Source organism: Paenibacillus terrae (assembly GCF_005217525.1).
Taxonomy (GTDB): Bacteria; Bacillota; Bacilli; order Paenibacillales; family Paenibacillaceae; genus Paenibacillus; species Paenibacillus terrae_C.
This window is the reverse complement of the sequence record NZ_PNXQ01000001.1, coordinates 1-48,322: the sequence shown is the minus strand read 5'-3', so window position 1 is coordinate 48,322 and position 48,322 is coordinate 1. Positions and strand designations below refer to the sequence as shown.

At 48.1% G+C, this 48,322-nt stretch carries 43 protein-coding genes and 1 other annotated feature; all 43 genes read left to right on the top strand.

Annotated elements, in window-relative coordinates; all coding sequences use genetic code 11:
• The first annotated feature begins 322 nt into the window (after positions 1 to 322).
• On the top strand, positions 323 to 1,234 hold the full coding sequence (locus C1I60_RS00215) for a hypothetical protein (RefSeq protein WP_170970713.1): 912 nt from the start codon (positions 323 to 325) through the stop codon (positions 1,232 to 1,234).
• Positions 1,235 to 1,376: 142 nt separating this feature from the next.
• Positions 1,377 to 2,690 carry a trigger factor gene (gene tig, locus C1I60_RS00210; RefSeq protein ID WP_137059968.1) on the top strand — a complete coding sequence of 438 codons (1,314 nt, stop codon included), beginning with the start codon at positions 1,377 to 1,379 and terminating at the stop codon, positions 2,688 to 2,690.
• 413 nt (positions 2,691 to 3,103) lie between these two features.
• Positions 3,104 to 3,694 (top strand): ATP-dependent Clp endopeptidase proteolytic subunit ClpP, encoded by a 591-nt coding sequence (gene clpP / locus C1I60_RS00205; RefSeq protein ID WP_137059967.1) that lies wholly within the window; start codon positions 3,104 to 3,106, stop codon positions 3,692 to 3,694.
• 12 nt (positions 3,695 to 3,706) lie between these two features.
• Positions 3,707 to 4,963, top strand: coding sequence for an ATP-dependent protease ATP-binding subunit ClpX (gene clpX / locus C1I60_RS00200; protein ID WP_025684004.1), 1,257 nt, complete (start codon positions 3,707 to 3,709; stop codon positions 4,961 to 4,963).
• Between the two features lie 110 nt (positions 4,964 to 5,073).
• Entirely contained in the window at positions 5,074 to 6,192 is a 1,119-nt protein-coding gene (gene ispG / locus C1I60_RS00195; RefSeq protein ID WP_137059966.1) for a flavodoxin-dependent (E)-4-hydroxy-3-methylbut-2-enyl-diphosphate synthase, read from the top strand.
• A gap of 227 nt (positions 6,193 to 6,419) precedes the next feature.
• Positions 6,420 to 8,147: an ATP-dependent protease LonB gene (gene lonB / locus C1I60_RS00190; RefSeq protein WP_137059965.1), complete on the top strand. Its 1,728-nt coding sequence runs from the start codon at positions 6,420 to 6,422 to the stop codon at positions 8,145 to 8,147.
• Between the two features lie 111 nt (positions 8,148 to 8,258).
• A complete protein-coding gene (gene lon, locus C1I60_RS00185) occupies positions 8,259 to 10,595 on the top strand; it encodes an endopeptidase La (protein WP_137059964.1) in 2,337 nt (778 codons plus the stop codon).
• Positions 10,596 to 10,613: 18 nt separating this feature from the next.
• Positions 10,614 to 11,228, top strand: a complete 615-nt coding sequence (gene yihA / locus C1I60_RS00180; protein WP_014277608.1) for a ribosome biogenesis GTP-binding protein YihA/YsxC — start codon at positions 10,614 to 10,616, stop codon at positions 11,226 to 11,228.
• Between the two features lie 262 nt (positions 11,229 to 11,490).
• The gene (hemA, locus tag C1I60_RS00175) at positions 11,491 to 12,885 is read left to right on the top strand and encodes a glutamyl-tRNA reductase (protein WP_137059963.1); all 1,395 of its coding nucleotides are present in this window, start codon (positions 11,491 to 11,493) and stop codon (positions 12,883 to 12,885) included.
• A 15-nt stretch (positions 12,886 to 12,900) separates the two neighbouring features.
• Positions 12,901 to 13,728: a cytochrome c biogenesis protein CcsA gene (ccsA, locus tag C1I60_RS00170; protein ID WP_137059962.1), complete on the top strand. Its 828-nt coding sequence runs from the start codon at positions 12,901 to 12,903 to the stop codon at positions 13,726 to 13,728.
• An 8-nt stretch (positions 13,729 to 13,736) separates the two neighbouring features.
• On the top strand, positions 13,737 to 14,384 hold the full coding sequence (locus tag C1I60_RS00165) for a precorrin-2 dehydrogenase/sirohydrochlorin ferrochelatase family protein (RefSeq protein WP_137060210.1): 648 nt from the start codon (positions 13,737 to 13,739) through the stop codon (positions 14,382 to 14,384).
• A 1-nt stretch (position 14,385) separates the two neighbouring features.
• Positions 14,386 to 15,312 carry a hydroxymethylbilane synthase gene (hemC, locus tag C1I60_RS00160; protein ID WP_137059961.1) on the top strand — a complete coding sequence of 309 codons (927 nt, stop codon included), beginning with the start codon at positions 14,386 to 14,388 and terminating at the stop codon, positions 15,310 to 15,312.
• 4 nt (positions 15,313 to 15,316) lie between these two features.
• The gene (gene cobA, locus C1I60_RS00155; protein ID WP_137059960.1) at positions 15,317 to 16,870 is read left to right on the top strand and encodes a uroporphyrinogen-III C-methyltransferase; all 1,554 of its coding nucleotides are present in this window, start codon (positions 15,317 to 15,319) and stop codon (positions 16,868 to 16,870) included.
• 45 nt (positions 16,871 to 16,915) lie between these two features.
• Positions 16,916 to 17,914: a porphobilinogen synthase gene (gene hemB, locus C1I60_RS00150; protein WP_137059959.1), complete on the top strand. Its 999-nt coding sequence runs from the start codon at positions 16,916 to 16,918 to the stop codon at positions 17,912 to 17,914.
• 31 nt (positions 17,915 to 17,945) lie between these two features.
• Positions 17,946 to 19,250 (top strand): glutamate-1-semialdehyde 2,1-aminomutase, encoded by a 1,305-nt coding sequence (gene hemL, locus C1I60_RS00145; protein WP_137059958.1) that lies wholly within the window; start codon positions 17,946 to 17,948, stop codon positions 19,248 to 19,250.
• Positions 19,247 to 20,158 carry an RluA family pseudouridine synthase gene (locus C1I60_RS00140; RefSeq protein WP_137059957.1) on the top strand — a complete coding sequence of 304 codons (912 nt, stop codon included), beginning with the start codon at positions 19,247 to 19,249 and terminating at the stop codon, positions 20,156 to 20,158. Before hemL ends, C1I60_RS00140 begins: the two co-directional genes overlap by 4 nt.
• 125 nt (positions 20,159 to 20,283) lie before the next feature.
• Entirely contained in the window at positions 20,284 to 21,606 is a 1,323-nt protein-coding gene (locus tag C1I60_RS00135; protein WP_137059956.1) for a LysM peptidoglycan-binding domain-containing protein, read from the top strand.
• Between the two features lie 408 nt (positions 21,607 to 22,014).
• A complete protein-coding gene (locus tag C1I60_RS00130; protein WP_137059955.1) occupies positions 22,015 to 24,681 on the top strand; it encodes a valine--tRNA ligase in 2,667 nt (888 codons plus the stop codon).
• 36 nt (positions 24,682 to 24,717) lie between these two features.
• Positions 24,718 to 26,094 carry a bifunctional folylpolyglutamate synthase/dihydrofolate synthase gene (locus C1I60_RS00125; RefSeq protein WP_137059954.1) on the top strand — a complete coding sequence of 459 codons (1,377 nt, stop codon included), beginning with the start codon at positions 24,718 to 24,720 and terminating at the stop codon, positions 26,092 to 26,094.
• Between the two features lie 6 nt (positions 26,095 to 26,100).
• Positions 26,101 to 27,480, top strand: a complete 1,380-nt coding sequence (murC, locus tag C1I60_RS00120; RefSeq protein WP_137059953.1) for a UDP-N-acetylmuramate--L-alanine ligase — start codon at positions 26,101 to 26,103, stop codon at positions 27,478 to 27,480.
• A gap of 166 nt (positions 27,481 to 27,646) precedes the next feature.
• Positions 27,647 to 28,894 carry an SPOR domain-containing protein gene (locus C1I60_RS00115; RefSeq protein WP_137059952.1) on the top strand — a complete coding sequence of 416 codons (1,248 nt, stop codon included), beginning with the start codon at positions 27,647 to 27,649 and terminating at the stop codon, positions 28,892 to 28,894.
• A gap of 121 nt (positions 28,895 to 29,015) precedes the next feature.
• Positions 29,016 to 29,258, top strand: coding sequence for a DUF4321 domain-containing protein (locus tag C1I60_RS00110; protein ID WP_137059951.1), 243 nt, complete (start codon positions 29,016 to 29,018; stop codon positions 29,256 to 29,258).
• Positions 29,259 to 29,280: 22 nt separating this feature from the next.
• Positions 29,281 to 29,889, top strand: coding sequence for a Maf family protein (locus C1I60_RS00105; protein ID WP_137059950.1), 609 nt, complete (start codon positions 29,281 to 29,283; stop codon positions 29,887 to 29,889).
• A gap of 13 nt (positions 29,890 to 29,902) precedes the next feature.
• Complete coding sequence (radC, locus tag C1I60_RS00100) at positions 29,903 to 30,595, top strand: RadC family protein (RefSeq protein WP_137059949.1); 693 nt, start codon at positions 29,903 to 29,905, stop codon at positions 30,593 to 30,595.
• A gap of 106 nt (positions 30,596 to 30,701) precedes the next feature.
• Positions 30,702 to 31,736, top strand: coding sequence for a rod shape-determining protein (locus tag C1I60_RS00095; protein WP_137060209.1), 1,035 nt, complete (start codon positions 30,702 to 30,704; stop codon positions 31,734 to 31,736).
• Positions 31,737 to 31,785: 49 nt separating this feature from the next.
• The gene (mreC, locus tag C1I60_RS00090; RefSeq protein WP_342417993.1) at positions 31,786 to 32,613 is read left to right on the top strand and encodes a rod shape-determining protein MreC; all 828 of its coding nucleotides are present in this window, start codon (positions 31,786 to 31,788) and stop codon (positions 32,611 to 32,613) included.
• Positions 32,613 to 33,143: a rod shape-determining protein MreD gene (mreD, locus tag C1I60_RS00085; protein WP_137059947.1), complete on the top strand. Its 531-nt coding sequence runs from the start codon at positions 32,613 to 32,615 to the stop codon at positions 33,141 to 33,143. Before mreC ends, mreD begins: the two co-directional genes overlap by 1 nt.
• 82 nt (positions 33,144 to 33,225) lie before the next feature.
• Positions 33,226 to 33,888 (top strand): septum site-determining protein MinC, encoded by a 663-nt coding sequence (gene minC, locus C1I60_RS00080; RefSeq protein WP_137059946.1) that lies wholly within the window; start codon positions 33,226 to 33,228, stop codon positions 33,886 to 33,888.
• 3 nt (positions 33,889 to 33,891) lie between these two features.
• Positions 33,892 to 34,689 carry a septum site-determining protein MinD gene (gene minD, locus C1I60_RS00075; protein WP_137059945.1) on the top strand — a complete coding sequence of 266 codons (798 nt, stop codon included), beginning with the start codon at positions 33,892 to 33,894 and terminating at the stop codon, positions 34,687 to 34,689.
• Between the two features lie 288 nt (positions 34,690 to 34,977).
• Entirely contained in the window at positions 34,978 to 35,823 is an 846-nt protein-coding gene (locus C1I60_RS00070; RefSeq protein WP_137059944.1) for a peptidoglycan DD-metalloendopeptidase family protein, read from the top strand.
• Positions 35,816 to 36,694: a M50 family metallopeptidase gene (locus tag C1I60_RS00065; RefSeq protein WP_137059943.1), complete on the top strand. Its 879-nt coding sequence runs from the start codon at positions 35,816 to 35,818 to the stop codon at positions 36,692 to 36,694. The genes C1I60_RS00070 and C1I60_RS00065 overlap by 8 nt, the downstream gene beginning before the upstream one ends.
• A 60-nt stretch (positions 36,695 to 36,754) precedes the next feature.
• A complete protein-coding gene (locus C1I60_RS00060; RefSeq protein ID WP_137059942.1) occupies positions 36,755 to 37,939 on the top strand; it encodes an Rne/Rng family ribonuclease in 1,185 nt (394 codons plus the stop codon).
• Positions 37,940 to 38,035: 96 nt separating this feature from the next.
• Positions 38,036 to 38,121: a sequence feature (ribosomal protein L21 leader region), on the top strand.
• A gap of 13 nt (positions 38,122 to 38,134) precedes the next feature.
• Complete coding sequence (gene rplU, locus C1I60_RS00055) at positions 38,135 to 38,446, top strand: 50S ribosomal protein L21 (RefSeq protein WP_014277583.1); 312 nt, start codon at positions 38,135 to 38,137, stop codon at positions 38,444 to 38,446.
• 13 nt (positions 38,447 to 38,459) lie between these two features.
• Positions 38,460 to 38,798, top strand: a complete 339-nt coding sequence (locus C1I60_RS00050; protein ID WP_137059941.1) for a ribosomal-processing cysteine protease Prp — start codon at positions 38,460 to 38,462, stop codon at positions 38,796 to 38,798.
• Positions 38,799 to 38,803: 5 nt separating this feature from the next.
• A complete protein-coding gene (gene rpmA, locus C1I60_RS00045) occupies positions 38,804 to 39,121 on the top strand; it encodes a 50S ribosomal protein L27 (protein WP_137059940.1) in 318 nt (105 codons plus the stop codon).
• Positions 39,122 to 39,403: 282 nt separating this feature from the next.
• Positions 39,404 to 40,006 (top strand): Spo0B domain-containing protein, encoded by a 603-nt coding sequence (locus C1I60_RS00040; protein ID WP_252361493.1) that lies wholly within the window; start codon positions 39,404 to 39,406, stop codon positions 40,004 to 40,006.
• 13 nt (positions 40,007 to 40,019) lie between these two features.
• On the top strand, positions 40,020 to 41,330 hold the full coding sequence (gene obgE / locus C1I60_RS00035) for a GTPase ObgE (RefSeq protein ID WP_137059938.1): 1,311 nt from the start codon (positions 40,020 to 40,022) through the stop codon (positions 41,328 to 41,330).
• Between the two features lie 157 nt (positions 41,331 to 41,487).
• A complete protein-coding gene (locus tag C1I60_RS00030) occupies positions 41,488 to 41,925 on the top strand; it encodes an ACT domain-containing protein (RefSeq protein WP_137059937.1) in 438 nt (145 codons plus the stop codon).
• Between the two features lie 44 nt (positions 41,926 to 41,969).
• On the top strand, positions 41,970 to 43,256 hold the full coding sequence (locus C1I60_RS00025; protein WP_137059936.1) for a homoserine dehydrogenase: 1,287 nt from the start codon (positions 41,970 to 41,972) through the stop codon (positions 43,254 to 43,256).
• 26 nt (positions 43,257 to 43,282) lie between these two features.
• Positions 43,283 to 44,251: a homoserine kinase gene (gene thrB, locus C1I60_RS00020; RefSeq protein ID WP_137059935.1), complete on the top strand. Its 969-nt coding sequence runs from the start codon at positions 43,283 to 43,285 to the stop codon at positions 44,249 to 44,251.
• A complete protein-coding gene (pheA, locus tag C1I60_RS00015) occupies positions 44,248 to 45,135 on the top strand; it encodes a prephenate dehydratase (RefSeq protein ID WP_137059934.1) in 888 nt (295 codons plus the stop codon). The genes thrB and pheA overlap by 4 nt, the downstream gene beginning before the upstream one ends.
• Before the next feature lie 27 nt (positions 45,136 to 45,162).
• The gene (ilvE, locus tag C1I60_RS00010) at positions 45,163 to 46,047 is read left to right on the top strand and encodes a branched-chain-amino-acid transaminase (protein ID WP_137059933.1); all 885 of its coding nucleotides are present in this window, start codon (positions 45,163 to 45,165) and stop codon (positions 46,045 to 46,047) included.
• A 162-nt stretch (positions 46,048 to 46,209) separates the two neighbouring features.
• The gene (locus C1I60_RS00005; RefSeq protein ID WP_137059932.1) at positions 46,210 to 47,817 is read left to right on the top strand and encodes a LysM peptidoglycan-binding domain-containing protein; all 1,608 of its coding nucleotides are present in this window, start codon (positions 46,210 to 46,212) and stop codon (positions 47,815 to 47,817) included.
• Positions 47,818 to 48,322: the final 505 nt, after the last annotated feature.

Here is a 48,322-nt window from a genome sequence, read left to right as displayed (position 1 = left end):
GGATTCGAACCCCCGACCGACGGCTTAGAAGGCCGTTGCTCTATCCAGCTGAGCTACTGGGACATAAAATTCAAGCGAATATTAATATATCACATGGGCAAAAAAGATTCAAGTCTTTTTTATATTATTTGATTGTTTTAGCCTTTATGCGACATAAGTTTGGAGTAGATGTGTGGTTTTTTTTGCCTTATAAAAGGGTATGCTAGAATACAGGTGAATATGTGGAAGACGAGAGGTTGGACTTCGGCCGCTGTTTCTCATATAATCTACAAATACTTTAGCTTGCGGAGGAGAGGGGGTGCCTTGAATAAAGGACTCCAAGGTGACGACAAAAGAAAATAATATTGTATTGTTTCCGAAGACATTGGATTACTATCAAATTCAACTCACTGTGATGCTTGAAAACGAGCGTTACGGAGAGGCGATGGCGATGCTGCGTTTTTTGATACAGTGTCAGGGACAGGAACAGAAGCAGTACGAAGAGTGGGAGGCCCTTTTACAATGGCTGGAGGCCGCATTTCCACAGTATGCCGACAGAGGGGCGGAAACGGACGCTACGGCAGATGATGAGATCAATGAAGCAGAGCTGGCCCGTCGACATGTACGCTTCAAGCAGGAGCAGGACGCAGGCTACGGCAACAAGCTGCTACATATGGCTATGGATGAACCGTTGTCGGAACAGACGATTTTAGCGCTGGAACAACTGTCTTATCTGGATCTGCCGGAAATCGACGATGCGCTGCTTAAGTGGATTAAGGAACGGGAAATCCACCCTCTGCTTCAATTCCGTGTTTTGCAGACACTACGGCGACGTGGAATGGAAGGGACGATCGAAATCAGCCGGGGAGATGAAAAGGCGGAGATCGAAATTGAGTCGATTCCGCTGCAGCCGGATGAATTTCCTGAGCCGATTATGCGTATTCTGGAGCGGGTGGCCGATCAGACTGAGGTACATGAGCCTACGCTGTTCTATTTTGCGCAGGAGCTATGGTCGCAGTATGTGATGGCAGTGTACGGCACGAAAGATTACAGGTCAATGCTGGTGGAGGAGGACGGGATGCCAGATATTTGGGCGGCAGCACTCCATCAGACGGTATCGGAGAGTCTGAGTGGCAACAAGGATGAGGAAGAAACCCGTGCTATATATGGCATTACCGATGCATTGCGCTTCCGTTTTGAACAGGTATACCGGTCGATGCGTCTATTCGTAGCGGCGGGAATGAGCACTCCATAACGGTCGGAAACGTTTACCTGTGAAGCATTCAAGGGGCTGCCCTTGAAAAAGATAGTAATGTTAGATATACTATAGTGGTTATTTTGTGTGCGTTGATCATATGAAAACTAAGTGAAGATTTTGTTGGAGGGGAAAGCATAAAATGAAAGCAACTTGGGAGAAAATAGAGAAGAACCTTGGGGTTCTTGAAGTTGAGGTTAACGCGGATCGTGTAGCCGCTGCACTCGACAAAGCTTTTAATAAAGTGGCTAAACAAGTAAGTGTACCAGGATTCCGTAAAGGTAAAGTACCACGTCCTATTTTTGAAAAACGTTATGGTATTGAAAGCTTGTATCAGGATGCAATTGACTTCCTGCTGCCAGAAGCCTACAGCCAAGCTGTAGAAAAAACGGATATTTTCCCGGTAGACAGCCCTGACGTTGAAATTGATCAATTCGCTAAAGGCGAATCCTTCAAATTCAAAGCCAAGGTTACTGTTAAACCTGAAGTGACTTTGGGTGATTACAAAGGCGTAGAAGTGCCTGTAAGCAAACTCGAAGTAACTGACGAAGAACTGGCTCAAGAGCTGGAGCGTTTGCAACAACGTCATGCTGAGCTGGTTGTCGTTGATGAAGATGCTGCACAATCCGGCGATACGGCTATTATCGACTTCGACGGTTCTGTTGATGGTGTACCATTCGAAGGCGGACAAGCTGAGAAGTATTCTCTGGAGCTGGGTTCCAATACGTTCATTCCTGGCTTTGAAGAGCAAGTGATCGGTTTGCACACAGGCGATTCCAAGGACGTTGAAGTAACGTTCCCTGAGAACTACCATTCTGCTGATCTCGCTGGCAAACAAGCAGTCTTCAAAGTGAAAGTTCATGAACTGAAACGCAAGGTTCTTCCTGAACTGGATGATGAATTTGCAAAAGATGTAAGTGAATTTGATACACTGGCTGAATTCAAGGAAGACTTGAAAAAGCAACTGCTGGAGCGTAAGGAAAACGAAGCTAAAGCTGCCCGTGAGGGTGCGGTAGTGGAGAAGGTTGCTGAGAACGCAACAATCGACATTCCTGAAGCGATGATCAAAAGTGAAGTGCAAAACATGGTTCGCGATTTCGACAACCGTCTGCGTAGCCAAGGCATGAATCTTGAGATGTTCCTCGGATTCTCCGGCCAAAGCCAGGAAGATCTGGAAGCGCAAATGAAGGTGGATGCTGAGAAGCGTGTACGCAACAACCTCGTGCTGGAGCAAGTGGCTAAAGCGGAAAACATCGAAGTTTCCGAAGCGGAAATTGATGAAGAACTGAAAAACATGGCTGAAGCTTACAAACGTTCGGTTGAAGAAATTCGCAGTATTCTGGAAGGTAACGGTTCGTTCGCAAACCTGAAAGAAGAAATTTCACTGCGCAAAACGATCGCTTTGTTGTTGGAAAACAGCAAAGAAGTCGAAGCGCCAGCTGAAGCTGCCGAGTAATTCAAACGATAGAATATATGGGGTATGCCGCACAGGCTGCAACCTAGCAATTAGATAGGGATAAGGCACGTAGTGAAAGTTACGTGCCTTATTTTTACCTTGGGTAATCCATATTTTAGTCGTTTATGGAAAGTGCTGTGAGTTGCACTTTATTGTTGTACATAAGTCACTGCTGTACATTTGCACATACATACGAAACATGGTTAAATATGAGAAGGTCTCAGCTAAGTACGTTGTATAACAGCTCGAACTCTATATATGAGCGGTTGAAAATATGACACGAGACTCTGAACATGTTAAAATATTTTGTAAGGTGTCCCCGTTTCATGCTTGCCGCTTTCGTTTTGAATGGGATTTAACGGAAGTGGATGAATACTGGTGTTCATTTTAATAAAGAAAAGAGGTTGGTCGTGATGAGTCTCGTCCCTATGGTTGTGGAACAAACGAATCGAGGAGAACGATCTTACGATATTTACTCGCGGTTGCTTAAGGATCGCATCATTTTCCTGAGTGGCCCGATTGATGACGATGTCGCCAATCTCGTCATTGCACAGCTATTATTCCTTTCTGCGGAAGATCCGGAGAAGGATATTAATTTGTACATTAACTCGCCGGGCGGTTCTGTAACTGCGGGCATGGGTATATATGATACAATGCAATTCATTAAGCCGGACGTATCGACGATCTGTGTAGGCATGGCTGCAAGTATGGGCTCTTTGCTGCTCACAGCAGGTGCGCCAGGCAAAAGATTTGCGCTTACCAACAGCGAAGTCATGATCCATCAGCCGTTGGGTGGCATTCAGGGGCAAGCCTCCGATATGCTGATCCATGCAGACTGGATTATCAAAACGCGTGCCAAGCTGAATCAAATCTATGTAGAGCGTACGGGTCAGCCCCTCGAAAAAATCGAACGTGATACTGACCGGGATTTCTTCATGGAAGCGGAAGAGGCAAAAGCATACGGTATCATTGACCAGGTGCTGTCTAGACCGATTAATCTGTAAAGGGGTGGCTCTATGTTTAAATTTAATGATGAAAAAGGACAACTGAAATGTTCCTTCTGCGGTAAATCTCAGGATCAGGTTCGCAAGCTAGTTGCTGGACCGGGCGTATATATATGTGACGAATGCATCGAGTTGTGCACAGAAATCGTGGAAGAGGAATTGGGTCATGAGGAAGAAGTAGATCTGAAAGACATTCCTAAACCAATGCAAATCCGTGACATTCTGGATCAATATGTAATTGGTCAGGATCAAGCGAAAAAATCGTTGTCCGTAGCGGTATATAACCATTACAAACGTATTAATACACAAAACAAAATTGATGATGTGGAACTGCAAAAAAGTAACATTTTGATGCTCGGACCTACAGGTTCAGGTAAAACGTTGCTTGCGCAAACCATGGCTAAAATTTTGAACGTTCCTTTTGCCATTGCAGATGCCACTTCCCTTACGGAAGCAGGTTATGTGGGCGAAGATGTTGAAAACATTTTGCTGAAATTGATTCAAGCTGCCGATTATGATGTTGAAAAAGCCGAACGCGGCATTATCTACATCGACGAAATTGATAAAGTAGCCCGCAAATCCGAAAACCCGTCCATTACGCGTGACGTATCGGGTGAAGGTGTGCAGCAGGCTTTGCTTAAAATTTTGGAAGGCACGGTTGCTTCAGTACCTCCACAAGGTGGTCGTAAGCATCCTCATCAAGAGTTCATTCAAATTGATACCACGAACATCCTGTTCATTTGCGGCGGTGCCTTTGACGGTCTGGAGCAAATGATCAAACGTCGTGTCGGTAAGAAAGTCATCGGCTTCAATGCGACTACAGATCAAAAGGATTTGAAACCGGGTGAATATACTTCTATGGTATTGCCTGAGGATCTTTTGAAATTCGGTCTGATTCCAGAGTTTGTAGGACGTTTGCCGGTTATTTCTACGCTGGAGCCGCTTGATGAGAACACATTGGTTCGTATTTTGTCTGAGCCGAAAAATGCGTTAGTCAAGCAGTACCAGAAGATGCTTGAACTGGATAATGTTACTTTGGAGTTTAAGCAAGATGCTCTGGAAGCCATTGCCCGTGAAGCCATCAAGCGTAACACAGGTGCCCGTGGTCTTCGTGCGATCATTGAAGGCATTATGCTGGATGTGATGTACGAGGTTCCTTCCCGTGATGATATCACGACTTGCGTCATCAATGAGCAGGTTGTAAAAGATAAAATCGCACCTGAACTTGGTGGTACAGATAAGGATAAAAAACAAGAAGAGAGCGCCTAAGGATTGATACTTCGCGATCTCTACAACACGAGAAGCCAGATCTCCACTTCACTAAACCCATATGAGGTTTTATGGGGTGGAGGTTTGGCGTTAATGGGAGAGAAAAGTACATGTTCTTAAGACAAGACACACGTCCCGTTAAAGTCGGGAATCTGACGATTGGCGGCAGCAATGAAGTCATCATCCAAAGCATGTGTACGACCAAAACAGCAGATGTGGAAGCTACCGTCGCTGAAATTCTCCGTTTGGAAGAGGCGGGTTGCCAACTTGTACGTGTCACCGTCAACAATGAGGAAGCTGCCGCAGCCATTAAGGAAATTAAAAAACAGATCCATATTCCGCTCGTAGCGGATATTCATTTTAATCACAAGCTGGCTCTGCTGGCGATTGAAAACGGAATTGACAAGGTTCGTATCAATCCTGGCAACATTGGTCGTCGTGAAAAAGTGGAAGCTGTCGTAAAGGCATGCAAGGAAAAGGGAATTCCGATTCGGATTGGTGTGAATGCCGGGTCATTGGAACAGCATTTGCTGGATAAGTACGGCTATCCTACGCCGGAAGCGATGGTAGAAAGCGCACTATTCCATATCGGTATACTGGAAGAGCTTGATTTTCACGATATTATCGTGTCGCTGAAAGCATCTGACGTGCCTATGGCGATAGCTGCTTATACGAAGGCAGCCGAGATTATTAAATATCCACTACATCTGGGTATTACCGAAGCGGGTACGCTCTTTACCGGAACCGTTAAGAGTGCAGCGGGGATGGGGGCTTTGTTGGCAGCAGGTATTGGTTCGACTATGCGTATTTCGCTGAGTGCCGATCCGGTGGAAGAAGTGAAGGTTGCGCGGGAACTGCTCAAAACCTTTGGGCTAATCACGAATGCAGCGACTTTGATTTCCTGTCCGACTTGTGGACGTCTGGATATTGATCTGTTCTCTATCGCCAACGAAGTCGAAGACTATATTGCAAAACTCAAGGTGCCAATTAAAGTGTCGGTACTGGGTTGCGCGGTGAATGGTCCGGGGGAAGCAAAGGAAGCTGATATCGGTATTGCCGGAGCACGCGGGGAAGGACTTCTGTTCCGTTATGGAAAAATGATCCGCAAAGTACCCGAGGCTGACATGGTTGAAGAATTGAAAAAAGAAATTGACATCATCGTCAAGGCGTATGAAGAGACGGGTAAAATTCCGGGTCGCGAGGAACGTCATACAGCCGAGAAGGTATAAGCCAAATCGGTTCTCATAAAGAGGCATAATCATATTCTATTGCCATCATGTAAACGCCGTGGAGGGCAGCTCTGCTACAGAACTGTTCTTCGCGGTGTTTTTGTATTTTCTCTCTGATCTTTTGGAAGACTGCCGTTTAGCTATTGGGGAAAAGGAAATACTGTTTTTCATAGACGGCATTTTAGCGGCATTTTCAAAATGCTGAGATGAGAAACGGAGGAAATACGATGGACTTTACTATGATTTTGTTGTTGGTGCAAATGTTTTTTGGGATTGTCATCGGTCTGTATTTCTGGAACCTTTTGCGGAGCCAAAAGACGAACCGCAGCGCAGTGGACCGTGAATCCCGCAAGGAACTGGATAAGCTGCGCAAACTGCGCTCCATTTCATTAACCAAACCGCTGGCTGAACGCACTCGTCCTGCCACATTACAGGATATTGTCGGTCAGAAGGATGGATTGCGTGCCCTCAAGGCAGCGTTATGCAGTGCGAATCCACAGCATGTTATTATTTATGGCCCACCGGGAGTCGGCAAGACGGCTGCTGCGCGTGTGGTGCTGGAAGAAGCTAAGAAAAACCTGTCTTCCCCGTTCAAGGGAGACGCCAAATTTACGGAGATTGATGCGACGACTGCCCGTTTTGACGAGCGGGGTATTGCAGATCCGTTGATTGGTTCGGTTCATGATCCGATTTATCAAGGTGCTGGAGCAATGGGAGTGGCGGGTATTCCACAGCCCAAGCCCGGAGCTGTAACGAAGGCGCATGGCGGTATGTTGTTCATTGATGAAATTGGCGAGCTGCATCCCACACAGATGAATAAGCTGTTGAAAGTATTGGAGGACCGAAAAGTATTTCTGGAGAGCGCGTACTACAACTCGGAGGATTCGAATACTCCTGCTTATATCCATGATATTTTCCAAAATGGTTTGCCTGCCGATTTCCGTTTGGTAGGTGCGACGACTCGTTCGCCGCATGAGTTGCCGCCTGCCATTCGTTCCCGATGCATGGAAATTTATTTCCGTGCTCTCCAGCCGCAGGAGATTGCTCGTATTGCTGAGGATGCCGTCCACAAGCTGGGCTTCGGTCCTTGTCCAGAGGCAGTTGAAGTCGTACAGCGCTACGCCACAAATGGCCGGGAGGCCGTCAATATGATTCAGCTTGCCGCTGGATTGGCACTTACGGAGAAACGGGAACGTCTAAACGCCTCGGATGTGGAGTGGGTAGCGGGCAGCAGCCAAATTCAACCGCGTCCTGACCGGAAAGTACCGGGTCTGCCGCAAATCGGATTTGTTAACGGTTTGGCCGTATATGGCCCGAATATGGGCATGCTGCTGGAAATTGAGGTTACAGCAGTTCCGGTTCCTGCGGGAAAGGGAACCTATAATATTACGGGTGTGGTCGATGAGGAAGAGATTGGCGGCGGCTCCCGCACGCTGCGGCGTAAAAGTATGGCCAAAGGCTCTGTAGAAAATGTATTGACCGTTTTGCGTACGCTCGGATTGTCCCCGTCAAATTACGATTTGCATATTAATTTTCCTGGGGGAACACCAGTAGATGGCCCGTCGGCAGGTATAGCAATGGCAACGGCTATTGCATCCGCAATGCGGGGGATTCCGGTGGATCACGAAATTGCGATGACCGGAGAGGTCAGCATTCACGGTCGTGTCAAACCGATTGGCGGCGTATTAGCGAAGGTTGAGGCTGCTTTTCAGGCAGGAGCTAAAAAGGTGATCATTCCTCAGGACAACTGGCAGTCTCTTTTTGACAGTATTGAAGGCTTGAAAGTCATTCCGGTGCAGTCGGTTACGGAAGTATTCCGCCACGTATTTGGAGAGGAATTGACGTCAGATTTACCTGTGCACGCGCCAATTGATACTTTTCGCCCATCCCAATCTTCCCTGTTGCAGGCCGATGGGACGCATAACGGGACGATATCGGACACAGGATCTTGCTAATGAACTACCCTTTCATTGGTTTTTTCATAAAACATTTGATAAAATATGAAAGATAACAACGTGAAGGATTGTAAAATCCGGAACCTGAGAATCACTGGAGGTGCGAAAGCGATGGGACCCAACAAGACAAAAGGTCGTCGTTTTCCTTTGCTGCCTTTAAGAGGACTTCTCGTCTACCCGAGCATGGTTCTGCATCTCGATGTGGGCCGGGAAAAATCGGTCAAGGCTTTGGAAAAAGCGATGGTTGAAGATAATTTGATTCTCCTGTGTTCTCAATCAGAAGTAAATATTGAAGAACCCGCACAAGAGGATATTTTTCGAGTCGGCACGGTAGCCAAAGTGCGCCAGATGCTCAAGCTTCCCAACGGAACGATTCGGGTGCTGGTGGAAGGGCTGGAACGTGCCGAGATTATTCAATATACGGACAATGAGGAATACTACGAGGTACTGGCAAAGGAGCTGCATGAGGCAGAAAACGTGCATCCAGAGACGGATGCGCTCATGCGCACGGTTCTGACCCAGTTCGAGCATTATATCAACTTGTCCAAAAAGGTAACCCCCGAAACTCTCGCTGCGGTATCCGACATTGAGGAGCCCGGACGGCTGGCTGACGTGATTACAAGCCATCTAACGCTCAAAATAAAGGAGAAGCAGGATATACTGGAGACGATCGACGTAACTCAGCGTCTGGAGAAGCTTCTGGATATTTTGAATAACGAGCGTGAGGTACTGGAGCTGGAACGTAAAATTAACCAGCGCGTGAAGAAACAGATGGAGAAAACGCAGAAGGAGTATTACCTGCGTGAGCAAATGAAGGCGATCCAGAAGGAGCTTGGCGAGAAGGAAGGTCGCGCGGGAGAAGTAGAAGAACTGCGCAATCAGCTAAGTGAACTGGAGCTGCCCGCTCCTGTGAAGGAGAAGGTTGAAAAGGAAATCGACCGTCTGGAGAAAATGCCTGCAAGCTCTGCCGAGGGCGGGGTTATCCGTAATTATGTCGATTGGCTGTTAAGCTTGCCATGGAACAAGTTTACAGATGATGATCTGGATATCGTTAAGGCTGAAGAGATACTGAATGATGACCACTATGGACTGGATAAGCCGAAGGAGCGGGTGCTGGAGTATCTGGCTGTACGCAAACTGGTGAAGACCATTAAGGGGCCGATTCTGTGTCTCGTAGGGCCACCTGGGGTCGGCAAGACCTCGTTGGCTCGTTCCATCGCCAAGTCTATGGGGAGGGAATTTGTCCGCATCTCGCTTGGGGGAGTGCGGGATGAAGCAGAAATTCGTGGTCATCGCCGCACTTATGTGGGCGCGATGCCAGGGCGTATCATTCAGGGGATGAAGACGGCAGGAACGTCTAATCCAGTCTTTTTGCTGGATGAGATTGATAAAATGGCTTCTGATTTTCGAGGTGACCCTTCGGCGGCGTTGCTGGAGGTGCTTGATCCTGAACAGAACAATACGTTCAGTGACCATTTTGTCGAGCTGCCCTTCGATTTGTCCAATGTGATGTTCGTGACGACAGCCAATGCTGCTCACAACATTCCGCGTCCGCTGATGGACCGGATGGAGACATTGTACATTCCGGGTTACACCGAGCTGGAAAAGCTCGAAATCGCTAATCGTTATCTACTGCCCAAACAGAAGAGAGAGCATGGTTTGGAAAAGGAGCAGCTGGACATTGGGGAGGATACGCTGCTGCGTGTCATCCGCGAATATACCCGTGAATCCGGCGTGCGGAATCTCGAACAGCAAATGGCTTCTCTGTGCCGCAAGGCTGCGAAGTCAGTGGTATCCGGCGGAGAAGGCCCGATTCGAATTACACCGGATAATCTGAAAGATTATTTAGGCGTCGCCAAATTCCGTTACGGTGTAGCGGAGCTGGAAGACCAGATTGGTACGGTTACAGGCTTGGCGTGGACAGAGGTTGGCGGTGAAACGCTGATGATTGAAGTGACGGTCGTGCCCGGCAGCGGTAAGCTGATTCTTACAGGTAAGCTGGGAGACGTTATGAAAGAATCCGCGCAGGCAGCATTTAGCTACACTCGCTCCAAAGCGGTTGAGTTGGGCATTGCTATGGACTTTTATGAGAAAAATGATATTCATATCCACATTCCGGAGGGAGCGATTCCGAAGGATGGGCCATCGGCGGGGATTACCATTGCTACAGCGTTGATTTCAGCGCTGACCAACCGTCATGTATCCAAGGATGTGGCTATGACGGGTGAAATTACCCTGCGCGGCCGCGTATTGCCTATTGGCGGATTGAAAGAGAAGTCGCTGGCAGCCCACCGGGCAGGCTACAAAAAAATTCTGCTTCCCAAGGATAATGAACGGGATCTAAAAGATATTCCCGACAGTATTAGGCAGGATGTTGAATTTGTTCCCGTTGCCCATATGGATCAGGTGCTGGAGCATGCTTTGGTTGAGCAGGCGAGGGTACATTAGAGAGGAATTAAGGACACAATGAAAGTAACAAAAGCAGAATTTATTATTAGCGCGGTTGGCCCCGATCAGTTCCCTGTGGACGCTTTGCCGGAGATTGCTCTGGCGGGGCGTTCCAATGTAGGGAAGTCGTCACTGATTAATCGTTTGATTAGCCGTAAAAACTTGGCGCGCACCAGTTCTACGCCAGGGAAAACACAGCAGCTCAATTATTACCGGATTAATGATGATCTCTATTTCGTCGATTTTCCGGGTTACGGTTACGCAAAGGTATCCAAAACGTCCCGTAAAGCCTGGGGACAAATGATTGAGTCGTATTTGCTGGAACGGGAGCCGCTCAAGCTGGTGCTTCAAATGGTCGATTTGCGTCATCCGCCATCCAAGGATGATATCATGATGCACGACTGGCTGCGCCATCACGGGCTTCCGGTATGCGTTGTGGGCACGAAGGCAGATAAAATCCCTAAAACACGGCGGGAAAAGCATTATAAAGTAATCAAGCAGGAACTCGGAATACTTCCCGGGGGTTTGTTTATCCCCTTTTCATCCGAAGAAGGCATGGGTAAGGACGAGCTATGGTCGGTCATCTCCAGCTATATAGAGAACGACGAAGACGAGGAACAACCGGAAATCTAAGAAGAAGGACGTTCGTGGAAGGCGTCTATCGGAAAAGAAATATGCGAAGAATAACCATGGATTTATTCCATGGTTATTTGTTTTAAGACTGGTTCAAACTATATCAAACGATAGAGAACATTTTGGATGTTGGAGTTTGCCATCCAATTTTCATAAACAATTCATAAAACAGCCGGAGGACATTCGGACTTCTGTGATATAATTAACATAGTTTATGATAACAGTGGTTATTCTTATTACAGTTTAGGCAGGTGAACTTGCAATGCACATCGTCGTTGTTGGGTTGAATTATCGTACGGCGCCTGTGGAAGTCAGAGAGCGTTTTACATTTGCGGAACAAGATTTACCAAAAGCGCTGGAACAACTCAAACTCACCAAAAGTGTGTTGGAGGGCGTAATTGTCGCAACCTGCAATCGGACTGAAATATATGTCGTGGTGGACCGCCTTCACATGTGCGGTTATTTTATACGTAGTTTCATGGAGCAATGGTTCGGTATTCCTCGCGATCAATTTACACAGCATCTATATATATATGAGGACGAGCAGGCCATCCGGCATTTGTTTCGTGTGACTTGTGGCCTGGATTCTATGGTGATCGGAGAAACACAAATTTTGGGACAGGTGAAGAACGCTTTTCTTCAGGCTCAATCCCAGAAAATTACGGCAACGTGGTTTAATATGCTGTTTAAGCAGGCCGTCACATTGGGCAAGCGTGCCCATTCGGAGACGTCCATTGGAGAAAGCGCCGTATCCGTCAGCTATGCAGCAGTGGAGCTTGGCAAACGGATTTTCGGGATGTTTACCGATAAGAAGGTGCTGATTCTCGGTGCGGGTAAAATGAGCGAGCTTACCGTTAAGCATTTGTACAGCGGGGGAGCAGCAGAGGTCATTGTGGCGAACCGGACTTTATCCAGAGCGGAAGATTTGGCTTCCAAGTTTCACGGAACGCCGGTCACGATGGAGGAAGGCATGAATCGGTTGGCGGATGTGGACATTATCATTAGCTCGACAGGTGCACAAGGATATATTTTGGATCGGGAGCGGGTTGAAGCCAGTATGAAACGACGTCGTTCCCGGCCTTTGTTTATGATTGACATCGCGGTTCCGCGTGATTTGGACCCGGCTATTGGCGAATTGCAGAATGTTTTTCTTTACGATATTGATGATCTGGAAGGTATCGTAGAGAGCAATTTGGAAATGCGTCGTACCGAGGCTGCCAAAATTGAGCATATGATCGAAGGAGAACTTGGCGATTTTTACCAATGGTTAAAAACGATGGGAGTGCGTCCGGTGATTCGTGCTTTACAGGAAAAAGCAGAGTCTGTGCATCAGGATACGCTCGAAAGCTTGTTCAACAAGCTTCCCGAGCTGGATGAACGACAACGCAAAGTGATTAGCCGTTTGACGAAAAGCATGCTGAACCAGATGATGCATGATCCGATCAATACGGTGAAGGAACTGGCTGTCCAAAAGCAGGGGAATGAGGCGCTTGAACTCTTTAGCCACATTTTTGCTCTGGAGGATCGTTTGGAGGACGCCGCTCAGAAAGTAGATAAAAGCGATGCATCCGCGTTAATGAAACCGGAGGTCGGTATTCATGAAAAATCCGGTCAGGCCCAAGCCTCGCCAGCGTCGTTTGCGCCGGCTGGCCTGTAAAGGCGGTGGATGGACGTGGCCTTAAGCACGCTTATATATGATTCGATGATTTATGTTTTTGCCCTGAGCCTTCTGTTTGTATTCTCGGATGGCATTCGCCGTAATGCGAGTGCCAAACGGACAGGTACAGGGCTTCTTGCTGTCGTTCTTGGTCTCCAGCTTATATATATGGGAATGAGAACTTGGAACGAAGGACATCTTCCTATTTTCGTGACCTACGATTTTTTATTCCTGTTTTCATTTATTTTGGTCGTGATTTCTTTAATACTGTCACGCTATCAGCGGTCGGAATTTGCGGTATTGCTGCTTAACATTATTAGTTTTGCAGTTCTTGTGCTCAATAATATATGGATGGAGCCCACCAACAATCCGCTTGGAAGTTGGCATACGGTGCATGGGCTGCTTCTCATCCATATCGCTTTGGCCAATCTTGGCTTTGTAGCCATGACGGTAGCGGCTGTATTTTCGGGGCTTTATCTGTTTTTGCATCGTAAATTGAAAGTCAAGAAATGGAATGATACGATCCGGCGTCTGCCGAGTCTAGAAATGATGGATCGGTATACTCACATGGCGCTGTTGATCGGTACTCCTTTGCTTGCGGTCTCTATTGTAGTTGCCGTCATTTCTATTATTGCTGAAGAACGCTGGCGTTTGTTGCTGGATACCAAAGTATTGATGACAGCGATAGCCCTATGCGTGTATATTGTATTTTTAGTGAGCAAAAGGTTCAATCAGAAGTCGGGCCTCGTAATGGCGAAGTGGGCATTAGTGGGCTACACGCTATTGATTCTTAACTTTTTGCTTAATTCCTGGTCTGTATTTCATCAGTGGACGGGAGAGTGAGTGGTCGTTTGCAGTATTTTGTGCCGATTTTGCTGAATTGTAAAAATAAGATCTGTTGTATTGTAGGCGGTGGAAGGATAGCGGAACGCAAGGTAAAGGGACTGATGAAAAGCGGGGCGCTCATTACCGTCATCAGTCCGAATATAACGCCGGATTTACAGGTTCTGGCCGATCATAAGCAGCTCCACTGGGTAAATCGCGTATACCGCGAGGGTGACCTCCAGGGAGCCTTTCTTGTATATGCGGCGACAGACCAGAGAGATGTGAACGATGCGGTTGCGCATGAGGCCAGACAAAGGGGTATACTGGTAAATGTGGCGGATCGTTTGGAAGAGGCGGACTTTATAACGCCGGGTATCATCCGGCGGGGCAGGCTAACCATCAGCGTATCCACCGCAGGTGCGGGGCCGGCTGTTACGTCCGAAATTACATCGGCTCTGGATACGCTGTTTGGCAATGAATACGAACCGTATCTGGATTTCATGTATGATATGCGGCAAGCGATTAAACGTATCGTATCCTCCCCGCAGCAAAGGGCGAAACTGCTGAGACGTTTGGCGAGCAGCGGAATTTTGGAGCAAATACGACGTCAGGAATTTACTGCATGGACTCAGAAAGAGATGGACAGATGGATTGCGCAAAATCAGGAGGAATAGCATGCGAACAATTGTGGTAGGTAGCAGACAGAGCGCGCTTGCGCTAACTCAGACCGGGCATGTCATAGAGGATTTGAACGCATTGTGCGCGGAGCATGGGCTGGATATGCAGTTTGTCGTAAAAAAAATATTGACCAAGGGCGACCGGATTTTGGATGTAACGTTGTCCAAGGTGGGTGGCAAAGGGCTATTTGTCAAAGAAATTGAACAGGCCATGCTCGCTGGTGAAATTGATATGGCAGTACATAGCATGAAGGATATGCCGTCAGAATTGCCTGAAGGGCTAGTGAACGGCGCGGTGCCGCGTCGGGAGGACCCGCGGGATTGTCTCGTTACCCTGGGATCCAAGAGCCTGGAGGACCTGCCACAAGGGGCAAAGGTCGGCACAAGCAGCCTGCGCAGAGCCAGCCAAATCAAGTCCTTACGACCAGATCTTCAATTGGAGCCTGTGCGAGGTAATATTGATTCCCGCCTGAAAAAACTGGAGACTGAAGGCTTTGATGCCATTATTTTAGCTGCGGCAGGTTTGCACCGGATGGGCTGGAAAGACCGGATCACGTCCTATATACCGGAGGAAGCCTGCTTGCCAGCAGTCGGTCAAGGAGCGCTCGGCATTGAGTGCCGCGCAGACGATGAAGAGCTGCTGGCATTGCTGCGCCTGTATAACGACCGGGATACCTCCGCTACGGTGGCGGCAGAACGTACCTTCCTTGGAGTTCTGAATGGGGGATGCCAGGTGCCAATCGGGGCTCACGCAATCTGGGCTGACCAGGAAATCCGCCTCACGGGCATGGTAGGCTCGCCGGATGGCGGGGTTATTTTGAAGGAAACGCTCCAGGGAAATGATCCGCAAAAGCTGGGAGAAGCAGTGGCGGCGAGCTTGATCGCCAAAGGAGCGGAACAAATTCTGGCGCAGGTGAGGGGATAATGAAATGGCAGGAAAGGTATATTTAGTAGGCGCAGGACCCGGAGACGCAAGACTGATTACGGTCAAGGGCTGGGAATGTATTCAGTTGGGTGATGTTATTGTCTATGACAGACTGGCAAGCCCTCGTCTTTTGGGCTTGATGAAGCCAGGTGCTCAGAAAATATACGTCGGCAAGCTACCGGATCGTCATACCATGAAGCAAGAGGAAATCAATCAGCTACTGGTGGATCTGGCTTTGGAAGGAAAAACGGTCGTCCGGCTCAAAGGCGGAGATCCCACGATTTTTGGACGGGTCGGGGAAGAAGCCGGACTGCTGCGCAAGCATGGTATTTCCTATGAGATCGTGCCCGGCATTACATCAGCGATCAGTGTACCTGCCTATGCGGGCATTCCGGTCACACACCGGGATATGGCCTCATCGCTGTCTATCATTACGGGGCATGAAAGTCCGGACAAGCTCGACAAGAGTATTCATTGGGATAAAGTAACGAATGCAACGGGCACACTGATCTTTATGATGGGTGTGGCGAAGATCGGCTATATTAGTGAACAACTGATGAAGCATGGCAAGCCGCCTAGTACGCCCGTTGCGTTGATCCGTTGGGGAACGCGTGCGGAGCAGGATACACTGGTGGGTACGCTGGCAGATATTGAGGCCAAGGTGAAAGCCGCGAATTTTCAGCCTCCTGCCGTCATTGTCGTCGGAGAAGTGGTTAATCAGCGTGAACAGTTAAAATGGGCTGAGGAAATGCCGTTGTTCGGCAAGCGGATTTTGGTTACACGTGCGCGCGCACAGGCCAGCAGTCTGGTTCATCGGATTGAGGAGCTTGGCGGAGAGCCTTATGAATTTCCCGTCATCCAGACGGTTGTCCCTTCGGATGAGCCAACGAAACGGCAAATTACTGAGGCGTTTGCACGATTGCCTGAATACGACTGGGTGTTTTTTACCAGTGTTAACGGAGTGGAATACTTTTTCACTCATCTGAAGGAACAAGGCAAGGATGTTCGTTCGCTATTTAAGGCGCGTATTGCCGCAGTCGGACCGGCTACAGCGGCGGCACTTCGCACGCACGGAATTGAAGCGGAGCAGATCGAAGGTCCTTTTCAGGCAGAGGGCTTGCTCGAAGCGTTTGAGCAGGATTTGCAGGCAGGGCAGAGTGTATTTCTGCCAAGAGGGGATCTTGCCCGGTCATGGCTGCCAGAGAAGCTTAGAGAGCTGGGACTTGAGGTGACAGAGGCTGATTTGTATCAAACCGTGCTGGCGGCAAACGCACAGGATGATGAGCTGCTCAAGCTGCTTGAGGAACGTGCCATCCATGCGATTACTTTTACCAGCTCCTCAACAGTCACCTTTTTTCTGGAAGCACTCAGGAAGATGGGAGTCGAAGATCCGCTATCGCTACTGGAGGGGGTGACGATCGCTGTGATTGGCCCTCTCACCGGAGAAACAGCGACCCAAGCGGGCCTGACCGTCAGCTTCATGGCAGAAAAGGCAACCATTGAAAGCTTGATCCAATCGCTATGTGACTGGAAACAATCGAATGCTGTGACATCATAATTTTATTTTTCCAAATGAATGTATAAAAACTGGAGGTTTGCAATCATGAGTGTTCCTTTTACCCGTCATCGCCGTTTGCGCCAATCCGCTGCTATCCGCAGTATGGTGCGTGAGACGGTATTGAATCCCGCTGATTTTATCCAGCCGATCTATGTAACATTCGGTACAGGAGTGAAGCAGGAAATTAGCTCCATGCCCGGTGTGTACCGATTTTCTCTGGATCAACTGGAAGAAGAATTGAAAGAAATTAGTGAGCTTGGCATTCCTGCCGTGCTCCTGTTTGGCATTCCGGAGACGAAGGATAGCCTGGGCACTTCGGCTTTTGTTGACGATGGTATTGTTCAGGAAGCTACACGCCTGATCAAATCGCGTTATCCCGAGCTGCTGGTTGTGGCTGATACTTGTTTGTGCGAGTTTACGGATCATGGGCACTGCGGCATGGTCCACATGCATGAGCATGATGGTGAGGTATGTGGTGAAGTGCTGAATGACGAATCGCTGGAGGTGCTGGTACGTACAGCCGTTTCCCAAGCCAGAGCCGGCGCTGATATTATCGCACCATCCAATATGATGGACGGCTTTGTGCAGGCGATTCGACAAGGACTGGATCAGGAAGGCTTCTCACATATTCCGATTATGTCGTATTCCGTCAAATATGCGTCTGCTTTTTATGGTCCTTTCCGGGAAGCGGCAAATTCTGCACCGCAATTCGGGGACCGCAAGTCCTATCAGATGGACCCTGCTAATGCACGTGAAGCATTGCGAGAAGCAGAATCCGACGTGCTGGAAGGTGCGGACATGCTGATGGTGAAGCCGTCCCTTTCGTACCTGGACGTAATGCGCACGATTAAGGATCAATTTGATCTGCCAATGGTGGCTTACAACGTCAGCGGTGAATACGCGATGGTCAAGGCGGCAGCCCTTCAAGGTTGGATTGATGAAAAAGCGATGGTGCTGGAGATTTTGACAAGCATGAAGCGTGCGGGTGCGGACATGATTATTACCTATTCCGCCAAGGATGCGGCAAGATGGTTAAAGCAATAAGTGTATTTTTCAGATGACAGGAGTGATCAGAATGATCAACGAACAACGAACAGTGCGCAAGGATGCGCGCTCCAAGGCAGCCTTTGACGAGGCAAAGCAATATATTCCGGGTGGCGTAAACAGTCCGGTAAGGGCTTTTAAATCCGTTGGCATTACGCCTGTTTATATCGACCGTGGAGAAGGATCGCGGGTGTATGATATCGACGGTCAATCCTATATTGACTATGTATGTTCATGGGGACCGCTCATTATGGGACATGCGCATCCTGAGGTTGTTAAGGCTCTACAGGCCGCAGTTGTCAAAGGAACCAGCTTCGGAGCGCCGACGTTGGCGGAAACCGAAATGGCGAAGCTCGTGTGTGAGCGTGTTCCTTCCATGGATATCGTTCGTATGGTCAACTCGGGAACCGAGGCGACGATGAGCGCGATTCGACTCGCACGCGGATTCACGAGCCGCAGCAAAATTCTTAAATTTGAAGGCTCTTATCATGGTCATGCGGACAGCTTGCTGATTAAAGCAGGCTCTGGTGTAGCAACACTGGGTCTGCCTGATAGCCCCGGTGTACCCGAGGTCGTGGCAACGCATACGATCACCGTTCCTTACAATGATTTGGCTTCGGTGAAACTGGCCTTTGAAAAATTCGGTGAGGAAATTGCCGCCATTATTGTCGAGCCAATAGCCGGAAATATGGGAGTCGTACCGCCACAACCCGGATTTTTGGAAGGACTGCGTGAAGTAACCCGGCAGTATGGAAGCCTGCTGATTTTTGATGAAGTCATGACCGGATTCCGGGTAGGACTTCATTCAGCTCAAGGTCGTTTTGGTGTGACCCCGGATCTCACATGCCTGGGTAAAGTCATTGGCGGAGGTCTGCCTGTAGGTGCATATGGTGGACGTCGTGATATTCTGGAACAGATTGCACCTTCCGGTCCGATCTATCAGGCGGGTACGCTTAGCGGAAATCCGCTGGCTATGGCAGCAGGCTATTCGACCCTTAAATTGCTGACGCCAGAAGTATATGAGCGGCTGGAAGAACGGGCAGCACGGCTTCAGGCCGGATTCGAGCGTAATGCACGTGAGCTGGGTATACCTGTCACGATCAACCGTGTGGGTTCCATGGTTTGTCCATTTTTCACGGAAGAGAAGGTTGTCAATTTTGATACAGCCAAAACAAGTAATCAGGACCACTTCCGCCGTTACTTTACCGAATTGGTGAACGAGGGAGTCAGTGTGGCGCCATCCCAATTTGAGGGCATGTTTGTGTCGGGTGTGCATACGGTGGAAGATATTGATGCTACCATTGAAGCCAACTATCGTGCGCTCAAACGTCTATGAGCTGGCAGGGCGGCTGGAAAAGACGGGGACCATGGCTGGAGGTCACACCGGGACGGGAAATCACAGAGGGTGAATATCGCACTGATGCTGTAGATCATTGGCTGCTGAACCGTTTGGAGCTACCGGACAAGCTGTGGCGCAGACTGCGACACGAAAAGCAGATTGAACTTGCGGGGGACCGGCTGCGGCTGGCCCTTTTTCCCGTTACAAACCTTGGCGTGATTCCTCGCTGGTACGATTTGAAGGTGCTGTATGAGGATGATTTTTGCCTGGTCGCACACAAACCGGCGGGTATGGCGGTACATCCGGACGGAGCTGTAAAAGATGGCCCACTGACGTTGGATCATGCGGTCGCATCGTATTATGAGATGAATGGCATCCATGCGGCAGTACGGCATGTGCATCGTCTGGATACGGATACAACAGGCCCGGTGCTGTATGCCAAAAATGAATTTGCGTTGCTCAAGCTGGACGAGCAAATGAGAGCTAAGGATATCGGTCGCCGTTATGTGGCTTTGGTACGGGGGGAAGTCCCTTCATCACTGCGAACGCTGGATTGGCCGATTGGCAAGGACAGGCATCACAAGCAGCGTCGCCGTGTTTCTCCGACCGGGCAGAGCGCGGTTACCCATGTGGAACTTGGTGAAGTATGGGGGAGCGGTCAAAAGGCGGTAAGCCTCGTATATTTAACACTGGAAACAGGCCGAACGCACCAGATTCGCGTTCATCTTAGTCATGCCGGTTATCCGTTATTGGGAGATGTATTATACGGGGGACGGGCTGTTGATTTTAACAGGCAGGCGCTGCACGGAGAGCGTCTTACCTTCCGTCATCCGCTGAGCGGTGAAACGATTACTGTGGAAGATGCTTGGCCGGATGATTTTCAAAAGCTGCATCAACAGCTATAAAAGATGGCATGCCTTCTATTTTGGCGCATATACTTGAACCTAGAAACGGTTTGCAATATGGAGTTTCCGTGCGCCTGACAAGAGTCAGAGGATGTGCGGAGACTGCCCGAAGGAGGATGCCATCCTTGAACAAACAACAGAATGATCAGCCGCAAGGCTTGCGTTTTGATATTTATGAACGCATTCATTTGACGGAGGAAGCTGCCGGGATTGCTGAGTTGGAGGAAATTGAGCTTCTGCCACGTATTCAGGTTGTAACCCACGGCGACCATGCCGCTTTGCGAGGGCATTTGCTGCTGGAGGGCGTATACCGCACACCTGAACAGGTAACGAACGAGCTCCATCATTTGATCCCGGTAGAAATTACGATTCCACTGAATCGGGTAGGAAGATTGGAAGACATCTCTGTTGAGATTGAAAATTTTGATGTGGACCTGCTGTCACTACGTAGTCTGAATATTACAGGTGTTCTCTCCCTGCACGGGGTGGAAAGCTCCCATGCGGAGGAGACAGCAGTTTGGCTGGATGAGGAATTTACGGTGGTACACGCACCTGAACATCAGGCGCAACCTTTTTCGTCCAATGGAGAGCATCGTCAGGAAGAGGCTTATTCTACTAAGGATTCTGTAGCTGAGTATACGACGGAGTCTGGATCTTCATACAGGCTGCCAGTTCAGCAGGAGTATGCTTCCTGGGAACAGCCGTCACAGGATCCTAGGGAGCAGAAGTTATCATCGGAACAGCAAAGTTACGAGCCTGTTGTAGACTCGAACCGGATCTATGAGCCTTGGACGGGCAAAGCTGTTGAAGACAGCACTTCCGAGGTAAAGCCTGAGCATAATACTCCTGAAGTATGGGGGGTTCAGCAAGAGGAAGCATGGACGGGAAGTGAGCCGAAAATATCCTCCACAGCTCCGGATGTGGTCTATGATCCTTTACTGACTGAACCGCATCACGCTACGGAGTCGGAGCTTTATCTGGAGCCACAGTTGGCAGCAGGTCAGGTAGATGATTTTAGACGTGAGACGTTAGAGCAGGTGGACGCTGTGTTCCATGACACTGTTGCCGATGATAAGCCGGAAATGCGCGTGGCGCTGAACAGCAAAAAGGACGAAAAAGCAGACGAGCCGGATCCGGTGGTCTACTCATCATTGCTCCAGTCCAGTCGTTCGGTGAAGGAAGCAGAATACCAGCAGCAGTTGGAGCAAGAACCGCAGGGTCAGGCACAGCAAGCCGAAGATGAGCGTGAGAATGCTAAGTGGAAAAACCTTTTTTTTCATACACAGGATGAAACGCCTTTCCGCAAAGTCCGATTATGCATCGTGCAGCGTGAAGATACACTGGAAACGATCGCTGACCGCTATCAACTCAGCACACGGGAGCTTCAACTGTACAACAGGCTGGCAGAGCACCATGTGGAAGAAGGGCAGGTATTGTACATCCCTTAATTCGGTCATTGGAAAATGAGCAGCGGGTGTTGACTATAGCCAATGGGAAATGTATGATGTGGTATAGCTATTGAAAGACTGAGATCGGGAAGAGTAGGCAGCAAGCCCTTCAGAGAGTGGAATTGCAGCGCTGTGAGGTTCCGCAGGAAGCTACTGGCCGAAGTCACCCGGGAGTCGCCTGTTCGAACGGTCCCTCATTTAATCCCAACGGAAGGTACGAGGTTCACGGTAGAATAAGGACGGTCCGCAGCCGTTATCTGCATAAGTGTCACACCATGTGTAATGGATCAGTGGATACATACACTAGGGGTGAAACAAAGGTGGTACCGCGAGAGAACAGCCTTTCGTCCTTTGAGGATGAAGGGCTTTTTTTATTTGCCAATTGAAAAATCATGGAGGTATCCTGATATGTCAGAACAAGACAACAAGACAACCTTGGAAATGCCGACAACGTACGATCCAAAATCAGCCGAAAAAAAATGGTACAAAACGTGGATGGAGAAGGGGTATTTCCGCGCTGGGCGACTTCCAGAGGCAGAGCCTTTTACAATCGTTATTCCGCCACCGAATGTTACAGGCATGCTGCACATTGGACATGCTCTTGATTTTACTTTGCAGGATATCATTATCCGCACCAAGCGGATGCAGGGCTATGACGCATTGTGGCTGCCAGGGGCAGACCATGCGGGCATTGCCACCCAGACGAAGGTAGAGCAGAAGCTGCGTGAGGAAGGCTTGACGCGCTACGATCTGGGACGCGAGAAATTTTTGGAGAAGGTTTGGGAATGGAAGGATCTCTACCTGGACAATATCCATAATCAATGGGAAAAAATGGGTTTTTCCCTCGATTATTCGCGTGAGCGTTTTACGCTGGATGATGGGCTGTCTCAAGCCGTTCGTGAAGTATTCGTCAAGCTGTACAAGAAGGGCCTGATTTATCGCGGCAAACGCATCATTAACTGGGACCCTGCTGCACGTACGGCTCTGTCAGATATTGAAGTGGAATACAAAGAGGTAAACGGAAATTTGTATCACTTGCAATATCCGCTTCAAGATGGCAGCGGGTTTATCACTGTAGCCACCACGCGACCTGAAACCATGCTGGGCGATACAGCGGTAGCCGTACATCCTGAGGATGAACGGTACAAGCATATGATCGGCAAAACACTCGTGCTTCCGATTATCGGTCGGGAAATTCCGGTCATTGCGGATGATTATGTAGATAAAGATTTCGGTAGCGGCGCGGTTAAAATTACACCAGCTCATGATCCGAATGACTTTGAAATGGGACAACGTCACCAGTTGCCACAAATTACGGTAATGGACGAAACAGGTACGATGAATGCCGAAGCAGGCAAATATCAGGGTCTTGATCGCAGTGATTGCCGCAAGCAAATCGTCGCTGATCTGAAAGAGCAGGGCGTACTCATCCGTATTGAAGAGCATGTGCACCAGGTAGGCCACAGCGAGCGTACAGGTGCGATTGTAGAACCTTATCTGTCTACACAATGGTTCGTGGAAATGAAGCCTCTGGCAGCCAAAGCGATTGAAGTGCAGAAGGCTGGCAATGGTGTAAACTTTGTTCCGGATCGCTTTGAGCGTACTTATTTGCACTGGATTGAAAATGTACGTGACTGGTGTATTTCACGTCAATTGTGGTGGGGACACCGTATTCCGGCCTGGTACGATGAAGAAACCGGAGAAGTTATTGTATCGGCAGAGGATCCTACAACCTTGCCTGAATATGCTGGCAGAAAGCTGAAACAGGATGAGGATGTACTGGATACATGGTTCAGCTCTGCCTTGTGGCCGTTTTCGACACTGGGCTGGCCTGAGCAGACTGAGGATCTCCAACGCTACTACCCAACCAATGTTCTGGTTACAGGGTATGACATTATTTATTTCTGGGTGTCGCGGATGATCTTTACCGCACTGGAGTTTACGGAAGAGATTCCGTTCAAGGACGTGCTTATGCACGGACTGGTTCGTGATGCGGATGGAAAGAAAATGTCCAAATCCCTTGGCAATGGTGTTGATCCGCTCGACGTAATCGACAAATATGGTACGGATGCCATGCGTTACATGGTTTCTACAGGTAGTACGCCTGGACAGGACCTTCGCTTCCGTTGGGAACGGGTAGAGCAGGCACGTAACTTTGCCAATAAAATCTGGAATGCGTCACGCTTTGCGCTGATGAATCTGGAAGGGGTCACTGCGGCGGATATCGACATTACCGGTGATTTGAGCACAGCGGACCGCTGGATCCTACACCGTTTGAACGAAACTTCACGCGATATCACGCGTCTAATAGATGCTTATGAATTTGGCGAGACAGGCCGCCTTCTGTACAACTTTATTTGGGATGACTTGTGCGACTGGTACATCGAGTTTGCGAAGCTTTCCCTGTATGGCGAGAACGCAGAGGCGAAAAAGAAAACACAGTCCGTACTGGCGTATGTGTTGGATCGGACACTGCGTATGATTCATCCGTTCATGCCGTTTATCTCCGAGGAAATATGGCAGCATCTTCCGCATGAAGGCGAAACGATTACACTGGCCGCTTGGCCTGTTTACGATTCGGCTTTCGAGGACAAGGATGCGGTAGCTGAAATGAATTTCCTGATCGACGTGATTCGCGCCGTGCGGAATATCCGCTCTGAAGTGAACGTGCCGATGAGTAAAAAGATCGAATTGCTCGTAAAACCTGGCGATCAAGCCGTTCTCGATATCATTAGCCGCAATGGAGAATATGTACGTCGATTCTGTAATACATCTGAATTTGATGCGGGATTGGAGCTATCTGTTCCAGATAAAGCCATGACTTCCGTAGTCAGCGGAGCAGAGCTATACCTGCCGTTAGCCGGGCTGCTTGATATTGCCCAGGAAATTAGCAGACTGGAAAAAGAGCTTCAGCATTTGAACAGTGAAGTGGAGCGCGTGGAGAAAAAGCTGTCCAACCAAGGCTTCGTGGCGAAGGCACCAGCCAAAGTCATCGAGGAAGAGAAGGCCAAGCAAGCCGATTATTCGGATAAGCGCGCCAAAGTTATCGCACGGATTGAAGAACTCAAGGGATAATTCCACTAACTATAAAATGACCTGAAGGTGAAGAGGATGTCAGATACAATCAGGGGCGGGGGAGCGGCTCCTTTACAAAGCTATGAGGAAGCAGTGGAATGGATTAACGGTTTGATTCCGTTCGGAATCAGACCCGGACTGGAACGGATTGAGAAGTTAATGAGCATGTTGGGTGACCCGCAACGGCATCTTAAATTTGTGCATATTGCGGGAACCAATGGCAAGGGCTCGACCTGTGCTTTCTTAACCTCTGTTCTGCTGAAATGCGGTTATGATGTGGGAACCTTTACGTCTCCGTATATCACCCGGTTTACGAACCGATTCCAATTCAACGGGACGGATATTCCCGATGATACACTGGTCTTACTTGCCAATCGTTTGTATCCGTTGGTCAAGGAAATCGCGGCCAGTGATTTGGGATCGCCCACGATGTTTGAGGTATCGACAGCGTTGGCTATTTTATATTATGCAACGGTGACTTTTCCAGATGTTGTGGTATGGGAGACGGGCCTCGGGGGAAGGATGGATGTAACTAATATCGTGATTCCTATCGTCTCGGTCATTACGAACGTAGGCTATGACCATACAGATATTTTAGGGGATACACTTGAGCAGATTGCAGGCGAAAAGGCTGGAATTATCAAGCCAGGCGTACCTGTTGTTAGCTGTGTATCTCAGCCAGAGGCTGTTCAGGTTATACGGGAAACGGCGGCAAAGCAGGGAGCTACCCTGTATCTGGCAGGAGAACAGTTTATGTATGAACGGCTGAATGGGGACGAAACGGGACAGACTTTTTCGTTTGCGGGACCCTTCCGACACATGGAAATCGGCATCACGCTGTTAGGAGAGCATCAATGTGCTAATGCGGCAGGAGCTTTGATGACACTTGAGGTGCTTCGTCAGTATATGGCTTTTGTGCTGGATGACGCTGAACTGCTGGAGGGCTTTAGAGAAGCAGCCTGGGCAGGTCGTCTGGAACAGGTCAGCAGCTCGCCGCTAATTGTTATTGACGGTGCTCATAATCCAGAAGGGGCGCAGACGCTGGCAAAGAGTCTTCCCCAACTGTATTCGTACCGAAAAATGGTTTTAATGATGGGTATGCTGTCAAACAAGCATCATGAAGCATACTTGCAGCATATACTGCCACTAGTGGATACGCTTATCCTGACCGAGCCCGATTTCCGCCGCAAAATGAATGCCGCTGAACTGGCTCATCTCGTGGAGAAGCTGCGGCCGTCCTATGCCAAAACGGATTTGAAAATTATTGTAGAAGGTGACTGGAAAAAGGCTCTTCGCTTGCTTCAGTTACATACGGAAGCGGAAGATCTGGGGGTGGTGTCCGGAACACTGTATCTCATTGCGGATGTACGGGCTACCCTTATGTATCAAACCGATTCGGAAAAAGGTTGGTGAAATTTGTTGATTACTTCGGAACATGTTCATTTTATCGGTATCGGCGGGTACGGGATGAGCGCGATTGCTCGGGTCATGCTGGAGATGGGATATACCGTGACAGGCTCAGATGTGGCATCACAGGAGCTGACAGAAAAACTAGCTGCGAAAGGCGCAAAAATATATCTCGGGCACACGCCTGAGCACGTTACAGGCGCGGACATTGTCGTTTATTCTACGGCACTGTCCCGTGACAATGTGGAGCGGGTGGCAGCAGAGGAACTGAATATTCCGACTCTGCATCGTTCCCAGATGCTCGCACGGTTGCTTAACGAGCGTAAAGGAGTAGCTGTTGCAGGAGCACATGGCAAAACGACAACCTCCTCGATGATCGCTCTGGTTATGGAGAGATGTAATGTCGATCCAACATACATTATTGGCGGCGAAATCACGAATTTGGGAACGAATGCCAAAGCAGGCAAAAGCGAGTTTGTCGTTGCTGAGGCGGATGAGAGCGATGGCTCTTTTCTGCAATACCATCCTTGGCAAGGTATCGTGACCAACATTGAAGCCGACCATTTGGAAAATTACGATGGCGACTTTAATCGTCTGAAAAGTGCCTATGTACAGTTCTTGAGTCAAATCCGGCCAGATGGCGCGGCTATCGTATGCGCTGATGATCAGAATGTACGGGAAATGCTGCCTCAGATTCAGACTCGAGTCATTACCTATGGAGTCGAGCATGAAGCAGATTATATGGCAACGGATATCCAGTTGGGCGACCGCCGATTGAGCTTTACCATGAACCGTAAAGAGGCGCTGCTTGGAACCATCGAATTGTCAGTACCGGGTATGCATAATCTATACAATGCTATGGCTAGTGTGATTTCTTGCTTGGAGGCCGGCATTCCATTTGAACAAATTGCTACGGCTATTGTGGAGTTTCATGGAGCAAAGCGTCGTTTTCAGGTGCTTGGCGAAAGCAACGACATTCTTGTTATTGATGACTATGCTCATCATCCAACAGAGATTGAGGCTACGATTAGTGCAGCTAAAGTGACTGGCAAGCGTATTATTGCTGTGTTCCAGCCGCAACGCTACAGCCGTACTTTTTTCCTGCTTGATGCGTTCAGTCGTGCGTTCAGTGAGGCGAATGAAGTCATTATTACCGATATTTATTCTCCAGCGGGAGAAAAACAAATTGAAGGTGTACATTCTTCGAAGCTCGTGGATTTAATCGTCCAGAACAGCAACGCGAATGCTATCTATCTGCCAACCAAGGAAGCTGTTATCGACGAGTTGAAGGATCGTCTTCAGCCGGGCGATCTTGTGCTCACCATGGGTGCGGGAGATATCTGGAAAGCAGGCGACGCGCTAGCACGTCATCTGCGTGAACAGCAGGTGTAACAAGCATGCATTAAGTGTTACGCCTATGAAATACAAACATCAAGGGTATTCCGAACACGAAACGTGTCTTTGGGATACCCTTTTTTTGTAATGCCCATGCATATTTTCTCTTCCTGACTCATACAACAGACTATGAAGAAGTATGGGACAAGGAGGGAGTGCATCCGTGAACAAGGCAAAGATGACATTCCGGTTCGACCAACAGTCGCCGGAGACAAGCTGCGAGGAAAAGCTACAGGTGCTTCCATACAAAGCCGGCCAGCAAAGTGAGACAAATAAAGAAGCGGAACGGTATGAAAGCGAGAAACAGCATCAAGCCCCTAATCAGCATGAAAGAATTAGTGGCATGGGCGTAAACAGCCGGACTGAAGGTATTTCCGAAATTAACGAGCCTCCGGGCGCGAATAGACTTGGTACGAGGCGGCATTTTGCTCCCACCCCCATCGTGAAGGAAGGATGGGATGATCCGTTTGGGCGATCAGCAGCTTCCTGGTCAGATACGGATTTTCTGCCAGATCGTACGGAAGAGGATGAAGAAGAAACTCATCGTTCCAGTCAAGAGTACCGAAAGCGTCCGCCCCATCCCTCCAGATGGAAGCTGATTGGCTCAGTAGCCAGTGCTTTGATGACCGGGGGGATGTTTGGATATATCATGTTGCTGCTTTTTAACGGAGGTGGGACTGTCCCTGGATCAGATCCGTCAACAGAGGAGGCTATACCGGTTTTTAAAGAATCTGCTAGTACAGATATGACATCTGTAAAAGAGAATTCTACTCCCGTCGCAGTTGTATCGACTCAGGTCCCTCCGCAAACCTATTACCTGCTGCAATATGGAGTGTTCAGCACCCCTGAACGGGCTTTGCAGGCTAAGGAAGAGCTGTTGAAGGCAGGTATTGCCGCCGGTGGGGACACAGAGGATCAGAACCGAGTTTATGCAGGAATATCGCCGGACAGGGAACGGGCCAAACTGCTCAGCAATCAACTGAAAACACAAGGAGTTGAGCTGTATGTCCGTGAGCTTCAACTGCCAGGATTCGAAAAAGCAGCTTATGGGGGCGATGGTGAAAAGCTCACTACCTTTTTTCAGCTAAGCAGCACTTTGGTCGGCAAGCTGAGCGGACTTTCCTCATCCTTGCTTGAAGCAGGCGGATCAGGTAAGGCAAGTACCACCGAAATGAAGGAACTGAACGATCTGCATCAGCAGTGGACACAAAATATCGCTGCGCTTCCCTCCGGTCTGCCGAAGGAAGCGGCTGCTTCCGCATCCACGCTGGAAAAGGCGATGAACAGTGCAGTCTCGGCACTTGGAGAATATAACAAGAACACAGCCAAGGAGCACATTTGGGAAATTCAGTCTTCGATGATGGAATATGTTTTGCATGAGAAGGAATTTATACAATTCATAAAACAATAGATTTTCAATGTTTTCCGGCAAGGAACTGGAAATAGTTCCCCATGCCGGATTTCTGTTTGTATTGCAGTTGAAATCACCGTATAATAATGAAGGTGTCAAAAAATGGCGAGGGAAGATCAGGATGAAAAAAAATGTAGGAATGCTTATGCTGTTTTTGTTGCTCGGTTGGCTTTTGGGTGCATGGATTGCCAAAGCCCTTCAATCGTTCAAATTCCTTTCCTTTCTGACCCACCCCACTACGATATCCTGGTCGCCGAGAGCGGATCTGGATATTATCAGCTACAACATAACGATAAATTTTGAATTGAGCCTGCTTAGTCTGATCGGCATCATCGCCGCGTTTTGGCTGTACCGCAGGCTCTAACTGATGAAAAGGAGCTTCCCTTATGGACGGGAAAATTACGCCCCGCATTATTCTGGCATCGACTTCACCGAGAAGGAAGGAGTTGCTTTCATTTCTTAGACTGCCCTTTGACGTGATGCCGAGTCATGCGGATGAAAGCACGCCTGAGAGCTGGACGCCTCAGCAAATTGTGGAGACCCTTGCGGTACGCAAAGCTGAAGTGGTCGTGAACATTGCCAGCCAATCCGAAGAAGATGGATTAGTAATTGGCAGTGATACCATAGTCGTGCTGGATGGTTTGGTACTGGGTAAGCCTGCCGACCATGCGGATGCGGTTCGCATGCTGACAGCATTGCAGGGAAGAACCCACCTTGTATTCACTGGGGTGGCCTGCATACATACCTTAACCGGCAAAACGCTTGTCAGACACCGCCAAACGGAGGTTACGATGAAGTCTTTGAGCCATGAGCAAATTGTGGCATATGTGAATACAGGCGAACCGTCTGACAAAGCGGGAGCGTACGGCATTCAGGGTTTGGGTGCTATGCTGGTGGAATCTATTCAGGGTTGTTATTTTAACGTCGTAGGATTGCCGCTATCCCTGTTGTCGGACATGTTGTCCGAATTCGGAGTGAGGGTGTTGCAACCTTAAAGGGGATAAACATATGTTAGAGTCGCCAACACTGATGCTTCGCGACCTCCCTCATGAAGAACGACCAAGAGAGCGCATGATGACATATGGGGCGGAAGCTTTAAGCAACGCGGAGTTGCTGGCAATATTGCTGCGTACGGGAACACAAAATGAGTCATCGGTGCATTTAGCGCAGCGTATTTTGCAGCAGGCGGGGAACTTGCGCCAACTGGTGGATATGAGTATGACCGAATTGACCCAGATTAAAGGCATTGGCAATGCCAAGGCGATACAGCTCAAAGCGAGTATCGAGCTGGGGCGACGGTTGGCATTGTCACGCCATTTGGAGACCCCGGTGATCAGTTGCCCACGGGACGTGGCAGATTTGTTGTTTGAGCAGCTTCGTTATTTGCAGAAGGAGCATTTTGTATGCCTGTTCCTGAATACTAAAAATCATGTCATTGCCCAGGAAACGCTATCCATGGGCAGCCTGAATGCCGCCATCGTACATCCTCGTGAAGTATTTCGGGCAGCGATCAAATGTAGCAGTGCTTCGATTATTTGCGCTCATAACCATCCGAGCGGTGATCCGAAGCCAAGCCCGGAGGATGTCCAGTTGACCCGTCGCCTGATGGAAGCGGGCAACATCGTGGGCATCGACGTGCTCGATCATATCGTGATCGGGGACGGAACCTTCGTAAGTTTGAAGGAACAAGGGCTGATATAATATACTATTTAAATCAAACATTTAAATCCGACCGGCTAGGCCGGCCTGAATAAACCGTTTATACATGGATAACAGATTTCAGGGAAGAGAAAAGGAGATTAACATCATGCTGGGTGGCTTTACAAAAGATTTAGGAATTGACTTGGGGACGGCAAACACGCTGGTATACGTAAGAGGAAAAGGGATTGTGGTTCGTGAACCTTCTGTTGTCGCAATACGTACAGACACAAAAACCATTGAAGCAGTTGGTGAATCTGCAAAAAAAATGATTGGTCGTACACCGGGGAATATCCGTGCGATCCGTCCGATGAAGGATGGCGTTATTGCGGATTTTGACACGACTGCAACGATGATTAAATATTTTATTCGTCAGGCGCAAGCCCAACGTTCTTTGTTTCCACGTCACCCCAACGTGATGGTTTGTGTGCCTTCAGGCATTACTGCGGTAGAGCAGCGTGCTGTTGAAGATGCAACGAAGCAAGCGGGTGCGCGGGAAGCCTACACGATTGAGGAGCCGTTTGCGGCTGCAATCGGCGCTGATCTTCCCGTATGGGAGCCAACGGGTAGTATGGTTGTCGATATCGGCGGAGGTACAACCGAGGTAGCGGTTATTTCTCTGGGCGGGATTGTGACGAGCCGTTCCGTGCGTGTGGCTGGTGATGAAATGGACGACTCCATCATTCAATACGTGAAGCGTCAATACAATCTGATGATTGGTGAGCGGACTTCAGAACAGTTGAAAATGGAAGTCGGTTCCGCAATGCCGCTGGAACAAGTGGAGACGTCAGAAATTCGTGGACGTGATCTGGTAACAGGTTTGCCGAAGACGATTACGATTACGTCGGATGAAATCAGTGAAGCGTTGTCCGATACAGTGAATGCAATTGTGGAAGCAGTCAAAGTGACACTGGAAAAATGCCCTCCCGAGCTGGCGGCGGACATTATGGACCGAGGTATCGTATTGACTGGTGGCGGAGCACTTTTGCGTAACTTGGACAAGTTGTTGGCGGCTGAAACTGGTATGCCGGTTATCGTAGCGGAAAATCCTCTGGATTGCGTGGCAATCGGTACAGGCAGAGCGCTGGAAAATATTCATTTGTTCAAATCGCGCAGCAGTTCCGCCGTCCGTTCCAAACGTTGAATCGGGGGTGTAGGAACTGTTTAAGCTGTTTGGCAATAAAAGACTATTTATTCTATTGATTGGAATCGTTCTGTTTATTGCCCTTATGGGGATTACACTTGGACAGAGAAATTCCTTAACCTGGCCGGAAAAGTTCGCCAGAGATTCAATTGGCTTTGTGCAAGGTATCTTCTACAAGCCCGCTTCAGCAATAGCGGGCTTCTTTGAAGATATCGGGAATATGCGAAGCATTTTTAGTGAAAATGAACGGTTGAAAATTGCTGTAGCTCAGTTAACCGCCGAGCAGATTCAGACTTCTAACTTAAAAGAGACTAACGCCAGACTTGAGCAAGAACTGAAATTCACCCAAACGCAAAAGTCCAAAAATCAATATGATTATCGTATTGCACAGGTCAATAGCGTCAGCAATGATTCCAAAACACTTGTCATTGACATTGGTGAAAAGGACGGAGCCAAGGTTGGTCAGGAAGTCAGATCACTTGAAGGATTTGTAGGGGTTATTAGCCGCACAGCGAACTTCACTTCAACAGTTACGCTATTGACTACATTAGACCCTAAAAATCCAAATTCTTATGCTATCGCAGCGACAGCACTGGGCAAGGAAAATACTTCGTTCGGTATGATTGAAAGCTATGATCCGGCTACGAATACATTCCAAATGACGAGGATTGCGGAAGGTGACACCATCGCAAAAGGTGATCAGATCATTACGTCCGGAGCAGGCGGGAAGTTCCGTAAAAATCTGTTGATCGGTACAGTAGAAAAAATCCAGGTTGGCGAGTTTGGACAAACACGTACAGCGATTATCAAACCTGCAGCCAGCTTTGTGGATTGGAAAGAATTGCTCGTTCTTTACACGCCTGAGGTACCGGAATAATGAAGATACGCGGTCAGGTTTTAATACTGCTGCTGTTTGCACTGTTTATAGCTGAAGGAACGATTCTTCCGTGGCTTCTTCCGGATAGTTGGCATCCGAGAATGGTTCCGAATTTAGTGTTTGTCGTCATTCTGTTCGTATCCGTATATTATAGTCGCCATACAGCATTGGTACTGGGTATTGTTTTTGGACTTATTCACGATGTTGTGTATTACGGGTTTATTATCGGACCTTACTCTTTTGCAATGGGATTGTCGGCTTATTTGCTGGGGCTGGTATTTACAGCTCGCCGTGCGCCGATGCCTATTATGATGGGAGCTGTGCTGCTCGGCAGTTTTCTGCTGGATTCCATGCTTTTTGCTATTGATCATTTGTTTCAGCTGAACCATCAGAATTTTGATTGGGCGCTGGCCCAATATATGATTCCTGATTTATTTATCCATTTTCTGTTCGCCCTCATCATTTACGTCCCAGTTCGCAAGCAATTGCAGCGTTTGGGTATCCGTGTGAAAAAGGAAGAGAATGTCTAGGTCTTTTTACACACATTTTGTCCGGGTTAGCAGGGATTTCACGTTCCGGGGACGAAATGATTGAGATAGGAGGGACAGGCTAATGGCGGTTAAATCGAATCATGTCACGATTAAAGGCATCAAAGACGGCCTGGTTTTCCTTCTGGACGATCAATGCGAGTTTGAGGATTTGCTGGGTGAGCTGCGTTTCAAGCTGGAGCACAGTCATCAAAATATTTTAACCGGCCCGATTATTCATGTAGACATTAAGCTGGGAAGCCGGGAAGTGACGGAGGAACAGAAGGAAAGCATTCTGGAGATTTTGAGACAGAAGGGGAATTTGCTCATACGGTCCGTTGAATCGCCCGGACTGCCTTCAGAAGTGCAGGGGGAAGCTCCCATTCACACCGTGACAGGGATTATCCGTTCAGGCCAGGTGCTTCATCATAACGGGAATTTGCTCTTTTTGGGAGATGTGAACCCCGGTGGAATTATAACGTGTACTGGTGATATCTATGTCCTCGGTGCCCTCCGAGGTATGGCACATGCAGGGATGGAGGGAAATGGCGAAGCAATTATCGCAGCCTCCTATTTTGCACCAACACAGCTGCGAATTTCCGAAATGATCAGTCGTCCACCCGATGAATGGGAGACGCGTGAATCCGGAATGGAATTTGCGTATCTCAAGGACGGCGCCATGCAAATAGATAAAATGAGTAATATTGTGCGTCTGGGCCGCGATTTTAACGTGTTCAAAGGGGTGTAGCACATGGGAGAGGCTATCGTCGTCACTTCAGGAAAAGGCGGCGTCGGCAAAACGACGACGTCAGCCAATATAGGAACAGCGCTGGCACTGCTCGGCAAAAAGGTGTGCTTGGTGGATACGGATATCGGCTTGCGTAATCTGGATGTTGTTATGGGTCTGGAAAATCGGATTATTTATGATCTGGTCGATGTAGTGGAAGGTCGTTGCCGTTTAAATCAGGCTCTGGTCAAGGATAAGCGCTTTGAGGAGCTGTATATGCTGCCTGCTGCTCAGACCAAGGACAAAAGTGCCGTAACGCCAGAGCAGGTTAAGGATATTATTTTGGAGCTTAAAAAGGATTTTGAATATATATTGATTGACTGTCCTGCGGGTATTGAGCAGGGCTTCAAAAATGCTATTGCCGGAGCGGATCAGGCCATTGTCATAACGACACCGGAAAACGCTGCTGTGCGTGATGCTGACCGGGTTATCGGATTACTGGAAAGCTCGCATGTGATCTCGCCAAAACTGGTGGTTAACCGTATCCGTAACAGTATGGTCAAATCCGGGGATATGCTGGATATTGATGGCATCTTACAAGTGCTCAGCATAGACCTCATTGGGATTGTGCCAGATGATGAAATGGTAATCAAGGCAGCCAATACAGGAGAGCCTACCGTCATGAATCCCGATTCACAGGCAGCGATTGCTTACCGTAACATTGCTAGACGGATTTTGGGTGACACAGTTCCGCTCATGCAATTGGATCAGAAGAAAAGCGTGATGACTCGGTTTAAGAAATTTTTTGGTATGGGTGGATGAAAAAAACAGTGAGTTATGGCTGGGAGACGGCTCCGCGTGTGATTTGATCTTACGAACACTTAAATAAGTAATGTACTTATTTAAGTGTTTTTGGTTTGCCCTTTTAAACTTCTATAAATCCTGAATCTTAATTTCAGACTCACTACATAACCGCTATATACAGACCATCCGGTGCGCTTGCGCCGGATTTTTTCATTTTCAGATACGTAATCCCGAACCGGACAACATAAGTTGGAGCCCGTCCTCATAAGATGTACCAAACATACCTCGCTGGGGGGCTGGAACAGGATGAATAAAAACTCCGGAATCAAGCAGCGCAGAGAAGAACGCATACAGCAGCTGATCGCGAGAAACAAAGCGGAAGAGTATTCCTTAGGCATGAATCAGGACAGGCACAGGAACAGGGAAATGAAGCCGATGCCAGCAGTCAGTACCAACAGACCCAGAGACCCGGAAACCGAATGGAAAAATGAACGACAACGCTGGCAGCAATCTTTTGGGGAGAACCGGCGTCCTTCTTTTTGGATTTCTTTTTGGCGCAGGTCTGTATTCGCTACAGTGTTGTTTGGATTGGTGTGGGGATTATTTCGCTGGGATGTTCCCTATGCCGTCAATTTGAGAATGTTTATCGCCGATGCCTTAAATAAGGATATGGATTTTGCAGCCGCTGGACAATGGTATGAAACTTATTTTGATGGGACCCCGTCCTTTTTACCAATCTTTGGAGAGAAGCCTGAAACATACAAGGTGAACGCAGTCCGCAAAGGCTCTCCTCCAATTCAAGGGAATATAACACAGCCATTTGCACTAAGTCTCAAAGGAGTGGAAATTGTACCCAATGCTGCTGGTATTGGGGCAATCGCTGTCAAAAGTATAGATGCGGGACGTGTGCTGGACATATTCAATCACCCGGAAAGTGGAATTACAATTACAATTCGTCACACGGGCGGCATTACCGTAACGTACGGACGTCTATCTCGCTCTACCTTAAAGGTGAACGATTGGGTCCAGGAGGGGGACGAGGTCGGTGTGCTGCCAGCAGGCCATAGTGGCAGTGAGGCGGCGACTCTGTTTTTTGCGGTGCAGAGAGGAAATCAATATATCGATCCTGCGGAAGTGGTAGCCCTTGATTAATGTCCGGGGTGTGAATTTGTCTCTGCATCCACTGTTCGTGCTGGTGATGCTGACCTCTGTGTTGACAGGGCATTTTATCGAGATCATGACTTTGTTTACGCTGGTGTTCATTCATGAGCTGGGACATGCGACAGCTGCCGCGTTGTTGGGGGCGCGAGTACTGACCATACAGATGCTACCCTTTGGAGGGGTGGCCGTCATTGACGATCAGGGAAAGCTCAACGCGTGGAAGGAGATTGTCATTGCGCTGGCTGGTCCTTTGCAAAACGGAATTATGATTGTCATCCTTCTATTGCTAAGAAATGTGAGCGGAGTGGGGCATGAATATATAAATTATATGATTCAGGGAAATGCTGTCATTGCACTGTTCAATCTGCTCCCGATTTTACCACTGGATGGCGGGAAAATAATGCAGGCGCTGCTGAGCTTAATCATCCCGTATCACCGTACTCTAGTTTGGACTTTTCGAGCCAGCATCGTGACCAGCCTGCTATTTTGTATCTATGGTGTTTCCCCGTTATTAAGGCAAAATGGACCTGTGCATTTAAATCTGCTGGCGGTAGGGATTTTTTTGCTTTATTCTAATATTGTGGATTATCGTAATATCCCCTATCGTTTTATACGTTTTTTGCTGGGAAGGGACGAGCTCTTTTACCGCGAGGCGGCCAAGGGAAGTATTGCCTTGCCAATTGTATCCTTGCCTATGAAACATTTGGAGCCTGTTTTGCGTCTTTTCAAAAGGGACCGATATCATATGGTTTATGTCATGAATGAGCAGGGACGGATTGTAGCCGTATTGCCAGAGCAACGCCTTATTCGCTCTTATTTTGCAGCGCGTCCGCCGGATGGCGGAAAATCCAAACCTAAATAGAAAAGTTAGCCGTTTTTATAAGTTGAGGAAAGAGGCTGTATCTAGAGAGGTTGAAAAACCATGAAGCAAATGATTGTACAATGCCAGCAGCAGATGACCCAAATGGTACTGTTGGAAGAGGGACGATTGGTAGAATATGCAGCTGAATTGCCGCGAAAGCGGGGAATTCTTGGCTCCTTTTTCAAAGCCAGAGTCGTCAATGTACTGCCGGGAATGCAAGCTGCCTTTGTTGATATTGGACAGCGAAAGAATGCCTTTTTATATGTGGATGACGTACTTCACGCCCATTTGGACAAGCAACCTGAGATGAAGCCGTCCATTTCCGAGCTGTTGAAAGTTGGACAAGAAATTGTAGTGCAGGTGTTGAAAGAGGCCGTGGGTAGCAAAGGTGCCAGAGTAACCACTCATTTTTCACTTCCGGGTCGCTGGATTGTATACATGCCTGGCGCCGATTATGTGGCTGTATCCAAAAAGATCGAGCGTGAGGGAGAACGGGCTCGTCTGAAAGCGATGGGAGAGCACCTTCGAACGGGTGAGGAAGGAGTCATTATTCGTACAGTTTCGGAGGAAATGAGCAGAGAAGCGGTTGAAAATGACCTGAACCAGTTGCGTCAGCAATGGGAAGTCATTCAGCGTAAAGCTACTGAACACTCTGCTCCATGTGAGCTGCACCGGGATTTGAGCATCGTCCAGCGTTTGATACGGGATGTGTTTACACCGGAGCAGGATGAGCTGATTATTGACAGTGAGGAACAGGCGAGGGAAGCAGAAATATTACTACGTCAAATCAGTTCGGAGAAAGCTCATGTGAGCATATTTCGTGGTGCAGAAGAGACCATATTTAAAACCTATGGTATCCATGAGCAACTGGAACGTGATTTTGCGCGAAAAGTATGGCTTCAGGGCGGTGGATATATCATCATCGACCATACAGAGGCACTGACCGTCATTGATGTGAACACTGGGAAATTTACGGGGGGTAGCAATCTGGAAGAGACGGTGACCCGGACTAACATCGAGGCGGCCGAAGAGATTGCCCGGCTGCTGCGTGTACGTGATATCGGGGGCATTATCATTATTGATTTTATTGACATGGAACAAGAGGAGAACCGACGTGAAGTGTCCTCTGTGCTGGAGTCTAGGCTGAAAAAAGACCGAACCAAATCATATGTCGTTGGCTGGACACGGCTAGGACTTCTGGAGATGACTCGAAAAAAGGTACGCGAGGAAAAGACGATTTTATAAGGCAATGCGTTTCCAAAATCATTTTAAACTAGAGGTTGAATGTGGGCGAAGCTTATGCTACAATCTTTTAGTATGTGTCATGCGTAAGATTGGCTGCACATGCTGTAACCGCTCCAATCAGGTTGAAGTACAGCATCCTCAGGGAAGTTGTCACCTGCGATTAGGCGAGTCTGAGACATAAGGAGGTGCAAGCAAATGTACGCAATTATTGAAACAGGTGGTAAGCAATACAAAGTTCAAGAGGGCGATGTATTGTTTATCGAGAAGTTGGAAGCTACCGATGGTGAAACTGTAACGTTCAACCGTGTTCTGGCAGTATCTAGCGACAATGGCTTGACTACAGGTACACCGCTTCTTTCCGGAGCTACTGTAACAGCTACAGTTGAGAAACATGGTCAAGGCCAAAAGGTCATTGTATACAAATACAAACCTAAAAAGAACTACCATGTGAAGCAAGGTCATCGTCAACCGTACACGAAAGTGACGATTGGAAAAATCCAAGCGTAAGAGGGTGCGATAAGTGATTATCGTGCGTATTACACGACTGGAGGATGGCAGCATACAGGGATTTTCCATTAAAGGTCATGCGAATTACGCCAAATCTGGTGAGGATATCGTATGTGCTGGCGTATCAGCGGTAACTGTAGGGACGGTCAATTCGATTGAAGCTCTTACACACGTTGATATGGAATCGGAAATAGAATACGGCTTTTTGAGCGCGTATCTTCCCCCCGAAGTTCATCATGATGCGAACGCGCAGGTACAACTGCTGCTGGAATCCATGGTGATTATGCTGACAAGTATTGCTGAATCATACGGTAAGTATATTCAAATAGAAAATAAACAAAGAAGGAGGTAGACATCATGTTGAAATTGACATTGGATCTTCAATTATTCGCATCGAAAAAAGGTGTAGGTTCCACGAAAAACGGACGTGACAGTCAATCGAAACGTCTTGGCGTGAAACGTGCTGACGGTCAAACAGTTACCGGCGGTAGCATCCTGGTTCGTCAACGCGGAACGAAAATTCACCCGGGCACGAACGTGGGCATCGGTAAGGACGACACTCTGTTCGCGAAAGTGGACGGCGTTGTGAAGTTCGAACGTTGGGGCCGTGATCGCAAAAAGGTGAGCATCTACCCGATTGACGTTGCTCCAGTAGCAGCTACTGTAGAAGCTTAATAGCGGCTTAGACACGCTGAAAAGCCTCCGGCAATTTTGTCGGAGGCTTTTTTGTATGATGGTAATGAACTGGAAAGTCAGTCTGTGCTATACTGGATTAAGGTTCATCGTTAATCCATTTTAATTATCGCAGAACGGAGAGAAGCTATGTTCCAGCGGATTAGAACACCTCATCTGGCGTTGGGTTCCATTCTGATTCCTTTGGTTTTTTCACTACTCTATCCTGCAGCACTAACGATAATCATATTAGCCGCGTGGTCTGTTATTGCCGCCTGTTTTAGCATGCGGTATATACAGAGACAGGTTGAAGCTGAGCGGAAAGCTGCATTGCGTTCTTTGGAGCGTACAGCTATCGCAGCTCTTAATCATCACCGGCATGACTGGATGAATGACTTGCAGGTGCTTTATGGCTATATTCGTATGAATAAGCATGATAAATCGGCTGCTTATGTGGAAATAATAAAAGGGCGCGTGGCGGAGGACAGTAAAATATCCAAGCTGGGTATTCCCTCGCTGGTGTTTTATTTGCAATCTTTTCGCGTGAACGCCGGAAATTTACAGTTGATGGTTCAGGTTGAGGAGCATTTAAAGTTGGACGCTGTCATGTCTCCCGAAGACGGCGAGTCGCTTGCCTCGGCCGTCATAGAAACGGTACGTGCGTATCAATATGGCGGGGGCCGGTCGTCCTGGGGAGAAGTGCGCAGATTGACACTTAATTTCGGTATGGATCAGAATGATGTTATCGTCCGGTTTGAAGGCAGTGACATGCCTGCTGATTTGAATTTGTTAAAGCAGGTCAGATCCGGACACGGAAGTGAACGCATTCGAACAGAGAAGCTTCCTACGGGAGAAATGCTTCAAATTAGGATGCAGTGTCAGACATAAGGAAGGTGTAACCATGTTTGTAGATAAAGCGAAGATTTTTGTTAAGGGCGGCGACGGTGGAGACGGGTTGATTGCATTTCGCCGTGAGAAATACGTTCCCGAAGGCGGCCCTGGTGGCGGTGATGGAGGTAACGGTGGAGACGTGATTTTCCGTGTCGATGAAGGTTTGCGTACCTTAATGGATTTTCGGTACCAGCGGCATTTTAAAGCTAAACGAGGAGAAAAAGGCCGCAACAAAAGCCAGCATGGAGCCAATGCGGATCATATGATCGTACGAATACCTCCGGGTACAGTTATCATGGATGATGATACGGGTGAAGTAGTGGCAGATATGACACGTCATGGTCAGCAGGTCATTGTGGCCAAAGGCGGACGTGGAGGGCGCGGAAATATTCGTTTTGCCACACCAAACAATCCAGCGCCTGAGCTGGCTGAGAACGGCGGAGAGGGACAGGAACGTTATATTACCCTTGAGCTTAAAGTAATGGCCGATGTAGGCTTGGTTGGTTTCCCTAGTGTAGGTAAGTCCACATTGCTGTCGGTAGTATCTTCTGCAAAGCCGAAAATAGGTGCCTACCATTTTACAACGATTACGCCTAATTTGGGTGTTGTAGATATAGGCGACCATCGCAACTTTGTTATGGCTGATCTGCCTGGATTGATTGAGGGAGCTCATGAAGGCATAGGACTGGGACATGAATTCCTGCGGCACATTGAACGGACACGTATTATTATTCACGTCGTGGATATGGCGGGTTCTGAGGGGCGTGATCCGTTTGAGGATTGGACTAAAATCAACGACGAATTAAAGCAATATAACGCGGCATTAGCCGAGCGTCCACAAATTGTGGCGGCGAATAAAATGGATATGCCGGAATCGGAAGAAAATCTGGCTCAATTCAAGGAGCAAATCGCTGCTGTTCGTCCAGATCTCGAAATTATGCCCATTTCCTCGTTGACGCGCCAAGGCGTAAAGGAATTGCTCTATCGGGCTGCTGATCTGTTGGATCAAATACCGGACGAGCCAATTGTTGAGGAAGTAGCAGAAGTGAATGAACGTAAGGTGTTTAAGCTGGATAAGGCAGAGGATGAAAGTTTCACCATTGTGCGTGACAATGATACATTCGTGGTCCACAGTGTCAAAATCGAGCGCATGATGAAGCGTATGCAGCTGAATTCGCACGATGCGGTTTTAAAGTTAGCAAGAACATTGCGCCATATGGGTGTGGATGCTGAGCTGCGCAAGCGTGGTGCCGTTGATGGGACGTCTGTACGCATTGCCGATTTCGAATTTGAATTCGTGGAAGGCAGCAGCTATTATTAAAAATTAAATACTTGTCTGAAGTATGGACGGTTACTACGCTATAGGAAACCCTATAGACGGCAGTAGCCGTTTTTTGTACCGTTGGCTTGCCGATTGTTACGAGATTCGATATAATGTCCTCTATACAAAAACATAAGTCTTTGAGGAGAGGACGTTCGTGAAAGAGCGCTATTACTTGGTACGGGAAGATATTTTACCTGAAGCTATCGTTAAGACGATCCAGGTCAAGCTGTTGCTTGCTTCGGGAGATGCTAAAACCGTGCATGACGCCGTGGAGCAAGTCGGGCTAAGTCGAAGCGCCTTTTATAAATATAAGAATGGTATTCATTTGGTCAACCAGTTGGAGCGTGAGCGAATTGTCAATATCTCCATTGATTTGGAGCATCAATCCGGCATGCTGTCCAGAGTTCTCGGCAAGGTGGCAGATTACGGAGGCAATGTGCTAACGATCCAGCAGAGCATCCCGCTGCAAGGCAGAGCCAACGTTGTCATTTCAGTAGAAATGTCCAGACTCAGTGAAGAGCTTGGGGTTCTGCTGGAGGGACTGGAGACTATATCCGGTGTTAAGCGTGTTCGCCTGATTGGGCAAGGTTAAGAGCTATAAAGCTCATCAGATATAAGTTAGCAGGAGGGGAATGGATGAAACCGGTCAAAGTAGGATTGTTAGGGTTAGGAACGGTAGGAACGGGAGTCGTTCGAATCGTGGAAGGAAATCAGGAAGATTTGAGCAGACAAGTCGGTTCGCCGATCATTATTGAGAAAATAGCTGTGAAAAATATAGAGAAATATCGTTCCATTGAAGTCGATCCCACCAAGCTTACAGAGGATCCGTGGGAGGTCATCCGTGATCCCGAGATTGATGTTATTATCGAAGTCATGGGTGGCGTGGATCAGACGAAGAAGTACATTCTTGAAGCGCTGGAGCGCGGAAAGCATATCGTAACAGCGAACAAGGACTTAATGGCTCTGCATGGCTCTGAAGTGCTGGCGAAGGCGCAGGAAAAGCAGTGTGATATTTTTTATGAAGCTAGTGTAGCGGGCGGTATTCCGATTATTCGTACGCTGATTGAAGGCTTCTCCTCAGATCGCATTACTCGTATTATGGGGATTGTGAACGGTACAACCAATTTCATTTTAACCAAAATGAGTCAGGAGGGGGCTTCTTACGAGGAAGTTCTCAAGGAAGCGCAGAAGCTTGGATACGCAGAATCTGATCCGACTTCAGACGTGGAGGGCCTGGATGCTGCCCGCAAAATGGCTATCCTTGGTACGCTCGGCTTCCGTTCCGATGTAGAGCTTAAGGACGTAAGTGTTACTGGTATTTCAAAGGTATCCAGTGAGGATATCGCTTTTGCCAAAACACTGGGCTATGAAATGAAACTGCTTGGCATTGCGGAGCGCCAGGGTGATGAATTTACGATCAATGTTCAGCCGACGATGGTACGCAAGCAGCATCCTTTGGCCTCAGTGAACGGGGTATTCAACGCGGTTTATGTACACGGAGAAGCCGTGGGTGAAACCATGTTCTACGGTGCGGGCGCAGGAGAAATGCCGACAGCTACATCGGTTGTTGCTGATTTGGTTGCTGTAGTGAAGAACCTCAAGCTCGGCGTGAATGGGCTTAAGGCCATCGTACCTTATAACCCTAAAAAAATCAGCAGTGACGAGGATGTGTATTTCAAAAACTTCGTACTCTTGCATGTAGATGATAAGGCCGGAGTATTGGCGCAGATCACGCAGGTATTTGCTGAATTCAACGTCAGTCTGGCATCTGTGGTGCAGCAGCCTAATGAGGTCAATCCAGATGCTGAAATTATTATCGTAACCCATTTGGCCAGTAAGGCGAGTATGAAAAAGGTTCTGGAGCATTTTGAATCTCTGGATGTCATTCGGCGCATCAAGAGTGTGTATCGGGTAGAGGGATAGTTCAAAAAAGCAGGGGGATTGTTTGTATGACCGTTTTGAAAAGCGCAAGAGTGCGTGTGCCTGCAAGTACCGCCAATTTAGGCCCTGGTTTTGATACACTGGGCATGGCGTTGTCCTTGTATGCATGGGTTGAATTGAAAGAAGCCGGACAGACGGCTTTCCATTTATACGGGGACGAAATGAACGGCATTCCCCAGGATAAAACGAATCTGATTTATAAAGTAGCACAAATGGTTTTTCAGGAGGCTGGAGTAACAGTTCCTGAGTTGGATATTTCGATGTATTCGGATATTCCACTTACCCGTGGTTTAGGCAGTAGTGCTTCAGCCATTGTGGGTGCGCTTGTGGCTGCAAATACGCTGATCGGCTCACCTCTGCCAAATTCCAAGCTGTTTGACATGGCAAGTGCTATTGAAAATCATCCTGACAATGTGGGTGCCTCTTTGTTTGGCGGCATTATTACAGCGATGTGGGATGGCAAACATGCTAAACATTTACGGCTTGAGCCGGATGCGAATCTGGAGGTCTTGGTAGTCATTCCAGATTTCCAATTGTCTACCTCCAAGGCCAGAGAGGTTCTGCCCGCACATGTATCCTTGAAAGATGCTGTATACAATGTGAGCCATGCTTCGATGCTCGTAGCGGCATTGGCATCAGGCCGAACCGATTTGATCGCCGAGGCGATGCAGGATCGGCTTCACCAGCCTTATCGGGCGGCGCTTGTGCCGGGTATGACGGAGATTTTGCAGGATGCACATCATTATGGTGCTTTGGGTGTGGCTCTTAGCGGAGCCGGACCGACCTTGTTGGCATTGGCGGATCGCCGGGAGAACCGGAGAACGGAACTGGAACAGTATTTAACTGAAACGATGGGCAAGAAAGGAATCACTGCATCTGTTTTAAAATTGCGCCCAGAGAGCGAAGGCGTTAAAGTATATACTGATGAGGAAGAGATTCCTTTTATGGACATGATTAAAGGGGAAGTTACGATATGAAAAGAATCGCACTTCTTCCGGAGGGGACCGTTTCCCATGAAGCGATTCGGTATTTGATAGGGGATACGCCCTATGAATTACTGTTTTATAAGTATATAGCAGATGTATTTCAGGCTGTGGACAAGGGAAAGGCTGACTACAGTGTAATTCCGATTGAGAATACAATTGATGGCTCTGTAAGTTTGCATATGGATTGGCTTGTGCATGAAGTGGACATTCAGATGCAAGCGGAATGGGTGTACCCTTCTATTCAAAACCTCATTGGATATCGCAGTGAATTTACCAATGACCGGGGCGAGCTGGATTTGAGCAAAGTGGTCAAAATTATGTCTCATCCCGTGGCGCTTCCGCAGTGTAAGGAGTTCATACAGACTACGGCTGCTCAGGCTGAGCTGGAGAGTGCAGGAAGTACGGCAGAAGCCGTCGAAATTGTTAAAAATAATCCGGGCAAAGGTTGGACTGCTCTGGGAACCAAGCTTGCGGCTTCCAAGCACGGATTGGATATTTTGGTCAGCAAGGTGACGGATCACGATAATAACTTTACCCGCTTTGTCCTGATCGGCCATCAGCCTATCAGCCTCCCGCGTAAACCTGAAGGTCAACGGACCAGTATTCTGGTGACACCACCGCAGGATTTTCCGGGGGCGTTGCATCAGGTATTATCTGCATTTGCGTGGCGCAGGTTGAATCTGTCACGGATTGAATCGCGCCCGACCAAAAAGCAACTGGGAAACTACTATTTTTACATTGAAATTTTGGAATCTCTGGATTCCGTCCTGCTTCCCGCAGCATTTGCAGAGATTGAGGCTTTGGGATGTCACGTGCGCATCCTTGGTTCCTATCCAAGCTACAAGTATATTGAAGCAGGGAAACCTATTTTATAAGAATAATTATCGGAGGTGCGGTTCTTAATGGCAGAGCAATGGATTTATCTAGATGGACAGCATGTAACTAAGGAAAATGCAAAGGTTTCGGTATATGATCATGGTTTTTTGTACGGGGACGGGATATTTGAAGGCATTCGAATTTACAACGGTAATATTTTTAAATGTAAAGAGCATTTGGACCGTCTGTACGATTCTGCAAAATCAATTCAGTTAAAGATTCCGTTGTCTCCAGATGAAATGCTGGAAGCGATGGCGGAAACGATTCGTCTTAACGAAATGCGTAATGGATACATTCGCTTGGTTGTATCGCGTGGTGCGGGGAATCTTGGACTTGATCCTCTTCGCTGCCCGAAAGCAAGTGTTATCATTATCGTGGAGCAACTCGCCATCTACCCCGAGGAAGCTTATCTGACTGGGCTAAAGACGATTTCCGTCTCTCAGCGTCGTAACATTCCAGATGCTCTGAATCCGAAAATCAAATCGTTGAATTATCTCAACAACATCCTGGTAAAAATCCAGTCTAACTATGCTGGTGTGGGCGAGGCTATTATGCTAAATTCCCAAGGATATGTAACGGAAGGCTCCGCAGACAACATTTTTATCGTCAAAAACGGAGTATTGTATACGCCGCCTTGCTATCTGGGAGCGCTTGAGGGTATCACGCGTAATGCTATTATCGACTTGTGCGCCGAGCTCGGTTATGCGCTCAAGGAGCAGCCTTTTACGCTACATGATGTGTATGTCGCTGATGAGGTGTTTTTTACAGGAACTGCAGCAGAAGTTATTGCTGCTTATGAAGTAGATGGTCGTACGATTGGTTCTGGTGTTGCGGGTCCCGTGACTTTGGAGCTATTGGCCGAGTTCCGCAAGATCGTGGATCAAGACGGCTATAAAGTGTGGCAGGATTAAAAATAGTGAATCCTTTTGACCGGATGCCCGCAAGGGAATTCGGTTGAGAGGATTTTTTTGTTTCTATGGGGTCATTCGCCTGGGAAGTGCATAGGATGTAATAACAGAAGCCGGGCGTTTATCCTATCCTGCCCGAACGAATGTCTAGGAGGTTTGTGACCTGTGAAAATACACATCGTTAAGAAAGGCGACACACTGTACTTGCTTGCCCAGAAATATAATGTGTCACTGGAAAAAGTGATTGCGGCCAATCCCCAGTTGGCTGATCCAAACCAGTTAAGTATCGGCGAGAAAATCAAAATTCCGGCAGACCCTGTTGCGATGCAAGAACAGCCATCAACGGTTTATCAGCACAAAGTCAAGCAGGGGGATTCACTGTGGAAGTTGTCCAAGGCATGGGGAGTCCCGCTCAAGCTAATTATTGATGCCAATTCCCAACTTAAAAACCCGAATGCTCTACTGGTCGGGGAAACCGTCAATATTCCTCAATACAAAGGCGAGGCGAACAGTCCTGCTTCCGATCAAAAGAAGAACACAGGTGTCAAGCAAGAGCCAACAAAGCCTGAAGCAGAATCACCAGCACCAACTGCAAATAATGAAAACGAAAACCTACCCCAGACCAAGGCTGAACAGACTCTACCTAAAGCGGAGCTAACTCAGCCCAAGCCAGACAACACACCTATCCCTAAAGAGCAGATGACCCAGCCTAAGGAAACAGTGAACGTTCCCAAGCTGCCTGAATTGAAAATGCCCGAAATTCCAGCGACGCCCGTAAACCCTGCCCCTCCTCAACCTATAGCTTCCCAACCAGTTCAACCCAAACCACAGCTGCCTGCAAATGTTGAACTTCAACCTGTAACTGAGAAGTTTTGCGGTTGCACGAACTCGGAGGCAGCGACAAATTCCCAATGGCCGATGCAGCAGCCAATGCACGATTACAACTCACCAGCAAATATGGGTCCAAACTCATGGTACCCAGGCATCGGGGTTGCCCAGCCATGGGGAAATGCGTCAGTAAATACTTCCTTTGTAGAGCAATGGACTCCTTCGGTAGCCCCCAACCAGGGATATCAGCAAGACTGTGAGCATCCATGGAGTTGGGGACCTGCACAAACAGCGCCTATAAATGTTCAACCAACACCCTATCCTGTCTATCAGGACTGCATGTGCCCGGGGTATCATCCAAGCTATGAAGCGGCTGAGAATACATCCTATCCTGTCTATCCTCCATTTATACATCAGGGTTACCCGCAGCATCCTGAGAGTGCAGCCCAAGGCAGTCAGTGGGGTCATGAATGGGGATCCCACCATCACGGCTTACCTATGAGCGGGTATGTATCGGACAATAGCCAGTTACAAGGGCAACAGTCCGCAAATCTCCCGCATCATCCGTTCGCCCATGAGAATGCACCTGTATATCCATTAGAGGGGTATACCACTCCCTATATGTTTTTGCCTGACTGCGGCTGCCGGGAGGGGAATGTGGAATCAGTACCTGCTTTCCCTGGAACGCAGGAAAACAGTGAAAGCCTGAATAATGGACCCCAAAACGAAGTTAACTCTTCTCCCAAACATAAAGATAGCAACGTGCGTAAAGGCAAGGGGAAAGATACCTCAGGCAGTGCAGCCAAAGAAGATACATCCAAAGCCAAGGTTTCGGGTAAAAATGGTACTGATAAAAATCAAAAGTCCCGTAAGACGGTAGCGATGGCTTCCCATTCCACTGCACGTAGCGCCCGCTCTCGCAAAAATCCCTGGATTAAGGACTGACAAAAAGGAATTTAAAAGTGGAGGTAAACTCCATAGGGCGAGATCAGCTTGTGATTGACCCGAAAGAGTGGAATGATAAAATAGAAAGACTGTCCGTTCCTTGAAAATGGAATGACAGTCTTTTCTTTTCGATTAGAGGCGAGTGAATTTGGGCATAGAAACCAATTAAAAAAGATGTTGCTAAGTAACAGGAGAATATGATATATTGTTATAGCTGTCTTTTCTGAGACAGTTAGAACACAAAGCAGAATGAAAATGCTCGAAAAATTCTCCTGAAAAAAAGTGTTGCAAAGACTTAGAAAACGTGATATATTATTTAAGTCGCCGCTGAGATGCGGTGGTGAAACGAAGTAAGGCAAAAGCAAGATATGATGTAGGTTTGATCTTTGAAAACTGAACAACGAGTGAGTACGGATTTTGCTAGCAAAATCCAACGCTGAAATTTTGGTACATGCCGTCAGGCTGTATAAAATGGAAGCGAACAATGAGATATTTTATCTCGTCA

Bases quoted from the DNA above. Each gene is read 5' to 3' on its own strand.
- radC (WP_137059949.1), top strand. From the start codon at position 29,903: ATGTTAGAGTCGCCAACACTGATGCTTCGCGACCTCCCTCATGAAGAA.
- C1I60_RS00105 (WP_137059950.1), top strand. From the start codon at position 29,281: ATGGACGGGAAAATTACGCCCCGCATTATTCTGGCATCGACTTCACCG.
- rpmA (WP_137059940.1), top strand. From the start codon at position 38,804: ATGTTGAAATTGACATTGGATCTTCAATTATTCGCATCGAAAAAAGGT.
- mreD (WP_137059947.1), top strand. From the start codon at position 32,613: ATGAAGATACGCGGTCAGGTTTTAATACTGCTGCTGTTTGCACTGTTT.
- C1I60_RS00070 (WP_137059944.1), top strand. From the start codon at position 34,978: ATGAATAAAAACTCCGGAATCAAGCAGCGCAGAGAAGAACGCATACAG.
- rplU (WP_014277583.1), top strand. From the start codon at position 38,135: ATGTACGCAATTATTGAAACAGGTGGTAAGCAATACAAAGTTCAAGAG.
- ispG (WP_137059966.1), top strand. From the start codon at position 5,074: ATGTTCTTAAGACAAGACACACGTCCCGTTAAAGTCGGGAATCTGACG.
- C1I60_RS00130 (WP_137059955.1), top strand. From the start codon at position 22,015: ATGTCAGAACAAGACAACAAGACAACCTTGGAAATGCCGACAACGTAC.
- C1I60_RS00040 (WP_252361493.1), top strand. From the start codon at position 39,404: ATGCGGTATATACAGAGACAGGTTGAAGCTGAGCGGAAAGCTGCATTG.
- tig (WP_137059968.1), top strand. From the start codon at position 1,377: ATGAAAGCAACTTGGGAGAAAATAGAGAAGAACCTTGGGGTTCTTGAA.
- thrB (WP_137059935.1), top strand. From the start codon at position 43,283: ATGACCGTTTTGAAAAGCGCAAGAGTGCGTGTGCCTGCAAGTACCGCC.
- hemL (WP_137059958.1), top strand. From the start codon at position 17,946: ATGATCAACGAACAACGAACAGTGCGCAAGGATGCGCGCTCCAAGGCA.
- C1I60_RS00060 (WP_137059942.1), top strand. From the start codon at position 36,755: ATGAAGCAAATGATTGTACAATGCCAGCAGCAGATGACCCAAATGGTA.
- hemC (WP_137059961.1), top strand. From the start codon at position 14,386: ATGCGAACAATTGTGGTAGGTAGCAGACAGAGCGCGCTTGCGCTAACT.
- C1I60_RS00110 (WP_137059951.1), top strand. From the start codon at position 29,016: ATGAAAAAAAATGTAGGAATGCTTATGCTGTTTTTGTTGCTCGGTTGG.
- hemB (WP_137059959.1), top strand. From the start codon at position 16,916: ATGAGTGTTCCTTTTACCCGTCATCGCCGTTTGCGCCAATCCGCTGCT.
- ilvE (WP_137059933.1), top strand. From the start codon at position 45,163: ATGGCAGAGCAATGGATTTATCTAGATGGACAGCATGTAACTAAGGAA.
- yihA (WP_014277608.1), top strand. From the start codon at position 10,614: ATGAAAGTAACAAAAGCAGAATTTATTATTAGCGCGGTTGGCCCCGAT.
- C1I60_RS00025 (WP_137059936.1), top strand. From the start codon at position 41,970: ATGAAACCGGTCAAAGTAGGATTGTTAGGGTTAGGAACGGTAGGAACG.
- obgE (WP_137059938.1), top strand. From the start codon at position 40,020: ATGTTTGTAGATAAAGCGAAGATTTTTGTTAAGGGCGGCGACGGTGGA.
- pheA (WP_137059934.1), top strand. From the start codon at position 44,248: ATGAAAAGAATCGCACTTCTTCCGGAGGGGACCGTTTCCCATGAAGCG.
- minC (WP_137059946.1), top strand. From the start codon at position 33,226: ATGGCGGTTAAATCGAATCATGTCACGATTAAAGGCATCAAAGACGGC.
- C1I60_RS00140 (WP_137059957.1), top strand. From the start codon at position 19,247: ATGAGCTGGCAGGGCGGCTGGAAAAGACGGGGACCATGGCTGGAGGTC.
- clpP (WP_137059967.1), top strand. From the start codon at position 3,104: ATGAGTCTCGTCCCTATGGTTGTGGAACAAACGAATCGAGGAGAACGA.
- minD (WP_137059945.1), top strand. From the start codon at position 33,892: ATGGGAGAGGCTATCGTCGTCACTTCAGGAAAAGGCGGCGTCGGCAAA.
- lonB (WP_137059965.1), top strand. From the start codon at position 6,420: ATGGACTTTACTATGATTTTGTTGTTGGTGCAAATGTTTTTTGGGATT.
- cobA (WP_137059960.1), top strand. From the start codon at position 15,317: ATGGCAGGAAAGGTATATTTAGTAGGCGCAGGACCCGGAGACGCAAGA.
- C1I60_RS00095 (WP_137060209.1), top strand. From the start codon at position 30,702: ATGCTGGGTGGCTTTACAAAAGATTTAGGAATTGACTTGGGGACGGCA.
- clpX (WP_025684004.1), top strand. From the start codon at position 3,707: ATGTTTAAATTTAATGATGAAAAAGGACAACTGAAATGTTCCTTCTGC.
- C1I60_RS00125 (WP_137059954.1), top strand. From the start codon at position 24,718: ATGTCAGATACAATCAGGGGCGGGGGAGCGGCTCCTTTACAAAGCTAT.
- hemA (WP_137059963.1), top strand. From the start codon at position 11,491: ATGCACATCGTCGTTGTTGGGTTGAATTATCGTACGGCGCCTGTGGAA.
- lon (WP_137059964.1), top strand. From the start codon at position 8,259: ATGGGACCCAACAAGACAAAAGGTCGTCGTTTTCCTTTGCTGCCTTTA.